Origin of the sequence: Paraburkholderia sp. BR10882 (assembly GCF_040948855.1) — a bacterium.
GTDB lineage: Bacteria > Pseudomonadota > Gammaproteobacteria > Burkholderiales > Burkholderiaceae > Paraburkholderia > Paraburkholderia nodosa_A.
In genome coordinates, this window is the sequence record NZ_JBFPKP010000020.1 from 57,408 (window position 1) to 113,484 (window position 56,077).

Genomic DNA, 56,077 nt, shown 5'->3' on the forward strand with positions numbered 1-56,077 from the left:
CATGGGCCTGCTGCCTAGCAAGGTCAATACGCGCTCAGCGGCGGAACTGGCCGGGCTCGCTACGCTGCGCGCGGAAATGGGCGACATCATTGCCCCGCACGTGCTGGCCGAACGCGCTTCGGTCAAACAGGCCATTGCACAGGGACACCCGGTCTGGCACGCGACGAAAGGGGAGGGCCACGCGACGGCTGCGCGCGAATGGCGGGCCGCCTGCAACTGGGTTCTCGACACTGCGATGGAGGCTTGAGCCATGAACGCGAAAATGCCATTCGGTAACCTGGGCGCGGTACTCAAGGGCGGACTCGGCCGCACTAGCCTTGAAGAACTGACGAAGCGTGCGCGCGAACAGACGCTTTCGCTCGACCAGATCCACATTCCCGCGCAGGAGCGCACCGAATTCGAGGACGAGGACAATTCGCTGCTCGAACTGGGCGAGAGCCTGAAGCGCTGGCAGTTGCAGGCGATCGTGGTGCGCCCGGTCCAGGGGCCGACGCCGTATGAACTGGTTGCCGGCGAGCGCCGCTGCCGGGCGGCACGCCTGGTTGGCCTCACAGAACTGCGCGCCTACGTGATCGAACTCACGGACGAGGAAGCGAAGGACGCGCGCCTGGCCGAAAACATCCAGCGCAAGAACCTCACGCTCTTTGAGGAAGCGCGCGCGCTGCAGCTCGACGTCGATCGTCTGGGAGTGCAGGGCACGCTCGAGCGCCGCCACAAGAGCCACGCGTGGTTGTCCAAGCGCCTCGCGCTCTTGAACCTGCCGCAGCAGGCCCAGCGCCTGGTTACGGAACACATCAGCGCGGACCTCGAAGTGATCAACCGCGTGAAGCAGGTCGAAAAGCTTGACCCGAAGGCCGCCGAATCGCTGGTGAATAACCTGGAGGCGACGCGCGGCGAACGACGGGCGCGCACGCAGGTCGACGCGGTGCTGGAAGCAGTCAAGCCGAAAAAGCCGCGCGCTGCGAAGGGCACCGAAACCGGCACGGCACCACAGGAAGCCGCTGCTAACCCCGCGGCGGCTGTCGCCGAGCTCGCGGCAGGGCAAGACGCGCTGGCCTTCAGCGTGCGGCTGCTCGATGAACTCTACGCGGCGCTCGCTGACCAGGGGCAGACAGCGGACGGCGTACTTGAGAAAATGACGCCCGAAGTCATGAAGGCGGCCACGCAGTGGCTCGAAGACCATGCCGACCGTGCGCGTGAGGCAGACGACATGGGTCGTGCGGTGTTTGTCGGGCTGCGCGCCGGGACGTTTGCGCCGACCGGCGCGGGCGCCTTCGCGCTTGCCGCCTTTCTTCATGGCGGACAGACAGGGCAGGCGTGCGAACTCGCACAGATTCTGCGCTGCGTTCAGTAACAACAGTCAGCCGCGGCAGGCGCCGCGGCCTCAACAGGTGTCATCATGGGTCGAGTTTCCACGAAACGGCTTTCCGCCGCCGCCTTCGCACGGCTTATGCCGTGGCTGATCAACCTCGACGACAGGCGCATCGAGGCGGCACGCCGCGCGATCGTCAACAACGAGCGTCAGGCGATCATTGCGAAGGAATTTGGCTGGACGCAGCAGGCCGTCCACAATGCCGTCGCCACCGTCTGGGGGCGATTCGAAAAGGCCCGCGAAGCTGGTTTCAATCCTGATGAGAGCGCAGAGGATGTCATTACCGAGGACATGGGGCCGGCCAGCTGGACGTCGGTTCCTGAGAGTGGCGGTGACAGGCACTTCAGCGGACGCCTGACGAAGAAATCATGGGCGCGCTTCGAGAACGGACTCGCCGACCTCGATCGCGACATCGTGCGCGTCGCACGCATGGCCGTCGTCGACGGCAGCTCGATGCGCGAGATCGCAGCGGCTTGCGAGTGGACGCAAAAAGCGGTGCGCGAAGCAACGGAGCAGGTCTGGATGCAGATCGTCCACCTGCGCCAGGCGCTGTTCCACACGACGCCATCCACGCTCGCTTTTGCGGACGTGCCCGAGGGCTGGGTAACGCTTGCGGTGCCGCCTGCACTTGTTGAGCAGTTTCGCGAGCAGATCGAAGCCTGGCGTGCGGCACAGACTACATCGACCGCGGCACCGGCTACCCGGCGCCGAGCGCGCAGCGAAGCCTGAGTACCGCACGACCGGAAACGCCCCCAAAACCACGACCTTTCGAAGCGCTCCAAAACGAGCGGAAGGCACGTTTGCGGCCGATGCAGGTGAAAAGCCCCCGAAAACACGACCTATATGCGACGTACATGCCTGACGCATAGCGTCATGTTTTGAGGTAAGGATGAGTAAGCTTCTTCCGACAGGTCATTTGAGAATCTATATTGACGCATCACGTCACATCCCCGGTGCCGTGGTCGGGAATCATCCAGTCTCTCTAAAAAACAACCCGCTGTTGTTGTTACCTTTAAAAGACAACACCTTTAAAACCTTTAGCTCCGGAAATCCCCCTGAAATCAGGGGCCTGCAGCGAGAAAGGTCGTGGTTTCGGGTTCCAAAGGTCGTAGCTTTGGGTTCGCTAACACTGCTAAGGGTCGTGGCTTTGGGGGCGACAGGTCGTGACTTTGGGGGAAAGGTCGTGGTTTTGGGTTCCGATACATCGGCGTCGCCCGCAATCCGCAGTGCCCTGATTTCATTGGAGAACGCGAGCAGGGTAGCGTGCTTGTCCACAGCCGCGGTGCAAAGGTCGTGGTTTTGGGGGTGTTTCGCTCGCTACGGGCCAGCGGCCTGATGCAAATCCGGCGCCTCGCGCTGCGATCCAGGCTAAAGGTCGTAACGCAAGGCGCCGTTAGTACGACCTATGGCAAACGTAAAACTGCATGCAACCCGCTCTACCATGCCCCGAAAGAAAACATCGCTGTCCCTGCCGAATCGCCCGCTGCGCAAAGCAGCCGCCGCCATTCACGTGAGCGGTCAGCTCTCCCTGCTTGAGCGCAAGCTGGTCAACGTGATGCTGCTCAATGCCTACGACAAGCTGGGCACGCAGAAGGTATTCACCATTCCCACCGCCATGCTGATGGCGATGGTCGGATGGACCGGCAGCAAGAACGTGGACACGCTCAAGGCCGCGTTGTCGAACATCATGAGCACGCAGATCGAATTCGACCTGCTGGAGACGGACCACCAACCCGCGCATTGGCGAAAGTCGAACATGATCGCCGAGGCCGAGATCGTTGGCGGAATCTGCAGCTACGAGTACCCCACGAAGCTGGCCGAGATGCTGGCCGATCCGGACGTCTATGCGCTCATCGACGTGAACGTGCAGAACCGCTTCAAGAAGGGCTCCGCGCTCACGCTGTTCGAAAACTGCCTGCGCTTCAAGGGCGTGGGCCGCACGCGGTTTGTGCCACTTCAGGTGTGGCGCAAGTTGCTGGGCGCTGAGGCGGCCACCTATGACGAATTCAAGCATTTCGCCAATATGGTGATCAAGCCCGCCGTGGCAGAGGTCAACAAGGTGTCCAATATCCTTGTTGAGCCTGAGTACCGCAAGGAAGGCCGCCGCGTCGTCGAGATGCGCTTCATCATCACGCAGAACCCGCAGGGACAGCTGCACGAGACTGTTTTGCCTAGCGCGATTGAGGAGATCCGCGGCACGGAGACGTACCGCCGCATGATGCAGATCGGCCTGGGCGACATGCTGGCCGTCACGTGGATTCAGGCTGACGCAGCGCGCGCCGCGCAGACGATCGCGTATGTCGAGAAGAAGCTGAAGGACAAGGCGATCAAGAGCAACATTTCGGGTTACGCGCGGCGCGTGTTCGAGAGTGGCAGCTCGCTAGAACTGTTTCCAGATGATCCAGCGCCGGCCGCACCGCAAGAGCGCGCGGGGCCCGCTCCCGATGAGCAGCCGGCCGCCGAGGCGCGCGCTCGCGCAATCACCGCCGCAATTCTCGCGCTGTCTGTCGCGCAGATGAGCGCCCACGTGGACGCCTACGAAGGGCAGGGCGGCAAGGCTTCGACGTATAACCGGGAAACAGGAAAATTCCGCAACGTGCTTCAGAAAACCGCTTTCATGACCTGGCTACGCGCGCGCATCGCGCCAGATGTGGAAACGGCCACCCCGGCACGGGAGGCCGTAACGCAAGAAGTACTGGCTGCTTGAACCAGTACGCAATCCTCACCGCTCAGCGCACTTCCGAGGCCAGTGCGTTCGGGTAGTGCGTGGCTAGAATGCGGTTTAGCTGTTCTACGAGCTCTGGGCGCCTGAACGTCAGATGCCCGTTGCCATTCTTGAACCACCGAATCGAAAAGTATTCCAGCTCGATCGTGCGTTCGTGCTTGCGCGCAGCTTCGCTCAGGTGGACGTACATGCCGTTACGGTGATCGGGCTCCGGCTTGCCGTCGAGCACGCTGAACACGCGCACGAGATCGTCCAGCTCGTCGGCGCTGCGGTGAACGACATTCTGCGTGTAGTTGCCGGATGCAGCCTGGTAAAGGTAGCGCAGGACGACGCGCTTGCCAAACCGGAAGGGCTGATTGGTCTTGTAGTCCCATGACAGGCGCTTAAAGCAGTGAATAACGCCGCGGTCAAACAGTTCCGCGCGTCCGGCGTGCAGCATCTCAAAGGTCGACGTAACGTTGGGCAGCGTAAGCGGCGGCGTCCTGAATTCGTACACACCCTTGTCCCACTCTTCGCGTGCCTTCGCATCCATCAGTGTGCGAAGCCCTGACTCTTTCATCAGATAGCCCCAACCGGCGGCGTCAATGCGCGCGGTCATCGAGTCAATAAAGTCTGGCGCACTGATTGGCGCACCGCAGCGCGAATGCGCGTACTTGTCGCCAATGTGACCGCTGACTGCACCAAGGCCTGCGCGTGCGCCGATCTCGTCCGCCTCATCAATCAGTCGCTTTGCCGCGCTCAAACGCTCGATCACGGCGTCACGCTGACGCAGCATGTTTTCGATGCTCAGACTTTTGACAATATCGCTCAATGCGTTCTCCTTCTGGTGTTAGGGGGTAGCGGCGTGCGCCTTGCTGCGGGAGCGCTACAGGCTTGGAATCATCATAGCGGCAACTGAAAATATAAACAAGCATTGGACTTGTTAAAACAATTGAGGCCAGGTATGATGCATTTCATGGCCGGGCACGTTGCCATGGCCGGAACCAGGAAGAAGCCATGACTGACGCATTCAATGAGAACGCAAACGGGCGGGCGCTGGCACGCAAGGAACGGCTCTACATCGTGACCGAGGAAGGGCAGACCGTGCGCCGGTATCGCCTCGTGAACCTGGGGTACTCGTCGGAGCGCTACGGGGTGTGCGAGGTGTGCGCGGAACACGTGAGCGAAGTCCACTATCAGACGCACGAACGGCTGTTCATGGACCGTCACGCCACGCCGGACCATCCGCACCGGTTCGGCTGGACGAACGTAAGCGGCACATTCGGACATCGCACGTGCCTCGAACGCGCGCGCAAGGGTGACACGCAGCTGCCGGTACAGCCGGAAGTCGAGCACGCAGCGCACGCCTGGCCCGCACGGATCGCGGCGAAGCCGGTAACAGTGCGTTGTGCTCCTGACGGGTTCAGCGTCTGGGCCGATGGCGAACTCATCGCGCACGCCCCGCAGCTCGCGAGCACGATCGCGGCGGCGCAGGCTGCACTGCAGGGGGCGAAGTAATGGCGGCGCCGGTACAGGGCACGCAAGCGGCCGGCGTGCAGGTGCGCGTCGGTATCCCGCTCACGGGCGGCCAGCTCGTCGCGGCCGCGCGTGAGGCAGGCTACCCCGTGCTGTTCTCCGCCAATGCCTTCGCTCGCACCTATGGCCGTACGTATGAACGTGCGGGCGAGTTTCGCCACTTCAGCCGCCCCGATCCGGACCAGTTCGCCGGACTTAACGCCGCGCTGGATTCCGCTGGTTTCGTGGCCGCCGTACGTTATGGGGATTACCGCTGGAGTGTGGAGGACTATTTCGACCTGGTGGAGGCGCATCCTTGGGTCTTTTACGCGAGCATGGATTACTGCGTCGAGGCCGAAGTTGCGACGGACCGACCGATGCGCCTGTTGCGTATTGCCGCGACGGCACACATGCTCGCACGCTGCAATGCCGAGGCGCAACGCCGCGGGCTGCCGCTCCCGATGCCGGTGCTGCAGGGTTGGCTGCCGTCGGAATACCGTCTTTGCGCGGAGTGGCTTCCACTGCTCGAATGGCCGGATCTGGTCGGTATCGGATCAGTGTGCCGTCGCCAGGTACACGGGCCAGACGGGATACTGGCGATCCTGGACGCGATCGACGGCATGCTACCCGCGCATGTGAAGCTCCATCTGTTCGGCGTGAAAAATGAGGCGCTTGCCTTGTTGCGCGATCATCCTCGCGTGGCGTCGATCGATTCAATGGCGTGGGACATGCAGGCCCGAAACGAACGGCGCACCGGCCGCAGCATGGATTTCCGCATCAGCCATATGCGGGCGTGGGCCGAGCGCCAGAGCCGCATTGCGCAGGCGAAGGGGCCGAGCCGGGGACTGCAGGGCTCTCTGTTTGATCCGGCAGACTTCGGCGGCATCACCGAGCCTGAAGCAGGTGTCCTTGAGGCGTTGGGTTTCCTGTATGCGGATCTCGTCATGAGTGGCGACATCGAGTACGCAGACGCGGTATGGCATGCGCGTCAGGATGCAGCCACCGTGATCGCGCTCTATCGATGCGGCGCCGATCCGGACGATTACGAGGACCATCGCCGGGCTTGGCGAGCGCATCGAACTAAACGGATGTTGAGCGGGGAGGTGCTGGGGGTGTCCCGACTTAAACATACATTGAAAATGTAGAAAGTGGCATTACTTGCCGGTTACGGAATTCTCACCTATTGTTTCATTCAGTAAGACTTTCAGCACAGTAAAGACAGTGAGCGTGTCCCTTTGCGTTCCGCGCATGAATGTTTGCAAAATGATTCAAAGTTTAGTGCGAGGCGATTACGGCTACTAACGTGCGAGTACTGATTGTGGTGGACGGTGACGGTGGATACTCTGCACACAACAACCGCTTCGGCCTGACAGAGCTTATAGATGCCATTGAATCTGACGCCGGTGATGGATTGAAGTTTTCCGTCACCAAAGCACATCGGTATGATGCTGTGACATTTGCAAATCGGTATCCAATGTTTGAACAAGGTGCCGACATAGAAAAGTTTGTCTTTACTAAGGACACCTTCAATATCGCCGCGTATGATGAGCTCTGGTTGTTTGGGTTTGCAAGTTCAAACGGTTTCGGCCCATACAAAGATCCTATCAACTTCGACCTGCAACACGACGAATTGCAGGTAATCGAGGAGTTCATGGAGTCAGGAGGCGGGGTTTTCGCTACCGGCGATCATGACGATCTGGGAAAAGACCTATGCAGTACTCTGCCTCGCGTGCGGTCAATGCGTCGCTGGAATTTTGACTACGTCAAAGCAGGCACGGATTACACAGGTTACGACGAAGGCAGCGGCGATTCGCCGCCCGTACAGGGTCCGTATCGACATAGCACGATCGTCAAGAATGCCGAAGGGCACTACGAATTTGACAATCAGTCAGACGACATCCCCCAGACTGTTCGTCCATTCTTGACTACGATCGCCAGCGGCACACCGTACGGACGGGTGTACGAGACCTTACCGCATCCTCTTTTGTGCGGCTTGGATGGAGTGATCAACGTGCTACCCGACCACATGCACGAAGGCCAGTGCCAAGTTCCTGATGATTTGACCGCGACATTCGACTTGAACGGCGAGCAAAGGGACGAATACCCTTCTTACCGCGGGGGGCCTCTGTCGCCTCAGGTAGTAGCATGGGAGGACATTATTGCGCGAGACGTGCAGCCTCAGTTCACTGATCCGTATGGGGCCCGTTTTCCGGGCTCGAATGACAATGAAGCGTTGGAAGCCGATACAAGTGGAGCGATTGCTGCATGGGACGGACATGTCGTTCACCGAGGTCGGGTAGTCGTGGACGCAACGTTCCACCATTTCGTCAACGTCAATATCGTCGGTGTGGGGGACGATCTTCATGAAAAGAACTGGTCGGCTGATGAGAGCGTCAAGTATTTGGGCCTAAAAAGCAGCACGAGTCCAGAGGCCCAAGCGGCCTATCGACACATCCGCCAGTACTGGCGCAACATCGCGCGTTGGTTGGCGCCTTCTACCTTGCAGTTTTCCTTTGGTATCCACTGGATTCGAAATGCGGCCATTGACGGGCGTATACGGCAGGAAATCGGACGAGCCGTTGACGCAGCCGGCCAGACGCGCGTGGGGGCCGCCATGCGTGACATAATGGGTGTTTTCTTGCCTCCGTGCGCACAACTTGCAGTTTCAAGCGTCGGAATTCCTGACCCCTTGGCTATTCTGCTAGGCCACTGGTACATCATTAAAACGTTGCCCGACCCGCCCCCCGAATTGCCGGTCACTTTGGCGGCTATGTCTCAGTTGTGCCTTGGCGTGTCCGCCACCGTTGTAAGACGGCTAACGGCAGCGGCGCCCAATGCAGATGATCATGAGTTAGCTTCCGCCATCCGGGAGACCAGTGAGCGAGCACTGAGAGAGTTCTTTATTCAGCAAGAGGCGGCGTACGAACAGGCTGCGCGGAACACTGGAATTTGGGTAAAGCAACTGTCTCGCGGATAAAGTGAAGCATTGGTCGGGCTGTTCCATACTCATCAGCGTTAGGTACGGTGCAGCGAAACGTCATCCTTCATCAGACATGTCGCTCGGGTAAGGTTTGCGTTTTCCCATCTGCCCAGGTTACTAGGTCTGAGCCAAGGTTGCTAACGCCGTCTAGAGTGAGGGCTACGAGGACATCCTAAAGCAGCACGAGCACATCAAGTTGGTGACGGATGACCGAAGACGGATGAAGGAAATAGGAAATCAGAACACGCCACAATTAACAAATATATTGGTTGTTAATTGTGGCGTGTTCTGTTATTATGGTTCTCATGGCCGGGCATTCCGCCCTGGCCCAATCCGGAGTCAATCCGATGAACCTGACCTACCTCGAAACCGCCGTACTGGACACGCCCGTTTTCGGCTTCGCGTCGACCGACGTCAAGCATCCCTACGCCATGCTTTTCCGCCGCTACGTGGATGCGCGAGGCGATGTGCGTGCGCGTTGCGCCGTCGTGAACTGCGCGACGCCGATCGAAGCCGAACAGGCGGTCCTGTCCCACGTCTTCGGCGCGAGCGTTCACTGACCATGAAAATCGCAATCGGCATGACCCGCACCGAAATGCTCGCCCTTTTCCGGGCACGGCGCCTGATGCGTGCAGACGGCGCTAACCGCTCCTGGTCGGTGCGCATGCGCGTCATGGCGCGCATGCGCTTCACGAATGCGAGTCGCGCATCCGCTGTGAACTCGCCGCGGGGGGCGCGTCACCGCCCCGCATAAGCCTTGAAACGGCGCCCGTCCTGCTCCGGGCGCTTCTCATCCGGCCGGCGCTGCGCGCGCCGCCTACCGCAGATCCAACCGCACACCACCAAACACCCCCTAGCGGCGCGGGTTGAACCGTTCCATAAAGGACGGCTCCGGCTTCGCGTCGTTGAAAATGCTTTCCGCGCGCGCGCGCCGCGCCTCGGTCGTAGTCAGGTGCGGGCTGCCCCTTCGGATCTCCTCGAGCGACGGGGCAGCCTGCCCCTCGGCGTTTGCCGTGCCTTCCGCGTTCCGGGCAGCCGCCGCCGGCTCAGGCGCAGGCGCCGCGACCATCGCAGCTCGCGCTGACCGCTCTTCGCGCGAACGCCTGCGCGCACGCTTGAGCGCCGTTTCGAGTGTCGGAAGCGCAATCGTCATTCCGGCAGCATTCAGCGTCGCCACGAGCTCGCGCCGGTACACACCCACAGATAGCGCGGCCTCGATGAGGTCGAGCACATCGGCCACCTGGCTTGTGAGAGAGCGTGCCGGGCCTGCGAGTGCGTGGCGCGTTCGCGTCTCCAGGTCCACGAGCAGCTGCTGTGCGTCGTCGCGCCGGTTGGTTCGCATGCGTTCTCCGTCGTCTGTCACCGCTTACTCCTGGTCCCAGATCGGGCCATAGCCCGCCTTGTAGGCGAGAAGCGCCCACAGCGAATACGGGATCGCTGTGGTGCCGCCGATCCACTGGCGCACCTTGCGGCCACCGCCTTCGGCCTTGCGCGCGTCCGCATCATTCCACGCAGTTCCCTTGCGGTGCGTGGTGAGGCCGAGAAAGGCCGCCGTCTGGGAAGACGACCAGCCCAGGTGCCGCACGAGCGCCGCAATTTCCTCGCCGGTTGGCGGAGTCCAGCTCGCTGCGGAGCGAAAGCATTCCGGGCGGATTGGGAGATTCTGCTTGTCCATCGTTTTCATCCTGTTGTGCCGTGCCCCATCGTGGCGGCATCAGACGCTAGTTTATCCAGCCCGCGCCAGGGCGCGGGAAAGTGCAGCCTCGCGGCTGCGGAAAAATCGGCATGCCTGCCACGCCCAGCCGGGCGCGTCAGGCATGCGTTACGCCGACCGCGCCCGGCTCATATGACCGGCAGCCGTCTGCGCACGCACGCCGGCCTTCCGGCCGGCTATACACAATCCAGCTCCCGCTTGCGTGCGAGATTCACGCAGCCGACGGCTGCGCGAGGCACAACACCCCACCGCGGCCATGCCACACATCGCGGACGCACCAGGCGTTTCATTGCATCCAGCCCCCCACGCTCTCGCGCGGAGGGAGTCACGCGGCCTTGCGGCCGCTTGCCTGGGCACACCGATCTCTTGCCAGGGCCGTACCGGATCGCCCCGGCGCTACGCGCCGGGTCGCCGCTCTCCCCAGTGCCTGCGGCACCGGGTCCCCGTGCGGCTCAATCCGGGCGCGACGGCGCGCGCGATCCATTTGCCGGTCCGGCTGACGCCCTGGCTTGCAAGGGGAGGGTATGCCTGCCCCTCCGCGTCGCGCGGAACGCCGGTCGGTCGCGTCCAAGGCGGCCAGCCCCTGGGCGCGGCGCGATCGTCCGCGTGCGGCGTCAGTCAATCGCCCCAAAGATTGCAGCATATTCAGGATGCATCGTAGCGAAATCACGAAGCCAGTAGTACTGATTAATCAACCTGTCTTCCTGCGTCTGGTTTGCCAACTGGTTGAGCATGTAGAGCGTAAAGATGACGCCCGCCGCGTCGGCGCTCACCTGGCCGGTGAACTGGTTCAGGTTGCACGTTATGGTGAATCGCTCGGGGGAGCGCGGCGCAAGGTAGAAGCCGCCATTGGAAAGCTCGAAGAACACCCACACACCGCCATCGTTGTCTGCAGTCAGGAGGCATGCCCAGCGATAGACAAGCGCTTCGCCGGTAACGAAGTGCGCGCCGAGATACTTCGGCAGAAAGGACATGCGGCGCTCGCTGGGAACGCGAGTGGCAACGACGGGCAGGGTCGATTCGTTCATCGGTTTGGCTTCCGGTATTCGGCCAGGGCGATATGCCCGGCCATGGATGTAATCATACACCGATCTACCTACATTAACAAGTACACGACTTGTATTTAAGCGCAGGCCATCGCGCTCGCGTGGCAGCGCATTCCGTGCAGTTTCCACTGCCTCCCATTCCGCCACGCCCCCCATCGCCGCCGTCGAGACGGCAGGGCGGATCGAGTATGTGCCGCTCAAGCAACTCATGCTGTCGCCGCACAACGTCCGCAAAACCGAACTCACCGAAATTCCGGGTCTGGCCGAGAACATCGCTGCACAGGGCGTGAACCAGAACCTCGTCGTGCATCGCATCGCGGGCAAGCGTGGCAAAAATGCGCAGTTGGGTGTATGCGCGGGGCAGCGCCGCCTCGCCGCGCTGCACCTCCTGCTGGAACAGGCGCGCATCACGGATGCCTACCAGGTGCCGGTGCTTGTCGTGCCCGAGGCTGACGCGTTGCTGCGCTCGCTGAGTGAGAACGAGCAGCGCAAGGACATGCACCCGGCCGACAAGGCGCTGGCGTTTTCCCTGCTGCTGCAGGAAGGCCGGGAGGCCGGGTTCATAGCGTTGGTGTTCGGCGTGTCGGAGGCGGCTGTGCGTCGCCACGTCAAGCTCGCAAGCCTCGCGCCGAAACTGATGGACCTGTTCCGAACGGATGAAATGGATTGGGACCAGGCGACGACGCTTGTGCTCGCATCGGACCACGAAACGCAGGAGCGTATCTGGTTCGGGGCACAGCAATCCTGGCAGCGTGACCCGTACCATCTGCGCGAAGCGATCATTGGCGACGAAGCGGACATTCGCACGAGCGACACGCTGCGCTTTGTGACGGTCGAAGCCTACGAGGCGGCAGGCGGCTATGTACGCCGCGACCTGTTCAGCGGCGAGGATGCGGGCTATATCGCGGACCATGAATTGCTCAATCGCCTGGTCGCGGACAAGCTCGAAGACGCAGCCAACGAGGTGCGTGCCGAGGGCTGGCAGTGGATCGAGGTCCGCGCGCGGCGGGCAGTCGGAACTGGTTTTCTTCGGTCAGGACCGGCCCGCGATGCGTGACATGACGCCCGACGAGGAAGCCGCGCGAAACGCACTGGCCGAGAAGTTGGAGCAGACCGGCGCGGCGCTGTCCGAGTACTACGACAGCGATTGCGAACCCGACGAGGAACTGGAAAACAGCCTGTCCGACGCTGAGGACGCGGCAAAGGAAGCGCTGGAAGCATTCGACCGTAGCCTGCAGGCGTGGACGGACGCGCAGAAGCAGGCGGCAGGGGCGTTCGTAATGGTCGGCAGGGGCGGGGAACTTGTCGTGAAGCGCGGCCTGCTGCGGCGCGAGCATTCGGCGGGCAGCAGCGTCGCCACTGTGAGCGCTGCGCAAGCGCCGAAGAAGGTCAAACCCGAGCATAGCGAAGCGCTTTGCCGCCGTCTGACAGCGCATCGCACTGCCGCTGTGCGCGTCGAGCTTGCGGCTAACCCGCGCGTGGCGGTCGCGGTCCTGCTGCACAGCCTGATCCCGAAGGTGTTTGACGGGCGACTTGGTGCGCTTCGCTATCTGAGTGCGCTGCAGATGGATGTGCGCCCGACTGACGACGCGCTGGTGCGCGCTGCCGACGATCTGGCCGACAGCAACGCCTGGCAGGAAATCCAGGCGCAGCGCGACAAGTGGCGCAACCTGATGCCGTCGAACCCGGAACACCTGATGCCGTGGCTGATGGAGGCTGACGACGATATCACCACAGGGCTTCTGTCCTATTGCATTGCGGCGCTGGTGGACGGCGTGAACGGCACGGACAGCCCGCACGCGGTCAACCTGGTATCGGAGGCGCTTGAACTTGACATGACGCGCCATTGGCACGTGACCGCAGGGGGTTACCTGAACCACGTTTCGAAGGAACGCATCGGCCAGGCCGTGACAGAAGCGGTGGACGGCGAGGCCGCAGCGTCGCTTGCCAGCATGAAGAAGGCCGACGCAGTAAAGGCGGCAGAGACGCGCCTTGCCGGGACGGGATGGCTGCCGAACGTACTGCGTAACCGCGACGTGCCCGCCATTCCGCACTATTGCGCGTGCTCCGACGAGGATATGGACGACGACGCACACGAGAGCGCCGAGGACGAGGCAGACGCAACGTCCGACGCCGAGCCAGTAGCTGGCTCGACGGAAGCGGACGCCGAAGCCGCCGCTACGACCAACGAGCCGGAGGATGAAGCGATGGCGCTGGCCGCCTGATCGCACGCATCAGATACCCCTGAAACCCCGCCGAGATCGGGGTTTTTTGTTGCGCGAGAGCTTCTGATATTAACAAGTCAGATGCTTGTATAACGTCGAGTATTCCGATACAATGCTTCGCATGACCGGGCCTTCTGCCCTGGTCGATACCGGAGCCAACATGAGTGAGATTGTTCACGCAACGACCGGAAGCGATAGCCCGGCCCGTGACCCCGAGGCTGTCCTGCGCGAGATGTGGAGCGCGCAAGGCGTGCCGCAAGCGCGGCAAGACGAATTGATCGCGCAAATTGCCGCGAAGGCGGTCCCTCGCGCGAAGGTTGGCCCATTCACCATCCCACGCAGCGTTGAGCCGCACGGCAGCGCAACGCGAAAGCAGGGCGGCGCGTTCCGGCTCGGCTATCACGCCGTTAGCAAGCCCTTTCACGAAGTTGTGCTGCACGCGTACCCGTGGCTCGTACCGGGCCGCGAGCCATTGAGTTGTGACGTGGCGCGATGGAGCGCGGACGATGCCGATCAGTCTGAGGCGCTGCTCGATGTCGTCAGAAATCTCGCACAGGCAGGCAGTCTCGTCGCTTCGCCGACGCTCGCCGGGGCACTTGAAGCGGCCCTCGCATCCGTGCCGGACGGTGCCGATGAAGAAGGGATCGCGCGTGCGACATCGGTGCGGGAAAAGATCGGCACGGCATTGCGGCTCGCACGCACGCGTCCCTGGCTGAATCCGGCGCAGCGCGCCGTGCTCGACTGCTACGCAGGCGGCGAGTATGCACACATGGCCGAGCTTGAACGCGAGGAAGAATACCGGATGGCGATGAAGCAGTGCGGCGACGGGTTGTTGAGCTTTCTGCTCGTTGAGCTTGCAACGTCCGAGGGCTGTGACATGCGCGACGAGGCCGAGCGGCGCATATGTACCGCGATTCGCGACCTGCGCGCGGTGCGCGACGGCCTGCGCGCCGCCCCGGACTGGCAACCCTGGGAGCAACCCGTAGAAATCACGGACGGACTTTGACCGACTTGCCCCACCAGGCGGGCAGCGCCACCCGCCTGGCCGGGACACCCTGGCGCTTCGAAATGGAGGTTGACGATGGAATTCTTCGGACTTGATGCGGCAATCTCGTTTGCGGCGCGCGCTGCGGACGAATACGGATTGCCGCAGACGGTCTATTCCGCGCCGTTCACGTCTGGCTGGGCCTGCCTCAACGCCCTGGCGCGCACCCTCCGCGAGCCTGGCAGTGTTGTCTTTGTGACCATGCTGCCGCGCCGCTACTTCCACTGACCACCAGACCGCCTGAAATCTCGGGCGGTCTTTGCCACGCCAGCCCCCGCGCTCTCGCGCGGGGGAATCACGCAGCCTGTGGCTGCTTGCCACGAAACACCCGCTACTCACCACGTCCGAACCGGATTGCCCCGGCGCTACGCACCGGGTCGCCGCTCTCCCCAGAGGGTCCCCGTGCGGCTCAATCCGGGCGCGCCGGCGCGCGCGAAAGGCCTGTGGTGTGCGACGCCCCGATAGCTCGCAGGAAGGGGGTATGCCTGACGTTTCCGCACGATAACAATGATTCGGAGTGCGAGAGATTCGCCTGTAACGAAACGAAATAAAATCACTATAAACAACTAAAAGACTTGTTGAAAAGAAGCGGCAGACCTGGAATAATAACTACATCGACGCACTGCACAGCGCGGCGATAACCGGAGGCAGGCGGCAGCAACCGCCCCGCCGGTTCCCTAAAAACCTAGCTGGAGTTATTCAAATGCAACTCGCATCCAAGTTTGCCCGCAACGCTCACGTGTACCGTTCTGAAGTCGCGCTGACCGAAGATCAGATGCGCGCCGTCGCTCCCTCGATCTTCGCGCGCGAAGCGCACGAAAGCCGCTCGGAGCGCTACGCGTACATCTCGACCGGCGACGTGCTCGCGAAGCTGAAGGACGAAGGCTTCTCGCCCTTCATGGTCGCGCAGACGCGCGTTCGCGACGATGCGAACCGTGACTACACGAAACACATGATCCGTCTACGCCATGCCAACCAGATCACGACGGCGGGTGCAAACGAGATCGTTTTGCTCAACAGCCACAACGGCAGCAGCTCGTATCAGATGCTCGCCGGCCACTTCCGTCACGTCTGCCAAAACGGCATGGTGTGCGGTGACGTCATGGACGATATTCGTATCCCCCACAAGGGCGACGTTGTGGAAAACGTGATTGAGGGGGCGATTCGCGTGCTCGATTCGTTCGAACTGGTAGACGAGCAGCGCGAAGGCATGCAGGCGTTGACGCTGAGCGAGGCAGAGCAGACCGTTTTTGCACGCGCCGCCCTGTCGCTCAAGTACGAGCCGACCGACACGACGCCGCCCCCCGTCACCGAGCGCCAGTTGTTGGGCGTGCGCCGCTGGGAGGATCGCGCGCCGGACCTTTGGACGACGCTGAACAAAGTGCAGGAAAACATCGTTCGCGGTGGCCTCAGCGGTCGCAACGCCGCAGGCCGCCGCGCCGTGACGCGCCCGGTTACGGGCATTGACCAGAATGTGAAACTCAACCGCGCGCTGTGGATTCTTGCTGAAGAAATGCGCCAGCTGAAGGGCTAAGCCCCTCACCGACCGGGCAGGCGTCGAGCTTGCCCGGTCAATCAGGAATGACGGACAGGCCGAAAATGAATCAGCAAGGGACGAGTGAGAGCATGAACAAGGTTTTTTATGTGCCTGGCACGGCGCACGCCATCGACTACGCGCGCGAGATGCCCGATGGCCGCTGTATTTCCTACTGGCAAGGCCGCACGCTGGAAGAGATCGCGGAGGACCACCCCGGCGCGATTCTTTGCGATGAGGCGGAATTTCTCCGGCAGCAGTCCGCCGCGCTGAAGCAACCGCCGCAGGCTATTACCGAGCGGGAGTGTTACGAAGCGCTTGAGGTCATGCCGCCGCTGAACTGGCGCGGCGCGGCGAGGCGGGTTTCGAGTCGTTCATGTTCTGCGAGTTTTACAGCGGTAACGTCACCTATATCTACGTTCGCAACCGCGCGAGCGGGAAACACTGGAAGCTGCGCGATGATGCGGGCCTTTCGCACGATGACATCGTGCGCCGCGTGACAGAGCAGCCGGGCGGGCAGGCGTGACCATGTACCGGATCTATCAGCCTGGCGCGCATTCGGTCTACTGCACCAGCGCCCAGCAGGTCGCGCAGCAGTGCCGCACGGCCATGCAGCGCAACTTGCACGGGCTCATCTACCTACGACGCGGCGAGGCATGGTCACTGCTCGCGCGCTTCGAACCGTGGTACGGGATCGTACTGGCCTGAACCACGGCGAATTTTTCGACCGGGAACCGCGCAGCCGCGCTAGAATTCCCGGTGCCGAATCCGTTTGACTCCAGCTAGGTTTGACGGCAGGCAGGGCGGGGGGTGTTGCTGCACCCTCCGCCATTTTCTTTTGTGCCGCGCCCCTTCTCGCCCTTGCGACCCTCACGCGCGATTTTTTCCCGCCGCGCCCGAGCCGTCCCCCCTTCCTGCAAGCCCTCTTTGAGCCGCCGCGCACCACAGCCGCATCGGCGCGCACCGTCGCGCCCGGATTGAGCCGCACGGGGACCCTCTGGGGAGAGCGGCGACCCGGCGCGCAGCGCCGGGGCAATCCGGTTGGGCCTCTGTGCTCCACTGTCTTTTTCGGGCTTGAGCGCTTCGCAGGTGCAATAGTCACCCGTGACGCGGAAGTGACCCGAAAGTGACCCCGACGTGACCCAGAAGTGACCTGACTCCGGCACGCAATCGCCCACATGTCCCGAGAGTGACCCGAGAGTGACCCGAACCTGACCCGAAGGTAACCTAAGTATGTTGTGGCCCGTGCGATGACGCGTAATTTTTGGAGACTATGAGGCACGACAGGTATGTTTACGGGTCACTACGTGCCCCGTAAAATACCACGTGCCAAAGGGGTTCCCCCTTTGAAACCCCCGCGGCCAGTGCCGCGTGGAAAACCACACCGGCGATCGACGATCGCGTAAAAAGCGGACACGTGCCGCGTGCATTGAGAGGCTGACAAGTTGGCAGAGAAGACGCCCTCCAAGCGGCTCGGCAGGCCGATCGCATTCCGTCTCACGGAGGAAGACCGCGAGGCGTATCTTGCGAAGGTCGAACTGTCGGGGCTCACGCAGTCGGAGTTTTTTCGGCAGGCAGTGCTTGAGAACCGCACGCAGATCGTCGCCCGGCAGAGGCCAACCGTTGACCGTAAGCGGCTGCTTTTCATCATCAGCAGGGCGGGCAACAACATCAACCAGCTTGCTCACCGGGCGAATGCGGAGCACGTCAAGGGCATGTTGACCGAGGCGACGTATGAACGTCTGCTGGACGAGCTGCAGTTCATTTCCCGATACCTGAATGCGACCCTGGGGAGCATCGACTAGGCATGCTGATCCGCATCAAGGGCCACGTCGCTGGCGTTAAGGAGTACCTGGAAACCGGGCAGAAGCAGGGGCGTGAGCTCGGGCGGGATGAACTGGATGAACGCGTCATTCTCGCGGGTGACCTAGACCTAGCCAACCACATCATCGAGGCGATGGAGAGTGACGGCGAGCGTTACCTGACCATCACCTTGCCCTTTCGTGAGGATGAGGTCGACGAACGCATGCTGCGGGACATCACCGCAGACTTCGAGCGTTTCATGTTCGCCGCCTACCGGCCGGAAGAATACTGCTTCTACGCGGAGGCCCATCTGCCGCGTGTGAAGGCCTACGAGCACCGCAAGAGCGGCGAGCGCGTCGTGCGCAAGCCGCACATTCATATCGTCGTGCCCAAGGAAAACCTGCTAAGCGGCCGGAAGCTTGATCCGTTCGCGATGGTCAAGTACCAGGAACGCTATATCGATGCGTTTCAGGAGCACATCAACCAGCGCTACGGGCTCGCCAGCCCGAAAGACCATCGGCGTGCGGATCTGACCGACGCATCCGAGATGATCGCGCGGTACAAGGGCGACACGTTCACCGGGGGGAATCGCGAGCTCAAGGCTGCGATCCTTGAGGCGGTCCTTGAACGGGGCATCGAACGCCATGAGGATTTCCGCGCGCTGCTGGACGAGTTCGGCGAGAGGCGCACCCGCAACGAGGGCCGGGAATCCGAATACGAGAACGTGAAGCCCGAGGGGGCGGCAAAAGGCGTGAACCTGAAGGAGTACGTGTTCTCACGCGACTTCATCGAGCTGGATGCGCATGGCAAGGAAGCGATGCTCGGTTCACGCTTTGAAGACGCCTATTCCGAGGCAGGCGCGGTGCGGCCGACGCCGGAAGACCTGAGCGTAACGCTTGCCGAGTGGTACGAAGTACGCTCGAAGGAAGTCAAGTATTTCAACGGGGGCAACCTCAAGGCTTACCCCTTCTACCAGCAGGCCGACACGCAAACGCGTCAGGCGTTGCTGGCCGAGCGCGAGGAGCGCTTTTACCAACGTTTCAGCGAGGACCACATCCATGAGCACATTGAACGAGAGCAACGAGGCTACACCGAGCGCATTGGAGCCGACTGGCACCCTGGCTACCGCGGCGCCGGCGAGCCGGAGATTGCCCCCGCTGCCGGAGGAAAGGACGGACGAGGCGTCGCGAGAAGTGCTGGAATCGCAGTCGATCGTGAGCCTGACGCTGGCCCAGATCGAGCGAGCCAAGCGCCCGAATCCGCCGACCATCTGCGAAGTGTGCCCGGCTTCAATGTGGATGGAATCGAGCAAGGCGGAACTACGCTGCTATTGCCGGATCATGCATCGTTACACCTGGGAGACGTCGGAGCAGCACTCCCTGAAGCGCTGCGATGGCCTGGCGCTCGCCCAGGAGCAGGCGGACAAGGCACGGGCGTCGCGCGCACGCGCCTGAGCGGGCTGGATACGCAGGTAGAGGGCATGTACCAGGCGTTCGCGTTCGCGGGGCCGGACGAACGAGCGACGATGATTGCCGGCGGCGCACGCAAGTTCGACATCGAGGAGTTCGGCCTGAAAGGCGGCATCGCGTTTAGCGATCCCTATGCGCCGGAGCCAGAGGGCTGGTCACTCGCTGACATCGGCTCGCTGCGCGACGTGCCGGGTTTCCTGGAAGGCGCAGGGGCAGGGCGGCGCATCGCCAGTCAGGAGGTCACGGCAGCGTCACTGGGGGGCCTCGAGGAAGCCGAGATGCGCATGTGGGCGTTTGGGGAGGGCATGGAGGCGGGCGCACGTCATCCGGTGCATCGTCGCGCCGAGGATCGTCTCGCGACAGCGCGTTCGGCAAGCCGCGTGCGCCCGGAGCGCGAGCGAGGCCGCTTCAATGACCGCGCGCGCGAGTCGACGGGCCGCGAAAAGGACAGCGCACTCCACCAGCACGCGCGCGATCACGTCGAGCGGCAGTATCGCAGTCATAGCGCCGTGCTCGGTGAGTTTCAGCAGATCCGGCAGTCACTTGATGCCGGCCGCCTGCTCGCTGCCCTCGCGCACAGTCACGGGCTGATCGCAAGCAAATACGCAGTGACGAAGGGGCGCGACGGCAGCGACCGCATCCAGTGCGGTGCGCGCAATCTGAATGTATCGGACTTTCTCACGAAGGAGATGCACCTGCCCTGGGTCGAGGCAGCGCGCATCCTGCGCGACACGTATGCCCGGCAGCTGGGCCGTGAGCCTTCGCACGCTCATGCGCGGGCGCCGCATCTTTCGCTCTGGAAGGAGTTTCAGGGGCATCGCGACGCGGAGATCACGCGCGAGCGCGACGCGTGGGCAACGCAACGTGCCAGCGAGAAAGAGCGGCGACAGGCCTCAGTGGGCGACTACAAGGTCGCACGCTCACGCATCGAGGGAGACGAGGCCCTGAGCCGGGCTGATCGACGTGCGGCACTTTCGCTCGCACGCATGGAGAAAGTCGAGCGGGACAGCAGCCTGCGCGCGGCGATCGAGGGAGAGAGGGCGGTGCTGCGGCGAACGTCGCGCCCGCCGTTTGGCGAACATTACCGCGAATTCCTTCAGGAGAGGGCGCAAGGCGGCGACACCGCGGCGCTACGCGAACTGCGCCGGTTGCGCCCGATCGATCCACCGGCACACGACGGATTGTCGCTGCGGCCGCCGCGCGAGCGCGAAGACAATGCGATTGTCTACGCGGGCGGATTGACGCACGACGTAGACCGGTACGGCGTAGTCACGTACAAGCTGAGCGGCGTGAATGTCATGTCCGACGAAGGCAACTCTGTTCGCGTCTGGACCACCCAGGATGCGGCAATCGAGAACGCGCTGCGACTGGCGGCGCAGAAGTTCGGCCGCGAGATCCGCCTTGAAGGCCCGGCGCATTTTCAGGTGCAGGCAGCTCGCATTGCGGCCGATTTGCGGATGAACGTCCGCTTTGACGAGCCGGCGCTTAACGACATCATGGACGCGCGGCGTGAGCAGGTCGATGCGCAGGATGCCGAGCAGCGGCAGGCACAGCGCCAGTACGACGCGGCTATGCGTGCGCTCGCACGCCAGATTCGAGATGGACGCGGCGAGGGGAGTGCGCTCGACAGTGATCCGAACCGCGGCAATCGGACAGATCCCGAGCAAGATCCGGGGTTGGAGAGATAGGGGCGCGTTGCGTTCGCCGCAAGGCTGCGAACCGGCTTGCAGTGGTCTTTGGCACACAAGGAGTTAGCGAGAAATGCGACTAACCGTCGTTCGCGCTAACCCCTTGCGAATTGAACTCCCGCGGCATGAGTCATCAGCTCGCAGCCACTGCCGCGCGATTGGTGCCGCGATTCACCACAACCAGCAATGCAATGGCCGCGGCCACGGCGAGCGCGCCGATTTTCTCGAACAGCGTGAGCGGCATCGCCCAAGCGTCGAAATATCGGGATGCGTCCCAGCGCGCGAAGAAGGATGCGCTTAGTTCAAGATATCCGGCAAAAACTGCAGCCATGCCTGCGATGCCCGCGATCCGCCGCGCACCGCTAGTCGGCACGAGCCACTGATAGACCGCGAACCAGAGCCAAAAGAACGCGAGATCAACCGGGATACTCAACAGGGTATGGTGTTCGTACACGCTTCCTCCACCGTGCGCGCCTGAGTTAATCGACCATCCAGCTCATACCAGGACCGTTGCCGCCTCTTCTCGCATCGCAAACTTCTGTCTCCCATTGCTTCAGCTGCACCGTTTCACCGCGATCGTGGCGCTGGCACTTCTCATCCAGTGCATGCATTTCTTGCTGAGGCTGGGCTACGTTCCTCGCACTGGCTGCATCGGCGGTTTGAACCACCACGCCTAGTGCGTCCTGCGCGCGCACGGTTGTCATGGAAACGGCTGTTATCACCAAGAGCGCTGTGCTGAGTAGCGTGTGTCGCATTTGTTTTCCGCTCTATCTGCGTTTGTCGAACCTGCGGTAGTACGGAGCACGACTGCCGGCCGGCGCAAGCGAAACCTTGCCGCCCGCATGCCCCGCGTTCCACAACGCCTCCAGCCCGGCCCATGCGGTCTTTCCGCTGCCGGTCTGAGCCGTCACAAGGGAGTGGCCCACGTCTTCCCCGTGAGCGCTGAATCTGAACGGCTCAACCCTGGTTGTCGTCGATTTTTCCATTTGCGCAATTTCCTTAGACTTCCGAACTGCCGATCCACTGGCCGCCGAGATACGCATCGGCGCCGAAGTGCTCGCTCACGAATGCCTTCACGTCCGGGCGATCCGGAACTGCGTGCAGTGTGCTGTGTGACCACGCGGGCGCCGGGTCAATACGGAGCGTCGCTTCACCAGCCAGGTCCACGAGGATGAACGGTTTGCGTTCGTTCCCGATGAGCAGGTCGGGCTCGCCAGCGCGTGACGGCAGTGCGACGATTGTCAACGTGGTCACTGCGGTTTTCCTTCCGGAGGGCCACACCTGGCAGCAGGGCCAGGTGGCGGGCTGTCTTGCCTGCCCGCATCGCGCGGCACGTCGGGTGGCGGTGGTGGCTTGTCGTCGGGAGGCGGGCCGGGCGGCGGCCCGCCACAAACCGGCGGCGGGCGATGCTGCGACAGACGTTCGGGGGAGGAATCGGACTGCGCGGGACTGGTTTGCGCCGAAGCGATGCCGGTGACGCAGCCCATCAGTGCGAATACAACAAGTGCCTTGCGATTCATGGATCGGTTCTGCCGCCTGCCGGCCGACCTGCGGTGCGCTGACGCGTCGGCTCGTCTCCATGCCTCACATCCCCTGTTTCCGACAGGGCTGTGAAGGAGGCGAGGGGAGCCTGCCTAGGCGTGACTTATGCCTCCCCTTCGAGAAGAACTCGTCGCTGCGCGATATGACGCTACGAGCATTTTAATGTGGAATGAATGACGTGTCACGTAATTCCGAATGACGTCAAAAGTCATATTATGCGGGGAAGCCTGAAGAAGGCATCGCACCGTGCCGTTATAAGGGCATGACGGCATCAGGGCCTACGGCGCTGTGACGCTCGTTGGTGTTGTCGGCCGCGCCCACGTCGCGTACCAGGTAAGCCGCGACCGCGAACCACTGGACAACTCGTCAGCGCGGCTGGCACTGGCAAAAGCGCGGGAGCGGCAATGTTCGCGTGGACGAAACAGGAAAACGGGAAAGATGAGCACAGGTGAAGAGGCAGAGGCGCTGGTAGCGTGGGTGCGTCAACGGCATAGCGCGACAGTGAGCGACATCACAGCCTCAGGCATCATGAACTCGCGTACGGCTTCAGATGCGGTGCAATATGCGCTTCGGTGTGGAGCCCTCGAGCGCGTCGTCCGGCTTGGTGCGAGCGCTAAGGATCGCGTGCATTATCGAGCGACGGGCGTGGCGTTGCCGATCCCGCGCACGCACGGAGTGCAACCGTCATTCGATGGCTTGTTGCAGGCGTGGGGCATCGTACTGGAACCGCTTGAGCTTCAGGCGAGCAAGTCGCATAGGCACCAGATTTCCGATTGCTAGTAGGGAAAACGGCGGAGGCATTCATGCTGAACAAGCGACGATTGGTCCGATGGTTTCTCAGTTGGACGGATAGCTGGAACGAGGAAGTTCATGAAGCAATCGAAAGCATAGTACACACCGAGTACGCGCGAATGTTTCCGAACGGGGCACAAGACCCCCAAATTGTGGAGCAAATGCGGACCTTCTACTACGCCCGCATGATGAACACGGCGATATTGCTTGTCGCGGTTTCATCGCTGGTGGTTTCGCTCTGCGCTCTCGTTGTGTCTGCGGTAGCTTTAGGGCATTAACGGTAGCGGTATTTTCGGTTGATTGCGGTGACTTTGAAAGCCATCGCATTTGGTCATGTGATCAACTGGTCGTCGCGGGGCGCTTTGTCGACCATGCGCGCGTTGATTCTCGGCTTGGTTATAGGCTACGGCGTCGGCTTCCTTCAGTATGGTCGTGCCCCTGCTGATCCGTTGCACAAAATTACTCTCTGTGCTCACGAATTGGAAGCGAAGGAGCGGGCGAATGGGATCACGCCGGATGATGATATGAAGGAAGCTAATCAAAATGCATGCGCTAAGGGCAGCGCAAAATTATCGATCAGCGCAACCCGATGGGACGACACCGATGAGCACGAGCACGATGACAAGGGAGCGATACCGCGCGATCCTCAGGGAGTTTGACGCGATTCTGGCTCACGCCTGCGCGTTGTCTAACCGCCTGACGGGGCGCATCGTTGCGGAAGGACATCTGTCATACGCCGAAACCATTTTCACGAAGCTCGTTTGCCACGGACTAAGCCTGAGAAAGCTTTCTCCTACGCTTGACGCTACCTCGCCGCTGGAGCTGCTGGACATTGGTGCTGCTTGCGCGGTCGCGCGCACGTTAATCGAAGCATTCGATGCTTTGGCATACATCGGCCTTCAGACGGTCTCGGCGCCTGAGCGTGAAATTCGAATCCTGGCGTGGGAACTCCACGACCAGGAGCACCGACTAGCCATGCTGAAGGATATCGGGGCAGATGGACCAGATGTTGACATGATACGAGTTGACGCCGAAAGACTACACAACATGGTCAGCGGCCACGCGTTTTACAGCGAACTGCCGAAGGATGTCAGGGGGAAAATCGGAAGGCGTAAGGCGCCTCACTATTTGCGGAGTCAGGAGGAACGCAACGTCGCAAGCGGTATTAATCACGATTACTACAACAGCGTCACGATGTTCCTCTCTCAGTACGTGCATACGCTCCCGTTCGCCCTGAGCCAGTTGAGTTTGACTCACGCCGGCGATTCCGGTGCATTGCAGCTTGTCTCGATGCCGCTGCAGTATTCCATGCCTTTCATGGCGAAGGCGATCGCCGGAATCGAAACACTGTGGCCCGACGTGCGGCAAGAAATGCCCGAGGATGTCCGCAATCTCGCAGACACATGGGACTTGCTCGCCGAGCAGGGAGTAAAAGGAGTAGGGACGTAGGCGCCGGTATAGCGGACATTCCGAACGAACTATGTGTTGTTGGGCTGGGTGTCCTGCCGGGGTTGTCGATGCCGCGACTGGAACCGTCGATGAGCGTTCGATCGCGACGCTTCGAATCGAGCAATAGCATTTGGTGCAATCTGAACATTCATGAACGAAACAGAGCAAAACCGGGAAGAACGAACGTACAACGTCAGGCAGCGGACCTTCGCTGTAACGAATAAAGAGAACCGGCTCAGCGTCCTGCGCACCGGATATCTTGGCCCGTGCGTTGCGTTCTATGGCATCCACACCGAAAAGGGTGTCGCCTTTATGAGCCACGTGGATGGCAATCTGCGCGGCATCGACGATCTGGCGGCGCGGCTGAAGGAAGAAACTAACGGCGACCTTGCCGGCTTCTCGCTATATCTCTCGACGAACTACACGCTGCTCGCGCGGTTCTTTGTGCTGGCCGCCATCCTGTTGTATTTCACCGCGGTCGCAATAGTGCGTGGCGTGGACTCGCTTTTGGGGTACTTCGGTTGGGCGGCAGTACTCCTCGCGTGCTGGTGGTATTGCTTCCGAAGCGTGTTTGCGATTAATCGCTATGCACACAAGACGTTCAGGAAGTGGTGGGTCAAGCCGAATAATCCGTGGCAGATAATGGGGCGCGTCGAGGTCTCGGTTGATTCAACATCGAGAGGTGAACCAGACCGCGCGAGAAAAGAGACGCTCTGGCTCGCGCAAAGTGTCGGTCGATATGGACCCCCGCCAGATTGGTTCAGCGGGCAGCGCGATGCTACAACGGATCGCGAGAATGAAGAGCAAGTGGCACTGCGCGACGAGCAGCTGCATGACGTTGCCGTATCGCTCGCAGCATTTCAGCATGAATACCCGCCTCACCAAGAACAACAACGACGGGTTTTTCGTGAAGATCTGTCCATGTCCTGCGGCCTCGGCTTTGGCCAAGGAACTCGCGCCAGTCTTCGTCATCGCTTTGGGTACCCGAACTTGTGTGCTCTGAAAAGGTCCGGTGCAGGTCAATATTCATTTCTTTATGCATAACTCAAAAGTGGCTGTTCACCAACGACGGCTTTGCCTGTCTTGAAGTGTCCCGCAGCGCGGCGAAGTAGCAAGCTTTTCTGAGCGAGTGGTGCGCTCGATCAGCGACTGCGTCATCAACACGGCGACGTGACAGTGCCTCTGGAAGGCCTCCCTGGCCGCCCCCCACGGATCGGGGGGCGTCCAGGTTGTTCGGCGCTGTCGGCTCAGTCGTTGGACAGCGAACCCAGCAATGTCGCAACCTTCGCCTTGCTGGTTTTCTGCAATCGGGCCATGAGGGCGTGATCGATTCGCTTCAGCCCGTACGTTTGAGCGATGTCGTGCTGCAACCGGCACCACAGATGGCTGGCGACCTCAGCGTCAACCATCGCCCGGTGAGCACGACCCGATTTCGGTAGCCGAAGCATCTCCGCCAAACTAGCCAGGCGGTGAGTCTGGGCGCGTGGGTATATCCGCCTGGCGACGAGCATCGTGCAGGCAAATGAATGCTCCGCTGGCGCTCCAAGCAGCCCCAGTTCGGCCTGCCAGAACCGCTTGTCGAAACCGGCGTTGTGGGCAACCACGGGATGGTTTCCAACAAACGCTGCAGCTTCCCTCATGACTTTCGATACAGGAGGCGCCGATGCGATCATGTCGTTCGTGATGCCGGTGAGCGCAACGACATCGGACGGGATGCGCCGTCCTGCGTTCATCAGGCTCTGGTAACGATCAACAATCTGGCCGTCACGCAGGAGGATGACGGCAATCTCGGTAGCGCGGTCGCCCAGATTCGGTGAAAGCCCGGTTGTTTCGAAGTCGAGTACTGCAACGGTCTGCATGTTTCTTTCGTTCATTAATCAGTTGATGCCGTACCAGGCACGCTTCCCCATGCCTGACGAGCCGCCCAGGCAAGACGCCCCTATCCCGATGCCTGGCTGCATGGGGAAGACCCTTATCCAAAGCCAGATCGAGCGCTTCGTTCTTTCTTGCCGCAAGGCTGATAACACCATGGCTTGTTCGCCCGGCTGCCGCTCAGGCCAGTTTGCCAACCAGCGACACACCCAGAGCCTGAATTTTCAGGGTATTCGTGGCGATGCGCCCGGATCCGGATGCGTTAAATGAACGGCGTATTCTACGCCTGGTGAACCGCCATTCTTTGATATCGGCGCTAACGCCGGCGCGAGTGACTGGGGCGAACGTGGAGGGTTGACAGATGAAACGCCTGGACTGACGCGAAGCAGCAGGAGCTGCGCTTTCGTCCCGCTGGCGTTGAGGATTGCGGGTTCACCGGCATCGGGCAAGCCGACCGGTACAGCGGAGGGCAGGCCGGGGACCGTATCCGGCGGTTTTTGAAATCGCACAGTTTTATAGATAAATAGATGCCTTGTGATAAGAATACTTATCTTCATAGGCGCGTAGATGTCGGCATTTTGAAGATTCCGCAAGCACGATCGACGACTGGAGACGCTTTCCTTCGGGGCAGCTGTCAATCGAGCAAAACCGAAGCGGGCTAAGATCGCGCTGACCATATTCGACCGTCGGGGGGATCATGGCTACGTTCAAGGAACTGAAAGCACAAATGGCCGCGTTGGGGGGACAGGCGGCGGCCCGGACGGCAGAATTTGAGGAAGTGCTTGCGGACATCAGGGGCAAGGTCGCCGATTATGGGTTTACCGAGCGTCATATCTTCGGACGGCAACGGGGCGGCCGTGTAACCGCCGCGCGTGGCGTCGTGCCGGCCCGATATCGTGATCGGAAGACGGGGGCCACCTGGTCGGGACGGGGGCGGGCGCCCAACTGGATTAAGGATGTGAAAAGCCGCAGCAGATCGCTGATTCGTGACTGACGTCGGGCGAAAAAAGCCCGCTCAGGCGGGCATAAGTTTGGAGACAGAGGGGCGCTAGGCCAGTCAAAACTAACTTTAGCGCGCGCCGCTCGGCCGCACACCTATCCGTCCGAGGAGGGGGTTGGCATCCCTGCACCTCGATGACCCTGAAGCGACATTCAGTGCCCCCGGGAGCAGTCATTCGCGCCGCAGAACGGGCGTTAGCGTGTAAAGGACCTCAAATCTCTCGCATACGAGAGGCATCGAACTGTCAGCCACCCGACCAATTCGGCCGCACTCGTCTGTGAAGAAGCGCCAGTGCTCCGCCCGCCAGTGCGTTAATGAAAGATCGCCTTCTCCTTCGCTCGCCGCGAAATCAGCACTGACGCAATCAAACGGGACGATTTGCACTTCGGTGACTCGCCGAACGAACGCAGGTCGATCGTGCCAGTCAAGCACTATTTCAACGTCTCCAGCCTTGGGAATTGACTCGCCGTCGAAGTCCCACGACCAAGGCAGACTGCAGGTACCACGCTTCACGCCAGCAAGAATGAGTGCGATCAGCGACTCCGAAAGAGCCTCCGAATCTCCAAAGCCACCGATTCGGACGTTCCCTTCAGGTAGATGTATGCCTTGCTCAGCCAATTCGGCGACTAGCTCGTCTACACTTTTGTTCATCTATATCGACGTCCTTTCGATTGCATCCATCTGTATCGGAACTTCACACATTGATTGTCGACGATTGATGGGGTGTTGTCGAATATCGCAAACTGGCCGTCCTCAACCTTTCTCATGCTCCAAGTCGTCTGGCTCCTGCTCGCCCTGGGAGAGAAGATCAGATAGCTCCGGCGGGGAAAGCCGCTTCATTTTCTTTTCGAGCTTGCGATCGTATTGCCGGTCGTTGGGATCTGATGATGCCTGAGCCTTGCGGGCGTATTGCTGGACGAACAGACCGAGTTCACCAGCCAGCCGAGATTTTGTGCGCTTCGTAGTCATTTGGCGATCTTGCTCTGCTCGCAGTTGTGCCTGGCCCTCGACGGATCGGCGCCGCTGGAGCTGTGTTTCTGACGAACCGCCCATTGATACCGTTCGACCAGCTTTTCGGCAGCGGAGAGCGCCTGTTCACGCCATAGTTTCTCGGCGGCCTCAATGCAAACATCCTCGCGTTCCAGCGCATCTGCAGCCCAGTACGCACGGACGTTGCCGACTGGAAGATCGTCGGTCTCCGATGCAATCGCACGAAACAGTAGAAACTCCGGCTCGTTTTGAACCTTGGTCCAATACGCCAATGGAAGCATGACCCGAGCTGTTTCAATCACGCCAAAGCGACCTTCAAGCAAGTCCAGCGCTCTGGCGCGAATCTTTCGACAGTGTTTGCGCCAAAGCGCTTCGTTCCTGACTCCAAGAGGAATCTTCATCTCTTAGTGCATCACGTTTGCCGACGCCGAATCGTATAAATCTCGGTCTTCCAGTCGAGAAGTAATTCGGCGACGCGCTTGGAATGTTCCAGATTCGCATCTAGGCCCATGCGATCAGTCGCAACGTCGTCGAGGTATGCTGCATTGGCTGACGCGTCCATTCCCTCCTGCAACATTGTGAAAACCTTGGGCAGATACCCTTGATGTTCGTCGCGTGCGGCCGGACTGGTTGCGACGCCAATTGGGTCCCAGACATAGTACAGAACCTCATCCACTCGCCTGTATAGCTCCAACTCGGTATCGGCCAATTTCCGCCCCATCGCCTCTTTCCTTATTTGCGCACCCGGCCATCGACAGGCCAGTACGGCAATTGTCCACAATCTAGGCAACGCCGTCGACCGGCCGCTCCTGGCCGACTGTTGTTGGCGCTCGTAGTTTCTGCTAGCCATGACCACGGATTTTGCTAGCAACGGAAAGTCCTGAGCTTGGCGCCGGACAAGCAATACAGCCCGATTCCGACGATTACGCCTCCGTTGCATTTGTGCAACGATTCGGGCGGGTGACGCCCGCTAATTTTGCTAGCGCGCCTGCGATGTCCTTTAATTCCGCTAGCGCGATCAAGCGCGCGGGCGAGGGCACCATGGCATCCTCTGACGGGACAGGCAGTCGTGCCAAGAAGGTAGCGGCAGTGCTACGGCCGCTCGGGCGGGGGCCGCTGACGCGCGTTCAGGCAAAGCGGGCCGGACAGCTACTCGACGTCCACTGGACAACTGTCTACCGGCTGCGGCAGCGATTTTTGGCGAACCCTGTGACTAGCGCTCTCGACCCTCAGCACCGTGGTCCGACGCCGGGCGGTCGCCGTTTGAGTCCGGCCGCCGACAACATAATCGAAGAGGTTGTGCAAAGTTGGCTACCGGCGCAGCCTCAGTTAGCGCATCCTGCAACCGATCTTGTACTTGAGATTCGACGTCGATGCGTCGCCGCGGGGGTGGAGCCTCCCAGCCGGTCAACTGTGTCCCGGCGATGGTCAGAGTATTGCGAGCAGGACGCGCTGCGGCGTGCCGCACTTCCTGAATCGCAGATTGCGCCTGGAACTTTTCGGGCTCACCATCCCCTGGACGGCTCTGGTGCAAATAGGGCCGGCGAATGGGTTAGAGTTGTCGGAAGAAGACGAACCGAGGAGCCACGATGAGCAAGCTGAAGAGTCCGGAGAAGTTGTTCGGCGGACGCCATTTTGATCGGGAGATCATCATCCTGTGCGTTCGCTGGTACCTGCGCTACAAGCTCAGCTTTCGCGATCTGGTCGAGATGATGGCCGAACGGGGATTGTCGCTGGCTCACACGACGATTCTGCGCTGGGTGAGGCGTTATACACCCGAGTTCGTCAAACGCTGGAACCGGTTTGCTACACCTGCGGGTCGCTCGTGGCGTGTCGATGAGACTTACCTGAAGATTCGCGGCAGGTGGGTCTACCTGTACCGGGCAGTGGATCGGGCTGGCCAGACGGTGGACTTCATGCTCAGAGCCCGACGCGATGTGGCTGCGGCCAAAGCTTTTTTCAGCAAGGCCATCAAGCGTCAGGGCCAGCCGCCGGAGACCATCACGCTCGACGGCTATGCCGCCTCGCACCGCGCGGTGCGCGAAATGAAGGCCGATGGTCTGCTGCCTGAAGACACGAAGGTCCGGTCCTCAAAATATCTGAACAACGTGATCGAGCAAGACCATCGCCACATCAAGTCCAGAACGAACGTGATGCTTGGGTTCAAACGATTCGGGAGCGCAGCGACCACGATTGCAGGAATCGAGTTGACGCATTGTATTCGCAAGGGGCAGTTCGATCTCACGAAGCTCGGCCTCAAGGAGGCCGCTGCGCCCGCCGTATGGAATGCGGTTCTGTTTGATCAATAAGCCATCCTACCTATATGAGCTTTCTCAACCCGTCTACCTATTTGCACCAGAACCGTACCGTTTTGGTTCAAGCCTCTCAGCACATTTGGCTTGTCAAAGATCACGACGTCAAACTGAAGTTCACATATGTTGGTCGTACCCACTCATCCCTTGCTCCTCTCCGCCTTTGTGCTGGCAGATTCCGCTCTGCCTCGCGGCTCGGCGTACCGGATAACCGGCGGCTACGTTGTCCCCGAAGCTTCATACCGAGCTGTTACCGGCTCCGCATGTCCGGGTAGGGAACGGTTGATGGAACAACCAGTTTCGTCAGGTCATACCTGCTCCTGTGAAACAGAAACTCACGCGACTTGCAGGTCGCACAAAGACGTTCTTGGCAAGATCGATTCCGATGGTGACAATGGACATGGACTTCCCCTCCTGCTGGTGTTGATGAAGGTCGAGACTTCATCATGGCACTTTGATGCCGACTCGCGGCTTCCGCCGCAGCCTCGGGACGGGGAAGTCCCTTCATTCGACAGAACCGAAAGGACTCGACCGTGAATATCGAAACCGCAAGCCGTCGCCCTTACGCGCATCCGCACAACCCGGAAGCGGTAGCAGGCAGCGGCACCCTGTCGCCCACGGGCGCCACGCGCGCGCTCGCGCGCCCGGGACCGCCTTCGAACGCCGCGGCCGGCGTCGCGGACCTGCTGTCGATCTCCACCCGGCGGCCGTCGCTGCCCGAAGACATGCCGGCCATCGACGAAGGCGTCCGGGACTTGCCCCCGCGACCGGCTCGTTCCGGGGCGCAGCCGCCGCGCCGGCCCAATCCCGGCAATGCGAGGGACGTCGAGAGCGGGTTGCCGCTGCGCGATTGCTCGGCGCGGGTCGCCGCCTTCCTGGGGAACCTGTCGGTCGTTCAGGAACTCCAGCAGTTCGATGACGTCGAGTTCGTGGGCAAGCTGCGCAACGAGCTGGTCACCGAGCCCGGATGCCCCGAGCCGAAGACGCTGCTGGCCGCCATGAGCGAGAAGGTCGATGAACTGCGGTCGCACCTGGACAAGCAAGCGGCGACGCCGGAGGAGGCCGAGTTCCTGGCCGAGGCCCAACGCTACCTTGCACCGGTCATGACCAACTTCGAGACCGACATCGACACCTTGCAGCACGACGCGAGCGCCGCCAAGCGGATGTTCCAAGGCGCGCTGACGCTGCTGCTCTACCCCCTGCCGCTGGCCACGCTGTTCAAGCAGAAGACGGGCACCTACGCCGCATTCAACATCGCCTCCTACACCTACACGGCGATACAGCTGGTCTCGCTCATGCGACGCCCGACGACGGACGCGAAGCTGTTCAGGAAGCACGCCATCAACAGGCACAGCCTGGTCTTCTTCATCTCGCTCGTCTATGCCGTCCCGACCTTCTACGACAAGGCAATGCCGCTGCAGCACAACGCCGGCTTCGTCGCCGGCGCGGCGGTGGCGCAAGGGGCGATGATGTTCGGCCTACGGCTGGGGCAGGACCTGATGGATTCGATGCGGCTGCGCTTCAACAGCGCGTTCAACCGCAGGCACGATCTTCCCGGCGGCTTTAAGGAACCCATCGAGGGGATCCTGGGCGACCTGCGCGCGGGTCTGCGCAAGATCGACGGCTTCGTCGGCGAGTTCCAGCAGGACCGGCGGATTACCCCGCACATTGGTGAGCTGCCGGTCCCTTCTTCAAACAAGACCTGTCCAGAATCGTGACGGGCCTTGAGCGGCTCGTGGCGACCGGGACGGGGCAGGAGAGCCCGGTCGCCGCCAGCCATAGCCTAGGTCCCCTGGATGCGGTGCGCCGGACGCTGGACGCCTCGTTCGCGAACAATCCCGCCCTGAAGGGAAAGCTGGCACTGGCGACCGTCGCCTTCGCCGTCCTCGGGTCGAACATCGCCCTGATGCGCAAGGACGGGCTGGCCCTGCCCGACTTCATCGCCGATGCGGTCGTCTCGTCGACGTTCCTGCTCTGTGAAGCGCTGAGCCCGCACGTCTCGCTCACGGGGATGAACGACAGCGTGAGCGACACGGTCGGCGGCATGACGATCGGCCTGCCCTTCTCCGTAGCCGCGCTGATGAACGGCTACATGGACGACCCCAGGGGCAACCCCTCGGGCTTCATCGCCGGGACCGTCGGCTACACGGCGGCCTACATGCTCTTCGGCCGGGTAGCCGGCGACGTCCTGTCCAAGGGCCTCATGGCCACGAGCGGAGCACTCGGCTGGGGCCAACGGCACGCGATCAACCTCGGCCGGAGCGCGATGGCCCTAGGCTTCGATCTGGTCGCCGGCCGCCGCTCGCCGGCTGCCGAGGGTGTGCACGCCGAAGCCGAGGTCGAGATGGCGGGCGTGGCGCGCGATCCGCTGTTCTTCAGCCCCTCGCAGCGGGCGTCCGCCGAACGTACCCTGGTCGATACGCTCGCGCAGATCGGCACCGAGTGGCACGACGCGCGCGACGAATGGGAAGACGGATCCGAGGGGACGGCAAGTGGGGACGACACCTGGTTCGACGCAGCGGCGGAACTGCCCGTGCAGCCGGCGCCCCAGTCGGAACATGCGGCACTGCAGGCGCATGGTGGCGCGCAGGATTCCTGAGGGTTCTGTCGAATGAAGGGACTTCCCCGTCCCGAGGCTGCGGCGGAAGCCGCGAGTCGGCATCAAAGTGCCATGATGAAGTCTCGACCTTCATCAACACCAGCAGGAGGGGAAGTCCATGTCCATTGTCACCATCGGAATCGATCTTGCCAAGAACGTCTTTGTGCGACCTGCAAGTCGCGTGAGTTTCTGTTTCACAGGAGCAGGTATGACCTGACGAAACTGGTTGTTCCATCAACCGTTCCCTACCCGGACATGCGGAGCCGGTAACAGCTCGGTATGAAGCTTCGGGGACAACGTAGCCGCCGGTTATCCGGTACGCCGAGCCGCGAGGCAGAGCGGAATCTGCCAGCACAAAGGCGGAGAGGAGCAAGGGATGAGTGGGTACGACCAACATATGTGAACTTCAGTTTGACGTCGTGATCTTTGACAAGCCAAATGTGCTGAGAGGCTTGAACCAAAACGGTACGCGGTGAGGAATGGTCTCCGAAGACTGGACCATCATGGACAGAACCACCGCCGGCGAAGCAGAAGGGTCCGCCCCGCTCGGAAATTCATGCGGAACAGGGTAAGCCCATAGTACCGCCGGAAACGGCAGGCGAACCGCAAGGAACGCTGTGGGTACTGTGGGTAAAGGAATGCGGAGAAAGCGAATGCCCGACTGTAATGGACGGGATACGGGCTGAGACATCGTCCGACGCGAAAGCGGGCAGACTTCCGCGCGGTCATTCATGGCGAGAAAACTTTGACCAATCGTTATACGAGGGAAGGCAGATGACGGCGACCGGCGCGAAAGCGACCAGCGCCGGTGCGCCCTCGCGCTCTGCCCAAATGTGGGATCAGGTGAACTGGTCACACATTGAGGCAGATGTGAGACGACTTCAGGTGCGTATCGCCAAAGCAACCCGGGAAGGCCGATGGGGCAAGGTGAAAGCACTGCAACGTCTGCTGACCCGCTCGCATAGCGGCAAAATGTTGGCCGTGAAGCGGGTGACGGAGAATCGCGGTAAGAGAACGCCGGGGGTGGACGGCAAGATATGGTCATCTCCGGCGGCCAGATGGAACGGAATGATGTCGCTTCGACATCACGGCTATCGTGTGATGCCGCTGAGACGCGTTTACATTCCCAAGAGTAACGGCAAGAGGCGTCCGCTGGGAATTCCGTGTATGCGGTGCAGGGCGATGCAGGCGTTATGGAAGCTCGCTCTGGAACCGGTGGCAGAAACACTGGCGGATCCGAATTCCTATGGATTCCGGCCCGAGCGCTCGACGGCCGACGCCATCGAACAATGCTTCATTACTCTGGCGAAGCGGGCTTCGCCAGAGTGGATTCTGGAAGGCGACATTCGGGGCTGTTTCGACAGCTTCAGTCACACCTGGATCCTGGAGCACGTACCGATGGATAAGGCTATCTTGCGGCGGTGGCTTCAGGCCGGATTTATCGATGAGGGAACCTTGTTCGAGACATCGGCGGGTACCCCGCAAGGGGGAATCATCTCACCTGTGATCGCGAATATGGCGTTGGATGGGCTTGAGGCAGCAGTCTATGCAAGCGTGGGAAGGTCCAAACTTGCTCGCAGCAACGCCCAACTCAACGTCGTCCGCTATGCCGATGACTTTATTGTCACCGGCGTGTCGAAAGAAGTGCTCGAATGCAAGGTGCTTCCGGCGGTCAGGCAGTTTATGGCTGCTCGAGGTCTGGAACTCTCGGAAGAGAAGACCCGGATCACGAACATTGCGGAGGGTTTCGATTTCCTTGGCCAGAACGTACGTAAGTACGACGGCAAGCTGCTGATCAAGCCGGCAAAGAAGAGCGTCAAATCGCTTCTCGACAAGGTCAGGGAAATCATCAAAAGCAACGCGAGCGTCACGCAGGAGGCGTTGATCCAGAAACTCAACCCGGTTATCCGGGGATGGGCTATGTATCACCGTCACGTCGTGGCGAAAGCGAGCTTCTTATCGATAGACTCGCACATCTGGCAGCGGCTTTGGAAATGGGCTAGGCGTCGGCATCCCACGAAAGGAGCACGGTGGGTGAGGAACCGGTACTTCCGGGTCGATGGGCGCCGGTCCTGGGACTTTGCTACGAAGAGCTCCGCTGATGGCAGCATCAGCGGGTTTCGGCTCTTCCGCGCTATGACGATCCCGATTACGAGACACGTCAAGGTCCGGGGACTGGCTAATCCGTTTGATCCGGTTTGGACCACGTACTTCGCTCGCCGTCGAACTGCGAAGCGATCCATCAAATTGTTCGGTGCCACGATATGGTGCTGAAGAATGGCTTGAGCCGGATGCGGGGTGACCTGCACGTCCGGTTCTCAGGGGGCGGCGGCGCAGCAATGCGCTGCTGCTACCCGACGCCGTCCACGGCGTGGATGAAGCCGGCAAGGCGGTATTGATCAAACCGCGCGTCTCACGCGATCAACTGGTCGCGCTGATCGCCCAGCTTCCGCCCTGTCTCATCGGCATGGAAGCCTGCTCTGGCGCGCATCACTGGTCGCGGATGTTCCAGCAGTACGACCACACGGTGAAGCTAATGGCGCCGAAGCTCGTGGCACCGTACCGGATGTCAGGCAAGCGCGGCAAGAACGATGCGGCAGATGCTGCAGCCATCTGCGAAGCGGTGACGCGCCCGAGCATGCGATTTGTGCCGCTGAAGGACGAACATCAGCAGGCCACGCTCTGCCTGCATCGGACGCGGCAGGGTTTTATCGAGGAGCGGACTGCCATCTATAACCGGATACGTGGCCTGCTCTCTGAATTCGGCGTGGTGCTACCGCAGAGCCCGGAGCGTCTGCGAAGAGAAATCCCGGCGCATCTGGATGCCTTACCCGGCTGGGCCAGACGATGCTTTAGTGACCTGCTCGAGCACGCAGACAACATTGAATCGCGGCTCGCCGGATACGACCGCGCAATCACCGAAATAGCGCACGCCGATGAGCGCAGCAAGAGACTTATGCGACTGCGCGGAATTGGCCCAACCACGGCGAGCGCACTGTTGGCAAGTCTTGGTGCCGGACATGATTTCCGGAACGGTCGCCAGGTCGCCGCGTGGCTTGGACTAACACCGGGGCAGCACAGCAGCGGTGGCAAACAGCGGCTGGGCAGTATCACGAAAGCGGGCGACGCCTATCTGCGCAGCCTGCTGGTGCTCGGCGCGCGGTCGATTATCGCCAATCTCGGCGAAAAAATGGACCGCTTCAGCCGCTGGGTGCGCAACCTGGTGGAGCGCCGCGGCTACTGGCGCGCGGCTGTCGCAATCGCAGCCAAGAATGCCAGAATGGTTTGGGCGAGCCTGAAATTCGGCGAAGAGTTCAAGTACGAACCGACTGCGGCGTGAACGTGTCGCGAACACATCATTTCCTACGACCAACGACGTCCATTATGAGCGGATAAACGATCACTTTGCACTGCCAGCGGTGATGTGAAGCGGGTTGGACCCGCACGGGGTATATCTGGCTTATCGCGTGGGATTGCATTCCCGACTGTCGAATGAGATCCCCGTGCGCGTCTTTCATCAGGGTCCGGGCAATTACGTCCAATATGACCGTTTGTAGCATCGCAGTCCTTCACCTTCTCACGTCGCAACGGCAATGTGGTACGTCACAAAAAAACCGCGATTGAGCTTGTGCTCAACGGGGAAGCCCTTGTAGCGTTAAGGACGATGCGACGATCAGGCGCCTGAGATGAAGAGGATTGCTTACATCACGAGAGAATAGAATTGTTCGGCTGCAGTCGAGGCGACGCCATCGTCACACATCTGCCCCTTGCGGATCATGTGTGCGATCTCTATGCCAGACAGGGTGATGCGCGCACAGCGGAAATCCTTGAACCCCATCATCGGTTTGATGATGCGTTTGATGGCACGGTGATCCTGCTCGACGACGTTGTTTAGGTATTTGTTTTGCCGGACCTTGATCGGCGTTAAGCGCTCGGCATTGAGCGCTTCAAGCGCAACCAGATTGGCGCCGCTCCTGTCCACGGTGATTGTCTCGGGCTCGCTGTTCTGTTCAATCGCCTTCTCGAAGTAGCGGCGCGCCGCGGCCTTGTCCCGATGGGCGCACAGCAGGAAATCCACCGTGTTGCCCGCTTTGTCCACGGCACGGTACAAATATTTCCAATGGCCTTTGACCTTGACATAGGTCTCATCGACGCGCCAGCGCTTGCCGACAGGCCGTTTGCGGAATGCTTTTTCAAACACCGGCAGCAGCTTGATAACGCACCGGTGCACGCTCGAATGGTCCACCTCGATACCCCGCTCGGCCATCATTTCTTCGAGGTTTCGTAGACTCAGTGAGTACGCCACGTACCACCGGACGCACAGCAGGATCACATCCAGCAGCTAGTGCAGCCGCTTCAGTACCTTGCCAATGCCAGCGGGCAGCGTCTTGCATGGCGTCTTCGTCTTTGTCATCATGCTTGTCATGCGTTGTCGTCGGTGGATTTTACCTGACCGCGTTATTGCGACAAAACCGCAAATATTGGGTAATGGTGCCGAGCCCGACCCCGAGCGCGCCGCTCACCTGCCGGTGAGACAGATTACAGGTCCATTTCAGGCGAAGCACATCTTTTATTTTGCGCATGGTCGTCCGGTGAGCCGGCATCGTCGGGTTCTCCCAAAAGGAGCAACCTTAACCGCCGGCCGATTGAGCCATCCGCAGTACCGCCAACCAAAACCGCGCCTTTCGTTTCGGCTCACCGAACACGCATTTCGGCGGAGTGAACAGCCGTTTCGGCGGGCTGAACACCGATTTCGGGAAGATGAACACGCGTTTCGGAGCGCCGAACACCGATTCCGGAATTCCCCGAAACCGTTCGTCTTCGAGCGAAACGGATGTTCACCTTCCTCCGGAAACCCTGTTCGACTTCAACCGAAATCCGTGTTCGGCTTCGCCGAAATACGCACTAGAATCCTAGCTGCAATCCTCGCCGTGTATCGTCGGCCTGCAGAACGGCCGCTTACTGAGCGAAGCAATCGACCGGGTGTCCGAGCCGATACTGACGAACGATGGCTCGTGGCCGGCTGCTGACCGACGACGGGCCGTACCGGGCGTGTCAGCCTGAAGCGTACCCTTTCCTGACGTCAGGTAAAAACTCTCAGCACGTCAGGATAGAGTCAGATGGGCAATTGTTTGGCACTTGGGCCCGTGCCTCGTCCAGACGCACGTTTCCTCGCAACGGGCAGCGAAGCAGAGGGTGTTACGGAAGAAACTTGCGGCACATATTATAGCATCAAATGATGCTATAATATGTGCCATCTAATCTATCTAGGAGCTTGCCGTGCGTACCACTATTGCGCTTGATGATGATTTGATTGCCAAGGCTCAGGCCTACACGGGCGTAGAGGAAAAAACTGCACTCGTTCGAGAAGCGCTGAAGGCGTTGATTCAGCGTGAGGCCGCGAAGCGACTTGCGAATCTTGGGGGGAGCCAACCGGGCATCACCGGCGCGCCGCGTCGGCGCCAGGACGCTAAATGATCCTCGTCGATACTTCTGTCTGGATCGACCACATCAATGCTTCTGATCCTTTGCTGATGACCCTGCTCGGCGAAGAGCGTGTACTGGCTCATCCCTACGTGATCGGTGAGATTTCGCTTGGCAGTTTGCGCAACCGTGAAGTTGTGCTCGGTGCCCTGCTCGATTTGCCCAGCGTGCCGGTCGCGACGCCCGCAGAAACGTTTTATCTGATCGAATGCGAAGGCTTGTTCAATCGCGGAATCGGGTATGTGGATACGTCACTATTGGCATCGGCACGCCTGCAACCCGGTGTCACTATCTGGACGCGTGATAAGCGGCTTAAGAACGTTGCTGACGAACTTGGCCTCGGTGCAGTGCTTGGCCACTAGCGAGACTACATAACAGGGAAAAGAACACGATGCCCCAAGACCAGTACGCGCGCCTGGTTCAGGAGCTTGGACAACTTCTTGTCGATCACATCGAACAGTATCACCCGGAAGACGGTTTTGCAGCGATCAAGGCGCTAGACATAATGCCGACACCGCGCTGCTGCCGTATCTGTCGCCGCTTGGCTGGGAGCACATCAACCTGACCGGCGACTACGTCTGGCATCAGGACCGCAAGCTTCAGGCCGGCAGGTTCAGGCCACTGCGGCCGGTGCCGGGGGCGGAGCCGCGGATTCGGCGTCCCTCGCAAACTGCCGAAGGCTCAACCGACCTTGCCGCCATACCCAGCGAAGTCGACATCGTATAATCACCGGATACAGTTGCTTCGACCCTCGCGAAGAGAAAATCCGCCGTGAACAACTTGATGTCCCAACAGCCGCTTGCCGACGACGATTTTGCCCGTCTCGCCGGGTTTCTTGACTCCATCGGCGATGCCGCGATGAACATCGAAACGCTCGACGGCTATTTCGTCGCGTTGATTTGCGGACCTGACATCGTGTTGCCCAGCGAGTATCTGCCCCAGATCTGGGGGGAGGATTTTTCGTTTGAAAGCGACGGGCAGGCCACCGAAATCATCGAGCTGCTCATGCGTCACTGGAACACGATCAGCACGGAATTGCAGCAAACGCTGCATGAGCCGAACGTGTACCTGCCCGTGTTGCTCGAGCGCGACGATGGTGTTGCCCTGGCCAACGACTGGGCGCATGGCTTCATGCGCGGCGTACAGATGCGTCCTGCGAGCTGGGGGGAACTGATCCACGACGAGGACCACGGCGGGCCGATGATCCCGATCATGATGCTGCATCATGAACACAATCCCGACCCGCAGATGCGGCCACCATCGATCCCTGCGGAAAAGCGCGAGGGACTGCTGGAGACGATGATCGCCGGGCTGACCCACATCTACCGTTACTTCGAGCCCCACCGGCGCGCGCTGGCGAGCATCCCGGGACGCGTTCCCATGCGTCGTGAAGAGCCGAAGATCGGGCGCAACGAGCCGTGCCCGTGCGGTAGTGGCCGCAAGTACAAGCATTGCTGCATGGCCAGCTCGCCGACGTTTCACTGATCATGCAGCACCGCTACGGAGACACGCAATGCCCCAGATCCCGGATGATGCCGATCTTCCCCTGAGCGCCAATGGCCCCGCCTACACGTCGCGACAGGATCGTGACGGCATACCGCTTTCGTATGTCGGTGAAAAACTCGGGCTCGCCATTGCGGATCTGCATCGCCACGCCCGGCGCTGTCAGGACGAACGTGATGATTTGCGCTGCGCAATGTACCACCTTCTCGTAGCATACCTGGGACTACACAACATGCTTGGCAAGGCGAACGACCGGACCCTGGTTGACCGGTTGCTTGACGGCAGCAGCGAGAAGCTGGATACGTGGCTGCGCCTGGTCGAGCGGGAGGGCAATGTTCATGGGCTCGCCGAGCTGGGTAACTGACTCATACGGATCGCGCGAATCCCATGAAGCCAACCTTTCGCGGCGAGCGAGTGCCGGCCGCCATGCAAGACCGGTATGACGAGATCACTACGCTTACCGACGCTTTTTGTGCACAGCACCTGACTGACGAATACCGCGACCTCTGCCGGCGTCTCGTTGCCACCCTGTGCCGCAAGCGGCCATCGCCACTGGTGACCGGTCCTGCACGCTCCTGGGCCTGCGGCGTGGCCTACGCGATCGGGAGGATCAACTTCCTCTTCGACAAGTCCCAGAAGCCCCACATGCGCGCCGATGCGTTGTGCCAGCACTTCGAGCTGAGCGCCCAGACCGGTTCGGCTCGCTCAGGAGCGATTCTCAACCTTCTGAAGATCGGCCAGCTCGATCCTCGCTGGTCGCTTCCCAGTCAGCTCGACAGAAATCCACTCGTCTGGCTTATCGAAATCAATGGCATGATCGTCGACGCGCGCCGCATCCCGCGCAATTTGCAGGAAGAAGCCTTTCGCCTGGGCGTCATCCCATTCGTCCCAGACGAAGATCGCTAGTTCGCGGGAATTCCCTGGCCCGGTTTGTACGCCGCCTGTGGCGTAGCAATTTTCCCTTGCCCTTCATCGGGTTCGCCGCCTCCTATCCTGGCAGGCACGTCCGCCCGCTAACTCGGGCTAAACGTGCTTTATTTTCCGTTTCCTGAAGCGTCCCCTAGTGTTCTGCCCCAGAAATAACTACAAGGGCTTCCCCGTTAAGCGCAAGAGCTCATCGGGTCTTCTATCGCAATATGCTGCCTTGCCAACGTCATGTGAGAAGGTGAAGGACTGCGTAACTACAACCGGTCATATTGGGCCAATGGCCCGGACCCTGATGAAAGACGCGCGCAGGGGCCTCAGTCGCTTTCCGGGATTCAAATTCCCAGTTGACAGGTCAGGTACGCCCCGCGCGGGTCCAACCCGCTTCACATCACCGCTGGCAGTGCAAAGTGATCGTTTCTATTCGTTCATGATGTTCTTCACATTCGTTTCTTGCTGGGCCAATTGTTTGCCCAGAGAGAAATCATGCGGCGATCGGCTCAATCTTGAAGTCATCGCCATATCTCAGAATGGCCCACGCCATCCTCGCGTTTTTGGCCGCGATCGCAATGGCCGCTCGCCAGTAGCCGCGCCGCTCGACGAGGCTTCGTGCCCAGCGGCTGAGCCGGTCCTGCTTTTCTCCCAGGCTGGCCATCATGGATCGGGCTCCGAGCACCAGCAGACTGCGCAGATATGCGTCACCGGTCTTGGTGATAGTCCCCAGCCGTTGTTTGCCACCACTGCTGTATTGTCCTGGCGTCAATCCGATCCATGCGGCTACCTGGCGCCCATTCTTGAAGTCGCGTCCACCTCCTATGCTGGCCAAGAGAGCACTGGCAGTGGTCGGGCCGACACCGCGCAGTTGCATCAACCGCTGGCTGCGCTCGTCTTTGCGCGCAATTTCAGCAATTGCGCGATCGTAGCTAACCAGGCGATCTTCAATGTGGCTAGCATGCTCCAGCAGGTCGCTGATACTCTGTCTGGCCCAACCGGGCAAGTCGTCCAGATGATCCGCAATGCTTTTGCGCAGCTTCTCCGGACTCCGCGGCAGCACTACGCCAAACTCCGAAAGCAAGCCGCGCAGCCGGTTGTACGTCGCGGTACGTTCTTCGATGAATCCTTGCCGCGTGCGATGCAAGCAAAGCGTTGCCTGCTGGTGTTCGTCCTTGGCCGGCACGAAGCGCATGCTGGGCCGAGTCACCGCCTCACAGATGGCGGCAGCATCCGCTGCGTCATTCTTGCCGCGTTTGCCAGACATCCGGTACGGCGCTACCAACTTTGGGGCCATCAACTTCACCATATGGCCATGCTGCTGGAATACGCGTGCCCAATGATGCGCGCCGGAACAAGCCTCCATGCCGATCAGACAAGGCGGCAACTGCGCGATCACCGCTACCAATTGGTCACGCATGACGCGAGGTTTGCGCAACACCACCTTGCCAGCCTCATCCACGCCGTGGATGGCAAAGACGTTTTTCGCGAGATCGATTCCGACGGTAACAATAGGCATGGACTTCCCCTCCTGTTGGTCTTGATGAAGGCTTCACCTCATCATGGCACGTTGATGCCGGCTTCCAGCTGCCACCGCAGCCTCGGGAAGGGGAAGTCCCTTACATTCTTTGCATAGCCGAGCCACTTTCTGGAGGATTGAATCGGCGGTCGCGGTCCATACAAACGGCGGGCCGTGTTGGTTGTACTGCTCGATATATCGTTCGATGCTGGCAATGAGTTGGCGCACGTTCTTGAACGACCCTCGACGGATCGCCTGCTGTGTAATCAGGCCAAACCAGCGTTCAACCTGATTCAGCCAGCTTGAGTAGGTCGGCGTGAAGTGCATGTGGTAGCGCGCATGCCTGGCCAGCCACGCCCTGACCTTCGGATGCTTGTGCGTCGCATAGTTGTCGACGATCAAATGCACATCGAGATCGGCGGGCACCGCCTGATCTACATGCCTGAGAAACGCCAGGAATTCCTGATGTCGGTGGCGCGGCTTACATTGCGCAATAACTTCACCCGTCGCCGTATTGAGCGCGGCGAACAGCGTGGTAGTGCCATGCCGGACGTAATCATGCGTCACTCCCTCGAGATAGCCCAGCCCCATCGGCAACATCGGCTGCGTACGCTCTAGCGCCTGGCACTGGCTCTTCTCGTCGACCCACAGTACCAAAGCATTGGTCGGTGGGCTCAGGTACAGCCCGACAATATCGCGCACCTTCTCTACGAAGTAGGGATCATTAGACAGCTTGAAGCTTTTTGACCGATGAGGCTGTACACCGAACAACGACAGATATCGGGCCACCGAACTCTTCGAAATCCCTGTCTGTGCAGCAGCGGAGCGCACGCTCCAGTGCGTTGCCCCGTCCGGCTTCTCATGCAGTATCCTCGCCAGCAATTCCGCTACTGTTTCATCATCATGCGTGCGAGGCCGGCCTGGACGGGCTTCATCATGCAGACCGGCAAGTCCATGGGCAACAAACGCTTCTTCCAGTGCGTAATTGCCGGCGGTGTCACTTCGCACTGCGTTGCAATTTCTTGACTCGTATGACCGTCAGCGGCCATCAAGACAATCTTTGCACGGCGGACCAGAGAATGAGGCAGCGAACGAGAGCGGCTCATTGACAGCAATTGTTCTCGCTCCAGTTCCGACACGACAACCTCGATTCCTTTGCGTCCCATGATCGCCTCCTGCATACCATGACTCGATCATAGAACAATCTGGATTTATGCAAAGTTATTTCTGGGACAGAACACTGATATGTATGGACCGTGTCAAGTAGTGCGGTTCTCCGAGGTTTGACGGGTCAAGGGCGGGCGTGAGCCCGGCGTAGCGGACCCTTGACGCGACGTCGTTTTCCCATGCTATGCATTGGTCGTGAGGGCGACGCCTGTACGCTCACGACCATGCGAGACCGTCTCTCTGACGGTCGTCAACAACAGGATGCTTGGGCCAGGACCAAGGCGGTTATCCGACGGTTGATCATTCTGATATGCGCGGATTGGTTACCGCATGACAAACGAAACGTCGGGGAGCTGCCTCAATCTAGATTCGAGGGTTGTGCTGTTTCCAGTTGCCTCCTAGTGTCGCCGCGAGGGTTCTCCCACCGTTGCCTGGTCCTGGCCCAAACATCCTGTTGTGAGTTCAACTAACTTGTCACATCCCGGCTAGTCGTGCTTGAGGGGAGTGACGTGTTGCCCGATAGCCCAGATAAACCCGACGAGCTCGCGTGCAATGGCGGTACAGACCTGGCTCTTTAGCTTGCCGTGTGCCATCAGGTTTCGAAACCGCTGGCACAGCCGCTTTTGCGCCGACCACGCGATCTCCTGGACCTCTGGCGGTGTACGCTCTGCGCGCCGCTGCAGGATCGCAGTTTTTCGTGCGGCATGGCGGTAGGTCCACGCTGCTTCAACCAGCACGCGTCGCACATGGCTGTTGCCCGTCTTGGTGATGGCGCCACGGCGTTCGCGCTTGCCGCTGGAATGTTCGCTGGGCACCAGACCCAGATAGGCCATCAGTTGAGGCGCGCCAGCAAAGCGTGCGAGATCGCCGAGTTCCGCGACCACCGTCACAGCCGCGAGCAAACAGATGCCGCGCAACGCCATCAAGGCCTCGATCACCGGCCAGGCTGGACTGGCATGCGCGGCCGTCTCGACTTCGCGGTCAAGGCTGACCACGCGCCCGCCGCAGGCCTGCACTGTGTCGATATATTCCTGCAGGACGATCTGTTGCTCCGGCCGGGCGAACCTGATGCCTTCCAGCCAGCGCCAATGCGCTTGCGTCCATCTGGAGCGGCCCGTGTAGCGATGGCCATGCCGCGCCAGAAATGACAGCAGCCGTTGCTTGGCCTGGCGTTGCAGATGCTTCATGTCCTCACGCGCACGGGTCAGATCGCGCAGCGCCTCCTGTGCCTGATCCGGAATCCACACGGGGCTCAACTCACCGGCGCGATACAGGCGCGCCAGGCTCAGGGCATCGCGCCGGTCGGTCTTCACGCGCTCGCCCGGCTTCTTCGGAATCAGCGACGGCGCCACGACCTGGCAGTCCTGCTTGAGTTCCCGCAGCTGTCGGCAAATGGTGTAGCCACAGGGGCCGGCTTCGTAGCAGAACGCAAGCCGTCCTGTGCCCCGCTTGAGCTGTGCGACCAGTTTCGCAATGGCCTCAGGTGTGTTCACAATCTCGCCCACATACCGCACTTCGCCAGCCGTGTCGGCGACCGCCACGGCAACCGTTTCCTGATGTACATCCAGGCCCACGTACTTGCTAAACTTGTTCATGACCTGCCCCCTCAATGCGGCTCTGAGCCGCGGTGTAGCCCACCTCAAGCTTAATCCGCGTCCCTTGAGGTGCGGCAGGTCCATACATGATGTCTAGCAGGTTTGCAGGTCCCGCGTGGCAAGGGACCTTGGGAAACCGCGGATACGCAGTACGTTCGATGGTGGCCATGCGAGTCGTCCTAATCGCAGCGGGCCGCTCAGATTAGCCGAAGCATACCTGGTCGTTACCAGGTCAGTTCGAAATGATTCTGCGCGTTTTTATAACCCCAGAGCTTATGATAGGAATTTACGCTTTTAGGCACAGTTCCCGGTTACGCCCAGCTTGGCTGGCCAACGACCCTGGGACATGGGTCGTCGGCCACAACACTGTAGATAATCAGAGCTGTTGGAGGAAAGCGAGCACGCAATCGGAAGGCTTGAAACGGAACGAAGCGGATTCAGCCGGTGTCAGTTTCTCGAGCGCCCGCTCCTTGGTTGCCAGATCGGCATCGATGTAGACGTGGGTCGTTTCGATGCTCTCGTGTCCGAGCCAGAGGGCAATGATGCTGATATCGACGCCCGACTGCAGCAGATGCATGGCTGTCGAGTGGCAGTTACATCTTGCAAGATATAATCGTCACTATATTCCCTTCCGGATTACGTCGTGGGGCACGATTGAACTTCGACGATCGATCGAATTTCGCGGCGAAAATCAGATGTGCCCAATAATTTCAAGAGCCTAAAGACTGTTCAGAAAGTCGAGGAGCTCGTCTGTCGGCTTGAAGCGTCCTGGCTTACCGCGTCGCGGAGTTGCCTTCTCAAGGGCCTGCTCCTTCATCGCAAGGGTCGCTTCGACATACTGCTCGGTTGTTTCTACCGATTCATGCCCGAGCCATAACGCGATGACCGAGCGACGAACGCCTTGTTGCAGAAGGTCCATGGCCATGGTGTGTCTTAAACAGTGGACAGTAACCCGTTTCTCTTTCAATGACGGGCAAACTTCACACGCGGTCTTGCGGTGCTTGTTTAGCAGATACTGCACGCCATGGACACTGAGGCGTTCACCCCGCGCATTGGGAAACAGCACCGTGCCATCACCGCGTTGTGGTTCTCTCAGCCACGCTTTCAGTACCGCGCGTGTGGATCGCGCGATGGGTGTACAGCGCTCTCGTCGACCCTTCCCGATCACTCGTACGTGAGCGCCGACGCCAAGGATCAAGTCCTCACGTTTGAGACCGGTCATCTCGGACAGACGAAGGCCGGTCTGTACTGCGACCAGCAGAAAGGCGTGATCGCGCCGGCCGGACCACGTGCCTTGATCAGGCGCGGCTAGCAAGGCGTCGACTTCGGCACGCGTCAGAAAGTGGACCAACGTACGGGTGAAGCGTTTGGTAGGGATAGCAAGGACTCGCTGGATCTGAGCGGAATGGGTTGGTGTTTCGAGCGCTGCGTAGTGAAAGAAGGAATGGATCGCCGCGAGGCGTAGATTGCGAGTGCGAACGCTGACGCCCTGGTGCTTCTCAAGTTCATCAAGGAACGCGACAATCAGAGGCGCATCGATGTCTTCGAAGTTCAGCCTGGACGGTGGCTTATGCAGACGCTGCTGTACAAACTTTAGAAGTTGCCGGAAGGTATCGCGATAGGAACTGATGGTGTGAGGGCTTGCCTGGCGCTGTTGCATCAGTCGCTGCGTGAAGAAGTGTTCCAGTAGCGGAGAAAAGGTGGTAGAAGTAGTCATGGCCGGCCCACCCAGCGCTGTTCGAGCCGGCGCATCGCCTCACGCATCAGTTCAGGCGAGCCGTTTAAATACCACTGCGTATCCTCTACGTGGACATGACCGAGGTAGGCCGACAGGATCGGTAGACGACGTTCGGGATCCTGATCGGACTGGTACCATCGTACAAGTGTGTTAGTCGCGAACACGTGCCTCATGTCGTGCAGACGCGGCCCGTGACTGTCTGATTCGCCGCGCAAGCCGATCTTCCGCGACAACGCGTAGAAAGCACGATGAATCTGACCGCTGTCCAACCGGTTGCGCCAGCTCGAAACGAACAGGTACGAAGATACCGGTCGCCCCGCCCAATGACGTTCGCGTTGTGCGATATAGTTTGCGAGCACCTCGCAGGTCGAGGCATGCAAAGGAACGAATCTCGTCTTGCCTAGTTTCGCTCCGCGGACAGTCAGTATCCCCGCTGTCAGATCCACGTCCTGCAGCTCGAGATTGCGCGCTTCGCCCAGACGCATTCCCGATACGCTCAGTAATCCGAACAGGCAATAATAGGTTGACGGCAGAAGTTCTTCGCGTTCGTTTCGGTATGGCATCTCAAGCGCAGCCTGCAATAGTGCGCGGATCTCTCTGGTGGAATACAAATACGGTCGAGCCCGCTTCGGTTGGAACGGTAACAAGCCTGGCGCTGGTATCTCGGTGCGGAGATCGGTGGCGCTGCGATGGCGCGCAAACTGTCGTACATAGCTCAGACGTTGCGCCCATTGCGCGGGCTGGACATCCGATGGCTGTTGAGCCCACGCGAGAGCCAGCGCCTGGGTAACGTAGGGAGCACGATGCTGCTCCATAAACGCAACGAAATCTGGTAGCGCATTGCCTGCCTTGTTCAGCTTGAATCCCAGGCTGCGTCTCAGATCGAGGTAATCCTGAACGGCTTGTCGAAGTGTGTTCATCGCACTCCTCCCGGCCAGGGTGTATGGACCGGAAACATGGGTAACAGGTGTGCGGGGACATGGGTAACACATGATCCGCTCATTCGGGATGGTCCAGGTTGATGGTTCCGAAATGATGATGCAGGAAAAACAGGTCATAGCGGTTGCCGCTTCCTGCGCTGGGGCGCACCGCAACCGGCAGCTTGTGCAGCGCATTTGAAACCTTGAAACACCGGCACCGGAAACGGAGTTCTCCATTCCACCCCACGCGTACCACCGTGTCGTCGCTGCGATATTCGATCGGCGGCAGTGTCTCCGGATACGGGTGCGCACTGGGCCGGTAACGGGTGATCGGAGTGGCCATCTGCAGGGCCTGATGCGGGCGCTGATGGTTATAGACCGTGCGCCACTCGTCAAACACCCGCTGGGCGTTGCGCAGGCTGTCGAAGCGACGGCCGCTGAGCACCTCGGCCTTCAGCGTGCGGTGAAACCGTTCGTCCTTGCCGTTGGTCTGCGGGTGCGCCACCCGGCTATGGGACAGACGCACACCGAGCCGGATCAGCCAGATGGCCAGTTCGGTGAGCTGTCCCGGCTGGCCGGGACTGCCCCATGGCGAGCCGTTGTCCGCGTTGATGCGCAGCGGCAGCCCGTAACGGCGAAACGTCTGCCGCAGATGCGCGCGTACGGTGGAGGTGTCGGTCCTGCCGCACGCATCGAGCGTCAGGTTGAAACGCGAATGATCGTCCAGCACCGTCAGCGGCGAGCAGTGCCGCCCGTCCTGCAGCTCAAACCAGCCCTTGAAGTCCATCTGCCAGAGTGAATTCGGATGCTCGTGTTCGAAGCGCTGCCACGGTGTGGCCGCCTCCGAAGCCTCCGCGCGGATCAGGCCATGGCGGTGCAGGATGCCGGTCACCGTGCTCGGTGCGGGCACCGCGGTGTGGCCGAGATCCTCGAGGCGCCGCTTGATCTTGCGCCCGCCCCAGGCGGGATGTGCCTGGCGCAGTTCAACCACCTGCTGCTCGACTGTGGGTATGGTGCGCGCCGGACTCTGCAGGGGCCGGCGCGAGCGGTCCGCCAACGCCGTGGCGCCGTCATCCTGTGCATGCCGGGCAAGCCACTTGTAGCCGGTCTTCGGGCTGATGCCGAAACGCCGGCATAGTTCACGCCGGTTGGCGCCTTCCTGCAAGGCCAGATTCACGAATTCCAGACGCAGGTTCATGGTGTTTCTCGGGTTCCAGGGCATGAACGGCTCCAGGCCAATCACTCGCCCGAAGTGTTACCCATGTCCCCGCACACCTGTTACCCATGTTTCCGGTCCATACACCAGGGCAAAGCAAGTGTGCGCAATGCCTTGATGTCTACCGTTGTGTAGATCTTCGTAGTTTGTGGATGATGATGTCCCAATACCTCGCCGATCTCGCTGAGCGAGGCCCCATGGCTCAACATCTGGGTGGCCAGGCCGTGGCGGAACTGATGGGCACCCATCGTAGGTGCGTCGATGCCAGCGCGCTGAAGCGAATTCCGGACGAGGGAGCCGACGCCACTTTGCCCACGAAAACCTGTGATGGGCGCCTTTGCGCGCAAAAATACGCGGCGACTGGTGCTATGAGGACGCCCGTACCGCAAATATGCGGCAATCGCCTTGCCGACATCGGCGGGTAAGGGTAGCTCGCTGCGTTGCCCGCCCTTGCCACGCACGCTCACCTGGCCCGCGCCCCAGTCGATGTCGTCGAGTTCGAGAAAGGCCACCTCACCAGCGCGTAGCCCCAATCGCGCAAGCAGGAGCAGGATGGCGTAGTCACGACGCCCAATTGAAGTCCGTCTATCGATACTAGCCAGCAACTGCCGCGTCTGCTCAGCGGAAATCGCTCGAGGAATTGACGGCATTGACCAGTTGGCGACGACCGGAACGGCGGCAGCCAGGTCCAGCGTAACGTCGCCGCAATAGCGCGCATAGCGTAGAAAGGAGCGCAGTGCAGTGGTCATTAGCTTAGCTCGCTTCAAATGCAAACTTGGTGCACGGAACTGCACAAAGCTCACGACATCCACGGCACGTAGGCGCGATAAGTTGACCCTCCCGTCACCGAAGCGATGGTGGAGAAAATCGCGGATGAATGGCACGTAGTTAATGACCGTTGTTGCGGCGAGAGCCTTAGCGTCGCGCAAGTACTCCGCGTATGCCTGTGCACAGATCTCAGCCGGCGGCACCCGACATGTCGCTGCCTTCTCGATAGGAATCATGCCCTCACTCCGCATAAAGTCGATGAGATGACGGAGTGCAGCACGATCTCCAAGGTTAGGTTGCACATGTCGGGCGCGATAGCGCAAATACCGTATCGCGTGGTCGTAGCAGATGTCCGTTACGCTGACACCTGTCTGCTTAAGCCATCGACTAAAGCACGCGGCGATGCGTACCTGCTGCTTCATGGACTGCGCGCTGTATCCCTGAGCGCAGACCGCGTTTGCAAAGGATACCAAATGAGCTGCAAGCGGCCCTTCTGGCGCCTGAGAGAGCGTGACGTGATCATGAATGGTGTACTTCACGATGACCTCCTTCCCCGGCGTGGGGAGCGGGTGGAAGGAGTCAAGATTATCTCTATCCTGCATCGGCCGTTTGACCTGAAAAGCGAGCCCTCGCGGGATTACAAGACATAATTCGGAAGGGAATATAGTGACGAACGACATGCGGCGAAATTCGCTTATCGATCAGGGTCGGGCATTGCGCGCCAGCTTGATCGACTGCCTGCTGCAGGATGTAATCGACGCCGTTGCGCGACAACTCCCGACCGCGATGACTGGGAAACGCAATCGGCGTGCGGGAGCTCTCGAGTTCATGGAACCACGTCTTCAATACGCGGGCCGTGTTTGACCACAGCGGGATGCTTCTCTCCTTGCGGCCCTCGCCCATCAAGTTGATCAGCGCGCTGCCGCCGAACTGGACTTGCTCCTGTCGGAGTGTGGTGATTTCGGAAACGCGTGCGCCGGTGTTGTACATCGTCAGCAGCAGCGCGTAGTCGCGACGTCCGCGCCATAGGGACCGGTCAGGCGCTGCAAGCAGTGCATCGATTTCGGCGCGGGTGAGCGCCTCCACGAGCCGCCGATCGATCCGCTTCGACGGAATTGCGAGTACTCGGGTGGCCAACCCCACGGACTCCGGATCGCACAGCGCTACCCATTGGAAAAAGCTGTGAATCGCTGCGAGCCTTGCGTTGCGCGATCGCGCTGAATTGTGCCTCTGAACTTCAAGGTAGTCGAGAAACAACAGGATCACGGGCGCATCAAGTACGGACAGGCGCGGTGACGAGGGTTCTATGCGCGTTTTATCCCAGACAAACTGGAGCAGCAGACGGAACGTATCCCGGTAGCTCGATACCGTTCTTGGGCTGACGTGCTTATGGGCAAGCAGATGTTCGACGAAGAAACCTTGCAGCAACGGGCCGATCATGGTGGTAGTCTTCATGACTTCTCTCCAAGACTTGCATACTGCCGAAATGTCAACGCCGCAGTAGCCAGCAGTGCCGGCGTCGCGGTCAGATACCAGTACGTTTCAGCGGGACTGACATGCCCGAGATAAACGGACAGATTCGGAATCCATTGCTGAACACGCGCACCGTCCAGGCACCATTGCGTCAAGCGCTCGACGGCAAAGGTATGCCGCAGGCTGTGTAGCGTTGGCGGCCGGTTGCCCGAAGACGGCAGCATGTCGAGCCGTTGAGCGGTACGCGTGAACCAGTTCGCGAAGAACCCGCAGTTGATTGCCGTTCCGATCTCGGACATGAAGAACAGATCCGAGAGTCCTGCGTAGCCGAGTTTCTGGCGCAGCAGAGCGTAGGCCCTTAACTTCTCGGAGGTCGTCGGGTGCAGAGGCACTATTCTCGATTTGCGAAACTTGGTCTCGAGGACCGAGATCCTCGGCGGATCGTCGTCAAGTAGCACGTCGTCGACCGTCAATCGAATGGCCTCGCCCGCCCGGATACCAGTGCTGGCCAGCAGGCCAATCATCGATACGTACACGTGCGGTCGCAATGTGCGACGAGGCCGCATTGCCGCGGCGGCATCCAGAAGACGGACGAGTTCCTCCTTGGTGAAGATGTAGGGCCTATGCCGCCGCGGTCGCGCAAGCAATCCGGTTCCAGGAACCTGTGTTTCCGGAACGCTCGCGCGCAGGTAGTACAAAAAACGCCGGGCCGTAGAAAGGCGGCTTGCCTGCCCAGCGGGGCTGCGGACAGACGACGGCCCGCATGCCCAATCAACTGCAAGCCGCGCATCGATTGGCCACCTATCCGCGGCGATTGCATATTCAATGAAGCTTCTGAGCACCGCCTTTCTGGCTGCATCGTTGAAGCCGAGCGCTTCTCGAACAGCAAGATAAGCGTCAAGGTGATCGCGTAGCTCGGGATGTCCGTTCATGATCGTACTCCCGGCCAAGGCAAGGCCACGTGTGCGAGCGTCGCCAGGTCGAGCTTCGCGTAGATCGCCGTCGTCCCCAGCGAAACATGTCCCAGCACGTCGGCAACTTCCTTGAAACTTGCACCTCTGCATACCATCTGGGTGGCCGCCGTGTGACGCAACGCATGTGCTGCAGCTGGGATGCCCTCCACGCCGGCACGGCTCATTGCACGTCGGACCGTTCTCGACACGACAGATGAATCGAGAATAGGGCCGTACGGCTCTTTGGTGCTCAGGAAAACCGCCCTGCAGGAACTGGAGGGACGTCCGCGTTGAAGGTAAGCGCAAAGCGCCTCACCCACATCGTGAGGCAAGGGAAGTCGGCGTTCGCGATGAGACTTCCCCGGACGAATGCGCACGCAGCCCTCGATCCAGTTGATATCGTCGAGCATCAGATACCTGAGCTCGCAGGCCCGAACGCCCATTCGTGCCAGGACCAGCAACATTGCCCGATTGCGCAACTCATGGGCGCTGCCGTCGAGCGCTGCTCCGAGAACGCGCTCAGTCTCCTCTGCAGTGAGATGAACCGGCAGAGATGCGTACTTCCACTGAGGAATCGAGGGAATCGCGGCTTCGAGCTCACGGCCGGCCATGCCGCAAAACACCAGATACCGGAGCCAGGCTCGCAGTGCAGTCCCGGGCTTCTTGCGAGAGTGTCCGTGAAGGCGCGCAGCCTCCTGGCGAATAAAGGCGGTGAGCCATTCCGCGCGCGGGACCCACCGCTCACGGTCTGCCACCAGGCAGTACTGCGCCAAAAACCGCAGTACAAAAAAGAGATACTCGCGACGGGTCGCGTGCGCCAAGCCAACGACATGAGACAGGTGATGATCGAACTCGCCAACCCAACGGTTCAGTTCACCGGTTACTTCTGCCTGCACCGCCGGCTTGCTTTTACCTCGCGTTCTGGTGCCGGACGGATTTAGGTACGGGGCATTGTTCATGAGCTTCTCCGATCGGCCGAAATGGCCGATCGGAGAAGCTTGCTCTGATTATGCGAGGACGTTTCCAGTCCCAGCCAGCGCCCATCAATGCGCAGCAACCCTAGTGAATCGCAGTTGCCCGCGAGCTGGGCGTAACCGGGAACTGTGCCTAAAAGCACTTATGCGCTGCAGGGCATAAACGCTTACCTTGCCGCTACCCCGACTAAGGCAATGTCGACGAAAGCGCTAAGGCACTGCTTCTTTGTCCGGCGGGGTAGCTATGCTCTTGCTCACGGTTCCGGGTTCCAGATAACGACCTGGCTGTGGTCGATCCCGACCGCGTTCCAGGCTATGTCGATTGCGGGCCCGGCTAGCACGGCTGGATCGACGGTCGGATCCTCGACATAACGCAGCGACGAAGTGAGATCAACGAGGTTGGCGGGCAACTCGGGGAAGCCTGGGAGACCGGTGCCTGGCCGCCGGATGGCAACGCGCATGCCGCGCACATTCAGTACGCTCACCGACAAGTACAGCGGGGCGGGGATGCCGAGCGTGGTGAGGGCCTGAAAAGCCACCGGGAGACCGTTCTGAACGAGCGACGGTTCATACTGGGCCGGGTAAATCGTTGGTAGCGGCGGGTTGCCTTCCTCCTCGATCGCGAGGACGCTGACCATCTCGATGGAGCCATCACGGAAAAGCTGCGCGAACGCATAGTGTCGATCTTCGCGATCCGTGTTGCTGGTGCAAATCACGCCTTCGAAATTTGCAACCGGCCGACCGAGTGGATAGGCAGCCGGCTGGGCTCGCTGCAGGTCCGCGGCGGCCGCCTTGAGTTCCTCGATTGTGTGCCCCTCACGCCGGGTGAGCGACAGCACTGGTAACAGGTGCACGACAAGCAGTGGCTGCTCGGGCACGGTCGGAACCTGGGTCTTGCCGCTGCGAAGCAAGGCCAGCCGGCGGTCGCGAACGGCTAGTGCCCGGTCGGCAAGGCCTTCCGAAAACGCGAACGCGGTGCGGATGGCGTGGATGTCCATGGTTTCCTTGCCAACGGAGTTGCGCAGGTAGAAGTGGTTGTTGCGCTGCAAACGATGCGGCGATTGGGACTTGGTGCCACACGCAGGACGACGACGTGGCCACCTTGCGCGAGCGGCACCGCATGCGAGAGCAGACTGGTTGTGACACGCGGCTCGACGGCGTCGCGCAAGAAGTTTGTAAGCGCGAGCAGCTGCTCATCCAGGTCGGCAATATGCAACGGAACGATCTGCGTAGCGACACCTCCATCCTCTCGGATCCCGAACACCAGGTCGCCGCCGACGGTGTTGGCGAACGCGCAGACGTCCTCAGCCAGTGCCTGCTTGCCGTCTCTCGTGAGATCAAGTTGTGCCTTGAAGTCGAGCGTTCGGCTCTCGCGAAATGCGTCGTCGATCAGCCGCTGGATGATCGCTTCGTTGACATCTTCGAGTTTTGCGAGCGGAATCATGATGACCTAGACGGGGCAGAGGATGCCGGAACAAATCGCCTTCGCTCAGCGCTGTCTTCGGACCCATCCAGACCTCGACAGAATTTGCAGGAAACCACCCATAATCTGCCAGGTTCCTGCAAATGCATCAACAACTTTAAGCTTCAAACCCTTGCTGCACAAGGCGCTTCGAGTATTTCAGATGGAATGGGCACCACCCACCCCAACGGCATAGATATGCCAAAGTTGACGTGCGACGTTCAACTGAGAAGTGGAGGTACCCAAAATGGAGATTACCGCTATCGGCGTGGATTTGGCGAAACACGTCTTCCAGATTCACGCGGTTGATGCTCACGGACATACGGTGTTACGCAAACGTCTCAACCGGTCCCAGATGGTACCGTTCTTCACCCGTCTGTGCCCCTGCCTAATCGGTATGGAGGCTGCGGCAGCGCACATTATTGGGCGCGCAGGCTGGCAACGATGGGGCATACCGTAAAGCTGATGGCACCGCACTTCGTCAAACCCTATGTCAAGACGAACAAGAATGACATGAACGACGCGGAAGCGATCTGTGAAGCTGTGCAACGGCCGAATATGCGCTTCGTCGCGGTCAAGTCAGTGGAGCAACAGAGTATTCTGCATCTGCACGTCAGCCGGCAACTGCTGGTCAAGATGCGCACGCAGGTGAGCAATCATCTGCGGGGCCTGCTGGGCGAGTATGGTGTGATCCTCCCGCAGGGCATCTCACATCTTGCCGATATCCCTGCACTTGCCG

General features: G+C 60.5%; 58 protein-coding genes and 4 pseudogenes (2 of these 62 only partly in view). 35 read left to right on the forward strand and 27 right to left on the reverse strand.

All coding sequences use genetic code 11. From position 1 onward, the window contains the following. The 4 genes from AB3X99_RS33480 to AB3X99_RS33495 form a co-directional block, all read left to right on the forward strand. Window positions 1-247 carry the final stretch of a ParA family protein gene (locus AB3X99_RS33480; protein ID WP_368619394.1) on the forward strand. Its footprint begins 518 nt before the window's first position, so 247 of the gene's 765 nt are visible here — the last part of the coding sequence; its start codon lies beyond the left edge, outside the window; it ends in the stop codon at window positions 245-247. 3 nt (window positions 248-250) lie between these two features. Further along, window positions 251-1,354 carry a ParB/RepB/Spo0J family partition protein gene (locus AB3X99_RS33485; RefSeq protein ID WP_368619395.1) on the forward strand — a complete coding sequence of 368 codons (1,104 nt, stop codon included), beginning with the start codon at window positions 251-253 and terminating at the stop codon, window positions 1,352-1,354. Between the two features lie 45 nt (window positions 1,355-1,399). Next, a complete protein-coding gene (locus AB3X99_RS33490; RefSeq protein ID WP_368619396.1) occupies window positions 1,400-2,101 on the forward strand; it encodes a TrfB-related DNA-binding protein in 702 nt (233 codons plus the stop codon). Window positions 2,102-2,813: 712 nt separating this feature from the next. Continuing rightward, window positions 2,814-4,079 carry a replication initiation protein gene (locus tag AB3X99_RS33495; RefSeq protein ID WP_368619397.1) on the forward strand — a complete coding sequence of 422 codons (1,266 nt, stop codon included), beginning with the start codon at window positions 2,814-2,816 and terminating at the stop codon, window positions 4,077-4,079. 22 nt (window positions 4,080-4,101) lie between these two features. On the opposite strand, the gene AB3X99_RS33500 is transcribed toward AB3X99_RS33495, so the two are convergent. Next, the gene (locus AB3X99_RS33500) at window positions 4,102-4,908 is read right to left on the reverse strand and encodes a DUF4942 domain-containing protein (RefSeq protein WP_368619398.1); all 807 of its coding nucleotides are present in this window, start codon (window positions 4,906-4,908) and stop codon (window positions 4,102-4,104) included. 185 nt (window positions 4,909-5,093) lie between these two features. Here AB3X99_RS33500 and AB3X99_RS33505 point away from each other — a divergent pair, with 185 nt between their 5' ends. The 4 genes from AB3X99_RS33505 (at window position 5,094) to AB3X99_RS33520 (ending at window position 9,131) form a co-directional block, all read left to right on the forward strand. After that, on the forward strand, window positions 5,094-5,594 hold the full coding sequence (locus AB3X99_RS33505; RefSeq protein ID WP_368619399.1) for a hypothetical protein: 501 nt from the start codon (window positions 5,094-5,096) through the stop codon (window positions 5,592-5,594). Next, window positions 5,594-6,736 (forward strand): hypothetical protein, encoded by a 1,143-nt coding sequence (locus AB3X99_RS33510; protein WP_368619400.1) that lies wholly within the window; start codon window positions 5,594-5,596, stop codon window positions 6,734-6,736. Before AB3X99_RS33505 ends, AB3X99_RS33510 begins: the two co-directional genes overlap by 1 nt. Before the next feature lie 158 nt (window positions 6,737-6,894). Beyond that, window positions 6,895-8,568 (forward strand): hypothetical protein, encoded by a 1,674-nt coding sequence (locus AB3X99_RS33515; RefSeq protein WP_368619401.1) that lies wholly within the window; start codon window positions 6,895-6,897, stop codon window positions 8,566-8,568. A gap of 350 nt (window positions 8,569-8,918) precedes the next feature. After that, on the forward strand, window positions 8,919-9,131 hold the full coding sequence (locus tag AB3X99_RS33520; protein WP_368619402.1) for a hypothetical protein: 213 nt from the start codon (window positions 8,919-8,921) through the stop codon (window positions 9,129-9,131). Between the two features lie 293 nt (window positions 9,132-9,424). Here AB3X99_RS33520 and AB3X99_RS33525 read toward each other — a convergent pair whose 3' ends face one another. The 3 genes from AB3X99_RS33525 to AB3X99_RS33535 all read right to left on the reverse strand — a co-directional run bounded on the left by AB3X99_RS33525 (window position 9,425) and on the right by AB3X99_RS33535 (window position 11,313). Next, window positions 9,425-9,913: a hypothetical protein gene (locus AB3X99_RS33525; RefSeq protein ID WP_368619403.1), complete on the reverse strand. Its 489-nt coding sequence runs from the start codon at window positions 9,911-9,913 to the stop codon at window positions 9,425-9,427. A gap of 24 nt (window positions 9,914-9,937) precedes the next feature. Then, complete coding sequence (locus AB3X99_RS33530; protein ID WP_368619404.1) at window positions 9,938-10,246, reverse strand: XRE family transcriptional regulator; 309 nt, start codon at window positions 10,244-10,246, stop codon at window positions 9,938-9,940. A gap of 653 nt (window positions 10,247-10,899) precedes the next feature. Next, the gene (locus AB3X99_RS33535) at window positions 10,900-11,313 is read right to left on the reverse strand and encodes an antirestriction protein (RefSeq protein WP_368619405.1); all 414 of its coding nucleotides are present in this window, start codon (window positions 11,311-11,313) and stop codon (window positions 10,900-10,902) included. 208 nt (window positions 11,314-11,521) lie between these two features. Here AB3X99_RS33535 and AB3X99_RS33540 point away from each other — a divergent pair, with 208 nt between their 5' ends. The 9 genes from AB3X99_RS33540 (at window position 11,522) to AB3X99_RS33580 (ending at window position 21,095) form a co-directional block, all read left to right on the forward strand. Then, window positions 11,522-12,388 (forward strand): ParB/RepB/Spo0J family partition protein, encoded by an 867-nt coding sequence (locus AB3X99_RS33540; RefSeq protein ID WP_368619406.1) that lies wholly within the window; start codon window positions 11,522-11,524, stop codon window positions 12,386-12,388. 1 nt (window position 12,389) lies between these two features. Further along, the gene (locus AB3X99_RS33545; protein ID WP_368619407.1) at window positions 12,390-13,556 is read left to right on the forward strand and encodes a hypothetical protein; all 1,167 of its coding nucleotides are present in this window, start codon (window positions 12,390-12,392) and stop codon (window positions 13,554-13,556) included. A 160-nt stretch (window positions 13,557-13,716) separates the two neighbouring features. Continuing rightward, window positions 13,717-14,562 (forward strand): hypothetical protein, encoded by an 846-nt coding sequence (locus AB3X99_RS33550; protein WP_368619408.1) that lies wholly within the window; start codon window positions 13,717-13,719, stop codon window positions 14,560-14,562. A 75-nt stretch (window positions 14,563-14,637) separates the two neighbouring features. Further along, window positions 14,638-14,829: a hypothetical protein gene (locus tag AB3X99_RS33555; RefSeq protein ID WP_342925415.1), complete on the forward strand. Its 192-nt coding sequence runs from the start codon at window positions 14,638-14,640 to the stop codon at window positions 14,827-14,829. Between the two features lie 475 nt (window positions 14,830-15,304). Continuing rightward, window positions 15,305-16,135: a DUF932 domain-containing protein gene (locus tag AB3X99_RS33560; protein ID WP_368619409.1), complete on the forward strand. Its 831-nt coding sequence runs from the start codon at window positions 15,305-15,307 to the stop codon at window positions 16,133-16,135. A 92-nt stretch (window positions 16,136-16,227) separates the two neighbouring features. Then, window positions 16,228-16,635, forward strand: coding sequence for a hypothetical protein (locus AB3X99_RS33565; protein ID WP_368619410.1), 408 nt, complete (start codon window positions 16,228-16,230; stop codon window positions 16,633-16,635). 28 nt (window positions 16,636-16,663) lie between these two features. Beyond that, window positions 16,664-16,843, forward strand: a complete 180-nt coding sequence (locus AB3X99_RS33570) for a hypothetical protein (RefSeq protein WP_368619411.1) — start codon at window positions 16,664-16,666, stop codon at window positions 16,841-16,843. Between the two features lie 737 nt (window positions 16,844-17,580). Beyond that, window positions 17,581-17,940, forward strand: a complete 360-nt coding sequence (gene mobC, locus AB3X99_RS33575) for a plasmid mobilization relaxosome protein MobC (RefSeq protein ID WP_368619412.1) — start codon at window positions 17,581-17,583, stop codon at window positions 17,938-17,940. Window positions 17,941-17,942: 2 nt separating this feature from the next. Further along, window positions 17,943-21,095 carry an LPD7 domain-containing protein gene (locus AB3X99_RS33580; protein WP_368619413.1) on the forward strand — a complete coding sequence of 1,051 codons (3,153 nt, stop codon included), beginning with the start codon at window positions 17,943-17,945 and terminating at the stop codon, window positions 21,093-21,095. A 133-nt stretch (window positions 21,096-21,228) separates the two neighbouring features. Here AB3X99_RS33580 and AB3X99_RS33585 read toward each other — a convergent pair whose 3' ends face one another. From AB3X99_RS33585 to AB3X99_RS33600, 4 genes are all read right to left on the reverse strand, one after another. Beyond that, complete coding sequence (locus tag AB3X99_RS33585; protein ID WP_368619414.1) at window positions 21,229-21,549, reverse strand: hypothetical protein; 321 nt, start codon at window positions 21,547-21,549, stop codon at window positions 21,229-21,231. Between the two features lie 25 nt (window positions 21,550-21,574). After that, window positions 21,575-21,799: a hypothetical protein gene (locus AB3X99_RS33590; RefSeq protein ID WP_368619415.1), complete on the reverse strand. Its 225-nt coding sequence runs from the start codon at window positions 21,797-21,799 to the stop codon at window positions 21,575-21,577. 63 nt (window positions 21,800-21,862) lie between these two features. Then, the gene (locus AB3X99_RS33595; RefSeq protein WP_368619416.1) at window positions 21,863-22,081 is read right to left on the reverse strand and encodes a hypothetical protein; all 219 of its coding nucleotides are present in this window, start codon (window positions 22,079-22,081) and stop codon (window positions 21,863-21,865) included. A gap of 13 nt (window positions 22,082-22,094) precedes the next feature. Then, the gene (locus tag AB3X99_RS33600) at window positions 22,095-22,349 is read right to left on the reverse strand and encodes a hypothetical protein (protein WP_368619417.1); all 255 of its coding nucleotides are present in this window, start codon (window positions 22,347-22,349) and stop codon (window positions 22,095-22,097) included. A 1,091-nt stretch (window positions 22,350-23,440) separates the two neighbouring features. Between AB3X99_RS33600 and AB3X99_RS33605 the strand changes: the two genes are divergently transcribed. The 4 genes from AB3X99_RS33605 (at window position 23,441) to AB3X99_RS33620 (ending at window position 25,922) form a co-directional block, all read left to right on the forward strand. Further along, complete coding sequence (locus AB3X99_RS33605; protein ID WP_368619418.1) at window positions 23,441-23,707, forward strand: hypothetical protein; 267 nt, start codon at window positions 23,441-23,443, stop codon at window positions 23,705-23,707. A gap of 33 nt (window positions 23,708-23,740) precedes the next feature. Further along, window positions 23,741-24,088 (forward strand): hypothetical protein, encoded by a 348-nt coding sequence (locus AB3X99_RS33610; RefSeq protein WP_368619419.1) that lies wholly within the window; start codon window positions 23,741-23,743, stop codon window positions 24,086-24,088. Beyond that, on the forward strand, window positions 24,033-24,878 hold the full coding sequence (locus AB3X99_RS33615) for a hypothetical protein (protein WP_368619420.1): 846 nt from the start codon (window positions 24,033-24,035) through the stop codon (window positions 24,876-24,878). Before AB3X99_RS33610 ends, AB3X99_RS33615 begins: the two co-directional genes overlap by 56 nt. A 150-nt stretch (window positions 24,879-25,028) precedes the next feature. After that, window positions 25,029-25,922, forward strand: coding sequence for a hypothetical protein (locus AB3X99_RS33620; RefSeq protein WP_368619421.1), 894 nt, complete (start codon window positions 25,029-25,031; stop codon window positions 25,920-25,922). A gap of 203 nt (window positions 25,923-26,125) precedes the next feature. On the opposite strand, the gene AB3X99_RS33625 is transcribed toward AB3X99_RS33620, so the two are convergent. Next, window positions 26,126-26,737: a PolC-type DNA polymerase III gene (locus tag AB3X99_RS33625; protein ID WP_368619422.1), complete on the reverse strand. Its 612-nt coding sequence runs from the start codon at window positions 26,735-26,737 to the stop codon at window positions 26,126-26,128. Between AB3X99_RS33625 and AB3X99_RS33630 the strand changes: the two genes are divergently transcribed. Together AB3X99_RS33630 and AB3X99_RS33635 are read left to right on the forward strand one after the other, a co-directional pair. Beyond that, entirely contained in the window at window positions 26,736-27,020 is a 285-nt protein-coding gene (locus AB3X99_RS33630) for a hypothetical protein (RefSeq protein ID WP_368619423.1), read from the forward strand. The two genes, AB3X99_RS33625 and AB3X99_RS33630, sit on opposite strands and share 2 nt — an antisense overlap. Window positions 27,021-27,447: 427 nt before the next feature. Further along, window positions 27,448-27,744 (forward strand): H-NS family nucleoid-associated regulatory protein, encoded by a 297-nt coding sequence (locus AB3X99_RS33635; RefSeq protein ID WP_368619424.1) that lies wholly within the window; start codon window positions 27,448-27,450, stop codon window positions 27,742-27,744. 177 nt (window positions 27,745-27,921) lie between these two features. Here the strand turns inward: AB3X99_RS33635 and AB3X99_RS33640 are convergent, their stop codons facing one another. The 4 genes from AB3X99_RS33640 to AB3X99_RS33655 all read right to left on the reverse strand — a co-directional run bounded on the left by AB3X99_RS33640 (window position 27,922) and on the right by AB3X99_RS33655 (window position 29,611). Continuing rightward, window positions 27,922-28,401, reverse strand: a complete 480-nt coding sequence (locus AB3X99_RS33640) for an ASCH domain-containing protein (protein WP_368619425.1) — start codon at window positions 28,399-28,401, stop codon at window positions 27,922-27,924. Window positions 28,402-28,503: 102 nt separating this feature from the next. Beyond that, complete coding sequence (locus AB3X99_RS33645) at window positions 28,504-28,719, reverse strand: hypothetical protein (protein WP_368619426.1); 216 nt, start codon at window positions 28,717-28,719, stop codon at window positions 28,504-28,506. After that, on the reverse strand, window positions 28,716-29,141 hold the full coding sequence (locus tag AB3X99_RS33650) for a hypothetical protein (RefSeq protein ID WP_368619427.1): 426 nt from the start codon (window positions 29,139-29,141) through the stop codon (window positions 28,716-28,718). The genes AB3X99_RS33645 and AB3X99_RS33650 overlap by 4 nt, the downstream gene beginning before the upstream one ends. Before the next feature lie 11 nt (window positions 29,142-29,152). Beyond that, window positions 29,153-29,611: a hypothetical protein gene (locus tag AB3X99_RS33655; RefSeq protein ID WP_368619428.1), complete on the reverse strand. Its 459-nt coding sequence runs from the start codon at window positions 29,609-29,611 to the stop codon at window positions 29,153-29,155. 718 nt (window positions 29,612-30,329) lie between these two features. Here AB3X99_RS33655 and AB3X99_RS33660 point away from each other — a divergent pair. The 5 genes from AB3X99_RS33660 (at window position 30,330) to AB3X99_RS33680 (ending at window position 36,991) form a co-directional block, all read left to right on the forward strand. Then, window positions 30,330-31,049: an IS6 family transposase gene (locus tag AB3X99_RS33660; RefSeq protein ID WP_368619429.1), complete on the forward strand. Its 720-nt coding sequence runs from the start codon at window positions 30,330-30,332 to the stop codon at window positions 31,047-31,049. Window positions 31,050-31,585: 536 nt separating this feature from the next. Beyond that, on the forward strand, window positions 31,586-32,770 hold the full coding sequence (locus AB3X99_RS33665) for a hypothetical protein (RefSeq protein ID WP_368619430.1): 1,185 nt from the start codon (window positions 31,586-31,588) through the stop codon (window positions 32,768-32,770). Between the two features lie 17 nt (window positions 32,771-32,787). After that, window positions 32,788-33,651 (forward strand): hypothetical protein, encoded by an 864-nt coding sequence (locus AB3X99_RS33670; RefSeq protein ID WP_368619431.1) that lies wholly within the window; start codon window positions 32,788-32,790, stop codon window positions 33,649-33,651. Window positions 33,652-34,425: 774 nt separating this feature from the next. Then, a complete protein-coding gene (ltrA, locus tag AB3X99_RS33675; RefSeq protein WP_368619432.1) occupies window positions 34,426-35,925 on the forward strand; it encodes a group II intron reverse transcriptase/maturase in 1,500 nt (499 codons plus the stop codon). 70 nt (window positions 35,926-35,995) lie between these two features. After that, a complete protein-coding gene (locus AB3X99_RS33680; RefSeq protein ID WP_368619455.1) occupies window positions 35,996-36,991 on the forward strand; it encodes an IS110 family transposase in 996 nt (331 codons plus the stop codon). Window positions 36,992-37,351: 360 nt separating this feature from the next. Here the strand turns inward: AB3X99_RS33680 and AB3X99_RS33685 are convergent, their stop codons facing one another. Next, window positions 37,352-37,993, reverse strand: coding sequence for an IS6 family transposase (locus AB3X99_RS33685; RefSeq protein WP_368619456.1), 642 nt, complete (start codon window positions 37,991-37,993; stop codon window positions 37,352-37,354). 938 nt (window positions 37,994-38,931) lie between these two features. Here AB3X99_RS33685 and AB3X99_RS33690 point away from each other — a divergent pair. From AB3X99_RS33690 to AB3X99_RS33715, 6 genes and pseudogenes are all read left to right on the forward strand, one after another. Continuing rightward, window positions 38,932-39,129: a type II toxin-antitoxin system VapB family antitoxin gene (locus AB3X99_RS33690; protein WP_342925445.1), complete on the forward strand. Its 198-nt coding sequence runs from the start codon at window positions 38,932-38,934 to the stop codon at window positions 39,127-39,129. Beyond that, the gene (locus tag AB3X99_RS33695; RefSeq protein ID WP_342925446.1) at window positions 39,126-39,497 is read left to right on the forward strand and encodes a type II toxin-antitoxin system VapC family toxin; all 372 of its coding nucleotides are present in this window, start codon (window positions 39,126-39,128) and stop codon (window positions 39,495-39,497) included. Before AB3X99_RS33690 ends, AB3X99_RS33695 begins: the two co-directional genes overlap by 4 nt. A gap of 157 nt (window positions 39,498-39,654) precedes the next feature. Further along, window positions 39,655-39,861: pseudogene (locus AB3X99_RS33700) on the forward strand (hypothetical protein); the annotation flags it as partial. Window positions 39,862-39,906: 45 nt separating this feature from the next. Continuing rightward, window positions 39,907-40,620: a UPF0149 family protein gene (locus tag AB3X99_RS33705; RefSeq protein ID WP_368619433.1), complete on the forward strand. Its 714-nt coding sequence runs from the start codon at window positions 39,907-39,909 to the stop codon at window positions 40,618-40,620. A 28-nt stretch (window positions 40,621-40,648) separates the two neighbouring features. Beyond that, window positions 40,649-41,002, forward strand: a complete 354-nt coding sequence (locus AB3X99_RS33710; protein WP_342925462.1) for a hypothetical protein — start codon at window positions 40,649-40,651, stop codon at window positions 41,000-41,002. A gap of 23 nt (window positions 41,003-41,025) precedes the next feature. Beyond that, window positions 41,026-41,544, forward strand: a complete 519-nt coding sequence (locus AB3X99_RS33715; RefSeq protein WP_368619434.1) for a DUF6398 domain-containing protein — start codon at window positions 41,026-41,028, stop codon at window positions 41,542-41,544. A 502-nt stretch (window positions 41,545-42,046) separates the two neighbouring features. Here the strand turns inward: AB3X99_RS33715 and AB3X99_RS33720 are convergent. From AB3X99_RS33720 to AB3X99_RS33780, 13 genes and pseudogenes are all read right to left on the reverse strand, one after another. Next, on the reverse strand, window positions 42,047-43,072 hold the full coding sequence (locus AB3X99_RS33720) for an IS110 family transposase (protein WP_368619435.1): 1,026 nt from the start codon (window positions 43,070-43,072) through the stop codon (window positions 42,047-42,049). 33 nt (window positions 43,073-43,105) lie between these two features. Then, a pseudogene (locus AB3X99_RS33725) lies at window positions 43,106-44,238 on the reverse strand (IS630 family transposase). Between the two features lie 486 nt (window positions 44,239-44,724). Next, entirely contained in the window at window positions 44,725-45,834 is a 1,110-nt protein-coding gene (locus AB3X99_RS33730) for an IS110 family transposase (RefSeq protein WP_368619436.1), read from the reverse strand. A gap of 376 nt (window positions 45,835-46,210) precedes the next feature. Next, window positions 46,211-46,423, reverse strand: a pseudogene (locus AB3X99_RS33735) (tyrosine-type recombinase/integrase); the annotation flags it as partial. A gap of 129 nt (window positions 46,424-46,552) precedes the next feature. After that, window positions 46,553-47,551: a site-specific integrase gene (locus tag AB3X99_RS33740; RefSeq protein WP_368619437.1), complete on the reverse strand. Its 999-nt coding sequence runs from the start codon at window positions 47,549-47,551 to the stop codon at window positions 46,553-46,555. Beyond that, window positions 47,548-48,492 carry a tyrosine-type recombinase/integrase gene (locus AB3X99_RS33745; protein ID WP_368619438.1) on the reverse strand — a complete coding sequence of 315 codons (945 nt, stop codon included), beginning with the start codon at window positions 48,490-48,492 and terminating at the stop codon, window positions 47,548-47,550. The genes AB3X99_RS33740 and AB3X99_RS33745 overlap by 4 nt, the downstream gene beginning before the upstream one ends. Window positions 48,493-48,571: 79 nt before the next feature. Beyond that, window positions 48,572-49,714: an IS481 family transposase gene (locus AB3X99_RS33750; RefSeq protein ID WP_368619439.1), complete on the reverse strand. Its 1,143-nt coding sequence runs from the start codon at window positions 49,712-49,714 to the stop codon at window positions 48,572-48,574. 56 nt (window positions 49,715-49,770) lie between these two features. Then, a complete protein-coding gene (locus AB3X99_RS33755) occupies window positions 49,771-51,015 on the reverse strand; it encodes a site-specific integrase (protein ID WP_368619440.1) in 1,245 nt (414 codons plus the stop codon). Between the two features lie 52 nt (window positions 51,016-51,067). Continuing rightward, the gene (locus AB3X99_RS33760) at window positions 51,068-51,931 is read right to left on the reverse strand and encodes a tyrosine-type recombinase/integrase (RefSeq protein ID WP_368619441.1); all 864 of its coding nucleotides are present in this window, start codon (window positions 51,929-51,931) and stop codon (window positions 51,068-51,070) included. Continuing rightward, entirely contained in the window at window positions 51,928-52,881 is a 954-nt protein-coding gene (locus AB3X99_RS33765; RefSeq protein ID WP_368619442.1) for a tyrosine-type recombinase/integrase, read from the reverse strand. The genes AB3X99_RS33760 and AB3X99_RS33765 overlap by 4 nt, the downstream gene beginning before the upstream one ends. After that, window positions 52,878-53,861 (reverse strand): site-specific integrase, encoded by a 984-nt coding sequence (locus AB3X99_RS33770; protein ID WP_368619443.1) that lies wholly within the window; start codon window positions 53,859-53,861, stop codon window positions 52,878-52,880. Before AB3X99_RS33770 ends, AB3X99_RS33765 begins: the two co-directional genes overlap by 4 nt. 269 nt (window positions 53,862-54,130) lie before the next feature. After that, window positions 54,131-54,925 carry a hypothetical protein gene (locus AB3X99_RS33775; RefSeq protein WP_368619458.1) on the reverse strand — a complete coding sequence of 265 codons (795 nt, stop codon included), beginning with the start codon at window positions 54,923-54,925 and terminating at the stop codon, window positions 54,131-54,133. After that, window positions 54,811-55,320 carry a helix-turn-helix domain-containing protein gene (locus AB3X99_RS33780; RefSeq protein WP_368619444.1) on the reverse strand — a complete coding sequence of 170 codons (510 nt, stop codon included), beginning with the start codon at window positions 55,318-55,320 and terminating at the stop codon, window positions 54,811-54,813. The genes AB3X99_RS33775 and AB3X99_RS33780 overlap by 115 nt, the downstream gene beginning before the upstream one ends. Window positions 55,321-55,585: 265 nt before the next feature. On the opposite strand from AB3X99_RS33780, the pseudogene AB3X99_RS33785 reads away from it, so the two are divergent. Then, window positions 55,586-56,077 (forward strand): annotated as a pseudogene (locus tag AB3X99_RS33785) (IS110 family transposase); it runs 545 nt beyond the window's last position.

Excerpts from the sequence above, each read along its gene's own strand:
- AB3X99_RS33485 (WP_368619395.1), top strand. The coding sequence starts at position 251 with ATGAACGCGAAAATGCCATTCGGTAACCTGGGCGCGGTACTCAAGGGC.
- AB3X99_RS33545 (WP_368619407.1), top strand. The coding sequence starts at position 12,390 with ATGACGCCCGACGAGGAAGCCGCGCGAAACGCACTGGCCGAGAAGTTG.
- AB3X99_RS33750 (WP_368619439.1), bottom strand. The coding sequence starts at position 49,714 with ATGCCCTGGAACCCGAGAAACACCATGAACCTGCGTCTGGAATTCGTG.
- AB3X99_RS33760 (WP_368619441.1), bottom strand. The coding sequence starts at position 51,931 with ATGAAGACTACCACCATGATCGGCCCGTTGCTGCAAGGTTTCTTCGTC.
- AB3X99_RS33595 (WP_368619416.1), bottom strand. The coding sequence starts at position 22,081 with ATGGAAAAATCGACGACAACCAGGGTTGAGCCGTTCAGATTCAGCGCT.
- AB3X99_RS33555 (WP_342925415.1), top strand. The coding sequence starts at position 14,638 with ATGGAATTCTTCGGACTTGATGCGGCAATCTCGTTTGCGGCGCGCGCT.
- AB3X99_RS33615 (WP_368619420.1), top strand. The coding sequence starts at position 24,033 with ATGAGCACGAGCACGATGACAAGGGAGCGATACCGCGCGATCCTCAGG.
- AB3X99_RS33525 (WP_368619403.1), bottom strand. The coding sequence starts at position 9,913 with ATGCGAACCAACCGGCGCGACGACGCACAGCAGCTGCTCGTGGACCTG.
- AB3X99_RS33695 (WP_342925446.1), top strand. The coding sequence starts at position 39,126 with ATGATCCTCGTCGATACTTCTGTCTGGATCGACCACATCAATGCTTCT.
- AB3X99_RS33535 (WP_368619405.1), bottom strand. The coding sequence starts at position 11,313 with ATGAACGAATCGACCCTGCCCGTCGTTGCCACTCGCGTTCCCAGCGAG.
- AB3X99_RS33565 (WP_368619410.1), top strand. The coding sequence starts at position 16,228 with ATGAACAAGGTTTTTTATGTGCCTGGCACGGCGCACGCCATCGACTAC.
- AB3X99_RS33765 (WP_368619442.1), bottom strand. The coding sequence starts at position 52,881 with ATGAACGGACATCCCGAGCTACGCGATCACCTTGACGCTTATCTTGCT.
- AB3X99_RS33625 (WP_368619422.1), bottom strand. The coding sequence starts at position 26,737 with ATGCAGACCGTTGCAGTACTCGACTTCGAAACAACCGGGCTTTCACCG.
- AB3X99_RS33770 (WP_368619443.1), bottom strand. The coding sequence starts at position 53,861 with ATGAACAATGCCCCGTACCTAAATCCGTCCGGCACCAGAACGCGAGGT.
- AB3X99_RS33640 (WP_368619425.1), bottom strand. The coding sequence starts at position 28,401 with ATGAACAAAAGTGTAGACGAGCTAGTCGCCGAATTGGCTGAGCAAGGC.
- AB3X99_RS33590 (WP_368619415.1), bottom strand. The coding sequence starts at position 21,799 with ATGACAACCGTGCGCGCGCAGGACGCACTAGGCGTGGTGGTTCAAACC.
- AB3X99_RS33520 (WP_368619402.1), top strand. The coding sequence starts at position 8,919 with ATGAACCTGACCTACCTCGAAACCGCCGTACTGGACACGCCCGTTTTC.
- AB3X99_RS33660 (WP_368619429.1), top strand. The coding sequence starts at position 30,330 with ATGAGCAAGCTGAAGAGTCCGGAGAAGTTGTTCGGCGGACGCCATTTT.
- AB3X99_RS33630 (WP_368619423.1), top strand. The coding sequence starts at position 26,736 with ATGTTTCTTTCGTTCATTAATCAGTTGATGCCGTACCAGGCACGCTTC.
- AB3X99_RS33570 (WP_368619411.1), top strand. The coding sequence starts at position 16,664 with ATGTACCGGATCTATCAGCCTGGCGCGCATTCGGTCTACTGCACCAGC.
- AB3X99_RS33730 (WP_368619436.1), bottom strand. The coding sequence starts at position 45,834 with ATGAACAAGTTTAGCAAGTACGTGGGCCTGGATGTACATCAGGAAACG.
- AB3X99_RS33780 (WP_368619444.1), bottom strand. The coding sequence starts at position 55,320 with ATGATTCCGCTCGCAAAACTCGAAGATGTCAACGAAGCGATCATCCAG.
- AB3X99_RS33635 (WP_368619424.1), top strand. The coding sequence starts at position 27,448 with ATGGCTACGTTCAAGGAACTGAAAGCACAAATGGCCGCGTTGGGGGGA.
- AB3X99_RS33620 (WP_368619421.1), top strand. The coding sequence starts at position 25,029 with ATGAACGAAACAGAGCAAAACCGGGAAGAACGAACGTACAACGTCAGG.
- AB3X99_RS33490 (WP_368619396.1), top strand. The coding sequence starts at position 1,400 with ATGGGTCGAGTTTCCACGAAACGGCTTTCCGCCGCCGCCTTCGCACGG.
- AB3X99_RS33715 (WP_368619434.1), top strand. The coding sequence starts at position 41,026 with ATGAAGCCAACCTTTCGCGGCGAGCGAGTGCCGGCCGCCATGCAAGAC.
- AB3X99_RS33740 (WP_368619437.1), bottom strand. The coding sequence starts at position 47,551 with ATGACTACTTCTACCACCTTTTCTCCGCTACTGGAACACTTCTTCACG.
- AB3X99_RS33605 (WP_368619418.1), top strand. The coding sequence starts at position 23,441 with ATGCTGAACAAGCGACGATTGGTCCGATGGTTTCTCAGTTGGACGGAT.
- AB3X99_RS33580 (WP_368619413.1), top strand. The coding sequence starts at position 17,943 with ATGCTGATCCGCATCAAGGGCCACGTCGCTGGCGTTAAGGAGTACCTG.
- ltrA (WP_368619432.1), top strand. The coding sequence starts at position 34,426 with ATGACGGCGACCGGCGCGAAAGCGACCAGCGCCGGTGCGCCCTCGCGC.
- AB3X99_RS33720 (WP_368619435.1), bottom strand. The coding sequence starts at position 43,072 with ATGCCTATTGTTACCGTCGGAATCGATCTCGCGAAAAACGTCTTTGCC.
- AB3X99_RS33495 (WP_368619397.1), top strand. The coding sequence starts at position 2,814 with ATGCCCCGAAAGAAAACATCGCTGTCCCTGCCGAATCGCCCGCTGCGC.
- AB3X99_RS33645 (WP_368619426.1), bottom strand. The coding sequence starts at position 28,719 with ATGACTACGAAGCGCACAAAATCTCGGCTGGCTGGTGAACTCGGTCTG.
- AB3X99_RS33560 (WP_368619409.1), top strand. The coding sequence starts at position 15,305 with ATGCAACTCGCATCCAAGTTTGCCCGCAACGCTCACGTGTACCGTTCT.
- AB3X99_RS33650 (WP_368619427.1), bottom strand. The coding sequence starts at position 29,141 with ATGAAGATTCCTCTTGGAGTCAGGAACGAAGCGCTTTGGCGCAAACAC.
- AB3X99_RS33710 (WP_342925462.1), top strand. The coding sequence starts at position 40,649 with ATGCCCCAGATCCCGGATGATGCCGATCTTCCCCTGAGCGCCAATGGC.
- AB3X99_RS33510 (WP_368619400.1), top strand. The coding sequence starts at position 5,594 with ATGGCGGCGCCGGTACAGGGCACGCAAGCGGCCGGCGTGCAGGTGCGC.
- AB3X99_RS33530 (WP_368619404.1), bottom strand. The coding sequence starts at position 10,246 with ATGGACAAGCAGAATCTCCCAATCCGCCCGGAATGCTTTCGCTCCGCA.
- AB3X99_RS33550 (WP_368619408.1), top strand. The coding sequence starts at position 13,717 with ATGAGTGAGATTGTTCACGCAACGACCGGAAGCGATAGCCCGGCCCGT.
- AB3X99_RS33505 (WP_368619399.1), top strand. The coding sequence starts at position 5,094 with ATGACTGACGCATTCAATGAGAACGCAAACGGGCGGGCGCTGGCACGC.
- AB3X99_RS33745 (WP_368619438.1), bottom strand. The coding sequence starts at position 48,492 with ATGAACACACTTCGACAAGCCGTTCAGGATTACCTCGATCTGAGACGC.